This window comes from Nesiotobacter zosterae, assembly GCF_033843645.1.
GTDB lineage: Bacteria > Pseudomonadota > Alphaproteobacteria > Rhizobiales > Stappiaceae > Pseudovibrio > Pseudovibrio zosterae.
Window position 1 is genome coordinate 247,943 of record NZ_JAWXVZ010000006.1, and the last position, 57,223, is coordinate 305,165.

At 55.1% G+C, this 57,223-nt stretch carries 49 protein-coding genes and 1 riboswitch (1 of these 50 only partly in view); of the genes, 25 read left to right on the forward strand and 24 right to left on the reverse strand.

Translation table 11 applies throughout. The features are described 5' to 3' along the window. Together Q3Y58_RS11075 and Q3Y58_RS11080 are read left to right on the forward strand one after the other, a co-directional pair. Nucleotides 1-1,551, forward strand: the 3' portion of a protein-coding gene (locus tag Q3Y58_RS11075; RefSeq protein ID WP_319622261.1) for a xanthine dehydrogenase family protein molybdopterin-binding subunit. It extends 753 nt beyond the left edge of the window; 1,551 of the gene's 2,304 nt are visible here — the last part of the coding sequence; its start codon lies off the left edge, out of view; the stop codon is at nucleotides 1,549-1,551. A gap of 117 nt (nucleotides 1,552-1,668) precedes the next feature. Continuing rightward, the gene (locus Q3Y58_RS11080) at nucleotides 1,669-2,826 is read left to right on the forward strand and encodes a DMT family transporter (RefSeq protein WP_319622262.1); all 1,158 of its coding nucleotides are present in this window, start codon (nucleotides 1,669-1,671) and stop codon (nucleotides 2,824-2,826) included. 31 nt (nucleotides 2,827-2,857) lie between these two features. Here Q3Y58_RS11080 and Q3Y58_RS11085 read toward each other — a convergent pair whose 3' ends face one another. Continuing rightward, nucleotides 2,858-3,094, reverse strand: a complete 237-nt coding sequence (locus tag Q3Y58_RS11085) for an Lrp/AsnC ligand binding domain-containing protein (protein WP_274218556.1) — start codon at nucleotides 3,092-3,094, stop codon at nucleotides 2,858-2,860. Nucleotides 3,095-3,266: 172 nt separating this feature from the next. After that, a riboswitch (TPP riboswitch) is annotated at nucleotides 3,267-3,366 on the forward strand. Nucleotides 3,367-3,405: 39 nt separating this feature from the next. Here Q3Y58_RS11085 and Q3Y58_RS11090 point away from each other — a divergent pair. From Q3Y58_RS11090 to Q3Y58_RS11105, 4 genes are all read left to right on the forward strand, one after another. Next, on the forward strand, nucleotides 3,406-4,161 hold the full coding sequence (locus tag Q3Y58_RS11090) for a hydroxyethylthiazole kinase (protein ID WP_319622263.1): 756 nt from the start codon (nucleotides 3,406-3,408) through the stop codon (nucleotides 4,159-4,161). Nucleotides 4,162-4,169: 8 nt separating this feature from the next. Then, entirely contained in the window at nucleotides 4,170-4,967 is a 798-nt protein-coding gene (gene thiD / locus Q3Y58_RS11095) for a bifunctional hydroxymethylpyrimidine kinase/phosphomethylpyrimidine kinase (RefSeq protein ID WP_319622264.1), read from the forward strand. 12 nt (nucleotides 4,968-4,979) lie between these two features. Further along, complete coding sequence (locus Q3Y58_RS11100; RefSeq protein WP_319622265.1) at nucleotides 4,980-6,092, forward strand: TRAP transporter substrate-binding protein; 1,113 nt, start codon at nucleotides 4,980-4,982, stop codon at nucleotides 6,090-6,092. 172 nt (nucleotides 6,093-6,264) lie between these two features. Further along, nucleotides 6,265-7,545 (forward strand): OmpP1/FadL family transporter, encoded by a 1,281-nt coding sequence (locus tag Q3Y58_RS11105; protein ID WP_319622266.1) that lies wholly within the window; start codon nucleotides 6,265-6,267, stop codon nucleotides 7,543-7,545. 72 nt (nucleotides 7,546-7,617) lie between these two features. On the opposite strand, the gene Q3Y58_RS11110 is transcribed toward Q3Y58_RS11105, so the two are convergent. Next, complete coding sequence (locus Q3Y58_RS11110; protein WP_319622267.1) at nucleotides 7,618-8,397, reverse strand: SDR family oxidoreductase; 780 nt, start codon at nucleotides 8,395-8,397, stop codon at nucleotides 7,618-7,620. Between the two features lie 263 nt (nucleotides 8,398-8,660). Between Q3Y58_RS11110 and Q3Y58_RS11115 the strand changes: the two genes are divergently transcribed. Genes Q3Y58_RS11115 through Q3Y58_RS11125 form a run of 3 tightly spaced genes read left to right on the forward strand, consistent with a single transcriptional unit; the run spans nucleotide 8,661 to nucleotide 11,560 of the window. After that, entirely contained in the window at nucleotides 8,661-9,467 is an 807-nt protein-coding gene (locus tag Q3Y58_RS11115; protein WP_274218562.1) for a UDP-2,3-diacylglucosamine diphosphatase, read from the forward strand. Next, entirely contained in the window at nucleotides 9,464-10,531 is a 1,068-nt protein-coding gene (locus Q3Y58_RS11120; protein ID WP_319622268.1) for a glycosyltransferase family 4 protein, read from the forward strand. The genes Q3Y58_RS11115 and Q3Y58_RS11120 overlap by 4 nt, the downstream gene beginning before the upstream one ends. Before the next feature lie 39 nt (nucleotides 10,532-10,570). Further along, entirely contained in the window at nucleotides 10,571-11,560 is a 990-nt protein-coding gene (locus Q3Y58_RS11125) for a threonine ammonia-lyase (protein WP_319622269.1), read from the forward strand. A gap of 19 nt (nucleotides 11,561-11,579) precedes the next feature. On the opposite strand, the gene Q3Y58_RS11130 is transcribed toward Q3Y58_RS11125, so the two are convergent. Then, a complete protein-coding gene (locus Q3Y58_RS11130) occupies nucleotides 11,580-12,644 on the reverse strand; it encodes a protein phosphatase CheZ (protein ID WP_319622270.1) in 1,065 nt (354 codons plus the stop codon). A 197-nt stretch (nucleotides 12,645-12,841) separates the two neighbouring features. Between Q3Y58_RS11130 and Q3Y58_RS11135 the strand changes: the two genes are divergently transcribed. Further along, complete coding sequence (locus Q3Y58_RS11135; RefSeq protein WP_319622271.1) at nucleotides 12,842-14,041, forward strand: MFS transporter; 1,200 nt, start codon at nucleotides 12,842-12,844, stop codon at nucleotides 14,039-14,041. A gap of 26 nt (nucleotides 14,042-14,067) precedes the next feature. Here the strand turns inward: Q3Y58_RS11135 and dgcA are convergent, their stop codons facing one another. Then, nucleotides 14,068-15,051: an N-acetyl-D-Glu racemase DgcA gene (gene dgcA / locus Q3Y58_RS11140; RefSeq protein ID WP_319622272.1), complete on the reverse strand. Its 984-nt coding sequence runs from the start codon at nucleotides 15,049-15,051 to the stop codon at nucleotides 14,068-14,070. After that, entirely contained in the window at nucleotides 15,048-16,061 is a 1,014-nt protein-coding gene (dgcN, locus tag Q3Y58_RS11145) for an N-acetyltransferase DgcN (protein WP_319622273.1), read from the reverse strand. Before dgcN ends, dgcA begins: the two co-directional genes overlap by 4 nt. Nucleotides 16,062-16,172: 111 nt before the next feature. On the opposite strand from dgcN, the gene Q3Y58_RS11150 reads away from it, so the two are divergent. From Q3Y58_RS11150 to Q3Y58_RS11165, 4 genes are all read left to right on the forward strand, one after another. Continuing rightward, entirely contained in the window at nucleotides 16,173-17,321 is a 1,149-nt protein-coding gene (locus Q3Y58_RS11150) for an ABC transporter permease (protein ID WP_274218569.1), read from the forward strand. Between the two features lie 19 nt (nucleotides 17,322-17,340). Continuing rightward, nucleotides 17,341-18,153, forward strand: coding sequence for an ABC transporter ATP-binding protein (locus tag Q3Y58_RS11155; RefSeq protein WP_319622274.1), 813 nt, complete (start codon nucleotides 17,341-17,343; stop codon nucleotides 18,151-18,153). A gap of 9 nt (nucleotides 18,154-18,162) precedes the next feature. After that, a complete protein-coding gene (locus Q3Y58_RS11160; protein ID WP_319622275.1) occupies nucleotides 18,163-19,812 on the forward strand; it encodes an MlaD family protein in 1,650 nt (549 codons plus the stop codon). 81 nt (nucleotides 19,813-19,893) lie between these two features. Beyond that, complete coding sequence (locus tag Q3Y58_RS11165; RefSeq protein WP_274218572.1) at nucleotides 19,894-20,487, forward strand: ABC-type transport auxiliary lipoprotein family protein; 594 nt, start codon at nucleotides 19,894-19,896, stop codon at nucleotides 20,485-20,487. A 203-nt stretch (nucleotides 20,488-20,690) separates the two neighbouring features. On the opposite strand, the gene Q3Y58_RS11170 is transcribed toward Q3Y58_RS11165, so the two are convergent. Next, nucleotides 20,691-27,392 carry an apolipoprotein A-IV repeat region-like domain-containing protein gene (locus tag Q3Y58_RS11170; RefSeq protein WP_319622276.1) on the reverse strand — a complete coding sequence of 2,234 codons (6,702 nt, stop codon included), beginning with the start codon at nucleotides 27,390-27,392 and terminating at the stop codon, nucleotides 20,691-20,693. A gap of 874 nt (nucleotides 27,393-28,266) precedes the next feature. Here Q3Y58_RS11170 and Q3Y58_RS11175 point away from each other — a divergent pair. Beyond that, nucleotides 28,267-28,590, forward strand: a complete 324-nt coding sequence (locus Q3Y58_RS11175; RefSeq protein WP_319622277.1) for an Hpt domain-containing protein — start codon at nucleotides 28,267-28,269, stop codon at nucleotides 28,588-28,590. 133 nt (nucleotides 28,591-28,723) lie between these two features. Further along, entirely contained in the window at nucleotides 28,724-29,044 is a 321-nt protein-coding gene (locus tag Q3Y58_RS11180) for a 2Fe-2S iron-sulfur cluster-binding protein (protein ID WP_274218576.1), read from the forward strand. 66 nt (nucleotides 29,045-29,110) lie between these two features. Here the strand turns inward: Q3Y58_RS11180 and Q3Y58_RS11185 are convergent, their stop codons facing one another. After that, entirely contained in the window at nucleotides 29,111-30,334 is a 1,224-nt protein-coding gene (locus Q3Y58_RS11185; protein ID WP_274218577.1) for an MFS transporter, read from the reverse strand. Nucleotides 30,335-30,435: 101 nt separating this feature from the next. Between Q3Y58_RS11185 and Q3Y58_RS11190 the strand changes: the two genes are divergently transcribed. After that, nucleotides 30,436-31,221: an AraC family transcriptional regulator gene (locus tag Q3Y58_RS11190; RefSeq protein WP_319622278.1), complete on the forward strand. Its 786-nt coding sequence runs from the start codon at nucleotides 30,436-30,438 to the stop codon at nucleotides 31,219-31,221. Here Q3Y58_RS11190 and Q3Y58_RS11195 read toward each other — a convergent pair whose 3' ends face one another. The 5 genes from Q3Y58_RS11195 to Q3Y58_RS11215 form a co-directional block, all read right to left on the reverse strand. Further along, nucleotides 31,222-32,808, reverse strand: a complete 1,587-nt coding sequence (locus Q3Y58_RS11195) for a DUF3011 domain-containing protein (RefSeq protein ID WP_319622279.1) — start codon at nucleotides 32,806-32,808, stop codon at nucleotides 31,222-31,224. A 121-nt stretch (nucleotides 32,809-32,929) separates the two neighbouring features. Next, nucleotides 32,930-34,105, reverse strand: a complete 1,176-nt coding sequence (locus Q3Y58_RS11200; RefSeq protein ID WP_319622280.1) for a vWA domain-containing protein — start codon at nucleotides 34,103-34,105, stop codon at nucleotides 32,930-32,932. 84 nt (nucleotides 34,106-34,189) lie between these two features. Then, a complete protein-coding gene (locus tag Q3Y58_RS11205) occupies nucleotides 34,190-35,245 on the reverse strand; it encodes a YcjF family protein (RefSeq protein WP_319622281.1) in 1,056 nt (351 codons plus the stop codon). After that, nucleotides 35,242-36,726: a YcjX family GTP-binding protein gene (locus tag Q3Y58_RS11210; RefSeq protein WP_413697809.1), complete on the reverse strand. Its 1,485-nt coding sequence runs from the start codon at nucleotides 36,724-36,726 to the stop codon at nucleotides 35,242-35,244. The genes Q3Y58_RS11205 and Q3Y58_RS11210 overlap by 4 nt, the downstream gene beginning before the upstream one ends. 60 nt (nucleotides 36,727-36,786) lie before the next feature. Further along, nucleotides 36,787-37,314 carry a SixA phosphatase family protein gene (locus tag Q3Y58_RS11215; RefSeq protein WP_274218583.1) on the reverse strand — a complete coding sequence of 176 codons (528 nt, stop codon included), beginning with the start codon at nucleotides 37,312-37,314 and terminating at the stop codon, nucleotides 36,787-36,789. Nucleotides 37,315-37,599: 285 nt separating this feature from the next. Here Q3Y58_RS11215 and Q3Y58_RS11220 point away from each other — a divergent pair, with 285 nt between their 5' ends. Then, on the forward strand, nucleotides 37,600-38,904 hold the full coding sequence (locus Q3Y58_RS11220) for an NAD(P)/FAD-dependent oxidoreductase (protein ID WP_319622283.1): 1,305 nt from the start codon (nucleotides 37,600-37,602) through the stop codon (nucleotides 38,902-38,904). On the opposite strand, the gene Q3Y58_RS11225 is transcribed toward Q3Y58_RS11220, so the two are convergent. Together Q3Y58_RS11225 and Q3Y58_RS11230 are read right to left on the reverse strand one after the other, a co-directional pair. Further along, a complete protein-coding gene (locus tag Q3Y58_RS11225; RefSeq protein ID WP_319622284.1) occupies nucleotides 38,901-39,488 on the reverse strand; it encodes a hypothetical protein in 588 nt (195 codons plus the stop codon). The genes Q3Y58_RS11220 and Q3Y58_RS11225 overlap by 4 nt on opposite strands. A gap of 6 nt (nucleotides 39,489-39,494) precedes the next feature. Then, nucleotides 39,495-40,334 (reverse strand): AAA family ATPase, encoded by an 840-nt coding sequence (locus tag Q3Y58_RS11230; protein ID WP_274218586.1) that lies wholly within the window; start codon nucleotides 40,332-40,334, stop codon nucleotides 39,495-39,497. Between the two features lie 305 nt (nucleotides 40,335-40,639). Here Q3Y58_RS11230 and Q3Y58_RS11235 point away from each other — a divergent pair, with 305 nt between their 5' ends. The 3 genes from Q3Y58_RS11235 to Q3Y58_RS11245 are packed head-to-tail and all read left to right on the forward strand — an operon-like array spanning nucleotide 40,640 to nucleotide 45,771. Next, nucleotides 40,640-42,310: a flagellar hook protein FlgE gene (locus tag Q3Y58_RS11235; RefSeq protein ID WP_319622285.1), complete on the forward strand. Its 1,671-nt coding sequence runs from the start codon at nucleotides 40,640-40,642 to the stop codon at nucleotides 42,308-42,310. Nucleotides 42,311-42,368: 58 nt separating this feature from the next. Further along, nucleotides 42,369-44,234 (forward strand): flagellar hook-associated protein FlgK, encoded by a 1,866-nt coding sequence (gene flgK / locus Q3Y58_RS11240; protein ID WP_319622286.1) that lies wholly within the window; start codon nucleotides 42,369-42,371, stop codon nucleotides 44,232-44,234. 1 nt (nucleotide 44,235) lies between these two features. Next, nucleotides 44,236-45,771, forward strand: a complete 1,536-nt coding sequence (locus Q3Y58_RS11245; RefSeq protein WP_319622287.1) for a hypothetical protein — start codon at nucleotides 44,236-44,238, stop codon at nucleotides 45,769-45,771. A 101-nt stretch (nucleotides 45,772-45,872) separates the two neighbouring features. Here Q3Y58_RS11245 and flaF read toward each other — a convergent pair whose 3' ends face one another. Both flaF and flbT read right to left on the reverse strand, forming a co-directional pair. After that, entirely contained in the window at nucleotides 45,873-46,262 is a 390-nt protein-coding gene (flaF, locus tag Q3Y58_RS11250; protein WP_274218590.1) for a flagellar biosynthesis regulator FlaF, read from the reverse strand. Beyond that, nucleotides 46,228-46,638: a flagellar biosynthesis repressor FlbT gene (gene flbT, locus Q3Y58_RS11255; protein WP_274218591.1), complete on the reverse strand. Its 411-nt coding sequence runs from the start codon at nucleotides 46,636-46,638 to the stop codon at nucleotides 46,228-46,230. Before flbT ends, flaF begins: the two co-directional genes overlap by 35 nt. A 356-nt stretch (nucleotides 46,639-46,994) precedes the next feature. On the opposite strand from flbT, the gene Q3Y58_RS11260 reads away from it, so the two are divergent. Together Q3Y58_RS11260 and Q3Y58_RS11265 are read left to right on the forward strand one after the other, a co-directional pair. After that, nucleotides 46,995-48,158, forward strand: coding sequence for a flagellin (locus Q3Y58_RS11260; protein ID WP_319622288.1), 1,164 nt, complete (start codon nucleotides 46,995-46,997; stop codon nucleotides 48,156-48,158). Between the two features lie 353 nt (nucleotides 48,159-48,511). After that, nucleotides 48,512-49,675 (forward strand): flagellin, encoded by a 1,164-nt coding sequence (locus Q3Y58_RS11265; RefSeq protein WP_319622289.1) that lies wholly within the window; start codon nucleotides 48,512-48,514, stop codon nucleotides 49,673-49,675. Nucleotides 49,676-49,802: 127 nt separating this feature from the next. Here the strand turns inward: Q3Y58_RS11265 and Q3Y58_RS11270 are convergent, their stop codons facing one another. From Q3Y58_RS11270 to Q3Y58_RS11285, 4 genes are all read right to left on the reverse strand, one after another. Further along, nucleotides 49,803-50,351 (reverse strand): hypothetical protein, encoded by a 549-nt coding sequence (locus Q3Y58_RS11270; protein WP_319622290.1) that lies wholly within the window; start codon nucleotides 50,349-50,351, stop codon nucleotides 49,803-49,805. A gap of 130 nt (nucleotides 50,352-50,481) precedes the next feature. Further along, nucleotides 50,482-50,970, reverse strand: coding sequence for a hypothetical protein (locus Q3Y58_RS11275; RefSeq protein WP_274218595.1), 489 nt, complete (start codon nucleotides 50,968-50,970; stop codon nucleotides 50,482-50,484). Then, nucleotides 50,971-51,273, reverse strand: coding sequence for a rod-binding protein (locus tag Q3Y58_RS11280; protein WP_274218596.1), 303 nt, complete (start codon nucleotides 51,271-51,273; stop codon nucleotides 50,971-50,973). Further along, a complete protein-coding gene (locus Q3Y58_RS11285) occupies nucleotides 51,273-52,367 on the reverse strand; it encodes a flagellar basal body P-ring protein FlgI (protein ID WP_274218597.1) in 1,095 nt (364 codons plus the stop codon). The genes Q3Y58_RS11280 and Q3Y58_RS11285 overlap by 1 nt, the downstream gene beginning before the upstream one ends. Before the next feature lie 258 nt (nucleotides 52,368-52,625). On the opposite strand from Q3Y58_RS11285, the gene Q3Y58_RS11290 reads away from it, so the two are divergent. Then, nucleotides 52,626-53,063 (forward strand): flagellar assembly protein FliX, encoded by a 438-nt coding sequence (locus tag Q3Y58_RS11290; RefSeq protein WP_319622291.1) that lies wholly within the window; start codon nucleotides 52,626-52,628, stop codon nucleotides 53,061-53,063. Nucleotides 53,064-53,224: 161 nt separating this feature from the next. Continuing rightward, complete coding sequence (gene dksA, locus Q3Y58_RS11295) at nucleotides 53,225-53,641, forward strand: RNA polymerase-binding protein DksA (RefSeq protein WP_274218599.1); 417 nt, start codon at nucleotides 53,225-53,227, stop codon at nucleotides 53,639-53,641. A gap of 226 nt (nucleotides 53,642-53,867) precedes the next feature. On the opposite strand, the gene flgH is transcribed toward dksA, so the two are convergent. The 4 genes from flgH to flgF are packed head-to-tail and all read right to left on the reverse strand — an operon-like array spanning nucleotide 53,868 to nucleotide 57,128. After that, nucleotides 53,868-54,611 carry a flagellar basal body L-ring protein FlgH gene (gene flgH, locus Q3Y58_RS11300; RefSeq protein WP_319622292.1) on the reverse strand — a complete coding sequence of 248 codons (744 nt, stop codon included), beginning with the start codon at nucleotides 54,609-54,611 and terminating at the stop codon, nucleotides 53,868-53,870. After that, on the reverse strand, nucleotides 54,608-55,576 hold the full coding sequence (gene flgA, locus Q3Y58_RS11305) for a flagellar basal body P-ring formation chaperone FlgA (protein ID WP_319622293.1): 969 nt from the start codon (nucleotides 55,574-55,576) through the stop codon (nucleotides 54,608-54,610). The genes flgH and flgA overlap by 4 nt, the downstream gene beginning before the upstream one ends. 11 nt (nucleotides 55,577-55,587) lie before the next feature. Further along, nucleotides 55,588-56,370, reverse strand: a complete 783-nt coding sequence (gene flgG / locus Q3Y58_RS11310; protein WP_274218602.1) for a flagellar basal-body rod protein FlgG — start codon at nucleotides 56,368-56,370, stop codon at nucleotides 55,588-55,590. Between the two features lie 23 nt (nucleotides 56,371-56,393). Next, complete coding sequence (flgF, locus tag Q3Y58_RS11315) at nucleotides 56,394-57,128, reverse strand: flagellar basal-body rod protein FlgF (protein ID WP_319622294.1); 735 nt, start codon at nucleotides 57,126-57,128, stop codon at nucleotides 56,394-56,396. Between the last annotated feature and the right edge of the window lie 95 nt (nucleotides 57,129-57,223).

Consider the following 57,223-nt stretch of genomic DNA (forward strand, 5'->3'; position numbering starts at 1 on the left):
ACCCCGGATGTGGGAGGAGGTTTCGGAACCAAGATCTTCTGCTACCGAGAATACCCGTTGTGTCTGATTGCTTCCAGAAAGCTGGGAAGACCGGTCAAGTGGACCGGCGAGCGGACGGATCACTTCGTGACGGATTCCCATGGGCGAGACAACGTAAGTACGGCTGAACTTGCTCTCGATGCAGCCGGGCGCATTCTTGGCCTGAAAGTTCATGTAATCGCGGATATGGGGGCCTATCTTCATCAGTTCGGCGCAGCAATCCCGCGTATTGGCACGTCGATGTCGCCAGGGCTCTACGACATTCCTGCGGTTTGGGCAAAGGTGACCGGCGTCTACACCAATACCGTGCCAACGGATGCTTACCGAGGTGCAGGCCGTCCCGAAGCCGCCTATCTGATCGAGCGCTTGGTTGACAAGGCGGCATCAGAGATCGGCATGGATTCGGTTTCTTTCCGCAAGCTGAACTTCATCAAACCGGAGCAGTTCCCGTACACCACGCAGCTGAAGCGCATGTACGACACGGGTGACTTCTCCGGGCACCTTTCCAAAGCGATGGAGGAGGCGCAGTGGGACACTTTTTCAGAGCGTGAGGCGGAGAGTTTGTCGCGCGGCATGTGGCGCGGGATCGGCGTTAGCTCCTACATCGAGGCCTGTGCTTTTCCAGGAGGAGAAGAGGCGACCGTTGAGCTGAACGAAGATGGTACGGTCACCCTGTTCATTGGCACGCAAACCAATGGACAGGGACATGCCACGGCTTACGGGCAGGTGGTTGCGCAGGAACTGGGTCTGACCCTTGAAGAAGTGGAGCTGGTGCAAGGTGATACGGCCCGCATTCGAAAAGGGGATGGGACTGGCGGTTCTCGGTCCATTCCACTTGGTCTGACATCAACTCTCTCGGCAACGAAAACCTTGGCCCGGCAGATCAAAGAGCTTGCCTCCGAAAAGCTGGAGGTTGGCTTGGAAGATCTTGAGTTGGCAGAGGGTGTGGTTCGGGTGGTTGGAACGGATCAGCGTCTCTCGTTCTCTGAGGTTGCTGCACTTTCACCCGACAAACTTCGTGCGATTGATGAAGTGAAACAAGCGGAATGCACATACCCGAATGGCACACACATTTGCGAGCTGGAGATTGATCCGGAGACAGGCATAGTCCAGATCGAGAATTATGTGATCGTTGATGATTTTGGTGTTACCGTGAACCCGCTTCTCCTTCAGGGACAGGTTCATGGGGGTGCCGTTCAGGCGATCTCTCAGGCGCTGTGCGAGCGGACGGTCTATGATGATGATGGTCAGCTCCTGACAGCCTCGCTGCTGGACTATCAACTCGCAAGAGCTGCAGACATGCCGAGCTTTAATTTTCAGACACACAATGTGCCTTCCACAACAAATGCGCTGGGCATAAAGGGGGCAGGTGAGGCCGGCACCATCGGCGCGTGTGCGGCGGTCATGAACGCATTAAACTCAGCCTTGCAAAAGCATGGCGGGGTAGAGCAGATAGATATGCCCGCAACGCCAGAACGTGTGTGGATGGCAATTCAGAAAGCAAAAGCCTAGGCGCATTGAACAAGTCTTGGAATGAATAGGCCGGGCAGCCTGATTGCATGACTGATATGTCATAAACGCACTTGCTCTTGACAGCGAAGCAAGAGACTAACACCATCTGTGAAGGTGATGCTGCAACAGCATGTTGCTGGCGTGCCTTCCCGCCTTGCTTCCTTGTGTGAAGCTCTCTGTCTTTCTTCTAAAAATGCTTGGGTGACCAGCTGGCATTTCTTCGTCTTTTACTGGCCGACGGTTCCCATGCGCTTTTTAAAAACAGATCCCCACTTTCGCGCCCCAAAACCCAAGATGCCGCCAGACGCCCTGCCTCCAGCAACGGGTGAGGATGCCCGTCCTCTGATCGGCATTGCGTTCAAGGTCGCTTCCACCTTCAGCTTCTTCATCATGGTCAGTGCAATCAAGCTGGTTTCTGAAGATGTGCCTATCACTCAGGTGGTGTTTGCGCGCAACTTCTTTGGCATGATTCCGATCCTGATCATGATGATCGTGAATGGCCAATTGATCATTGCTGCAAAGACCAACAGGCCTGGTACCCACATTTCACGTGCTGTAATTGGGGTAACGGCGATGGTTTGCAACTTCTGGGCATTGAGTTTGATCCCTCTGCCCGACGCAACCGCCATTGGCTTTGCTGCGCCGCTTATTGTTGTTGTGCTGGCTGCCTTGGTGTTGAAAGAAACGGTTCGCATCTTCCGTTGGAGCGCGGTGGCCGTTGGTTTTGTCGGAGTTATTATCACCGTGTTGCCGCATATGGGGCAGGGCTCGGGTGATACCTTCAGTCAGAACCTTGGCGTCCTACTCGCGTTCGGGGCGGCGTTTTTTGGTGCTGTTGCGATGATTACCGTTCGCAAGCTTTGTGAGACAGAACGCACGTCGACCATCGTGTTTTGGTTCACCATGGCTTCAACGGGGATGTCGTTCCTCACGCTGCCGTTGGGTTGGGTCTACCCTGATGTTGCCTGGGTCATGCCTTCCTGGCTGGATATGCTGTTTCTCGTCGGTGTAGGCGTGTTTGGCGGCATTGGGCAGTTGCTGCTTACACAAAGCTATCGTTTTGCCGATGCCTCAACCGTGGCGCCTTTCGACTACATCAATATGGTCTGGGCGATCGTGTTCGGTTTTTTGATTTTTGCTGAAGTTCCAACACCGGAGGTGCTTGTCGGTTCAGCTATTGTGATCTCGGCAGGCATATTCGTCATTTACCGAGAACGGAAGTTGGGTTTCGAGCGCACCAGGCCGGGGCGCGCGTCCACTCCTTCCAAGTCCTGATGAAAAAGACCGGCCTGTGCCGGTCTCTTGCTTAGAATGCCTTGAAGGTGATGATTGTCTTGGTGTCTTGAATGCCTTCGAACTGATGGACCTTCTCGCTGACGAAGTGACCAATGTCCTCGCCATCTTCAATGTAAAACTTCACCATCAGGTCGAAGTCACCTGATGTGGAGTAAACCTCCGAAGCGATTTCTGCATCTGCGATTTCGTTGGCAACCCGGTAGGTCTCACCAAGCTTGCACTTAATCATCACGAAGAACGGTGTCATTCTGAAGTCCTCTTGCTCCCCACGTCGCGTTGTTCACGAGTCAGCGCACATCTGAGCGTGTTCCCTTTTGAAACGCAAGCCATACCAGAGGCTTCGACCGAGTTCTGTGAGCAGCTTTTAGCACGTTTTCATTTTGCATTGTGTTCCTACGTTGTTTTTGTTAGGCCGATAAACAGTCTCATGGGGGTGCCGCGGTGGCTGAGAGGTCTTTGGACCAACTCCTTGAACCTGATCCGGCTTGTACCGGCGGAGGGAATTGGGATGACGATATTGCCTTGCCGCCTCAGGCCATTCCTTCGGAGGTGGACACGATGACTGACTTTCACTCAAAGAACATTTGGGATGTGTTTGCGCGCGTGCGCCAGCATGTGCCAAGGGTACATTGCTTGACCAATGTTGTGGCACAGGAGTTGACGGCCAACGTGCTGCTAGCAGCTGGCGCGATACCTTCCATGACCATTGCGCGGGAAGAAGTGGAGACCTTTGCTGGGTCTGCCGATGCGCTTCTCGTCAATCTTGGGACGCTTGACGCGGGACGACGCGACAGCATGGCGGCAGCTACCGCTGTTGCAACAGAGAAGGGCATCCCCTGGGTGCTCGATCCTGTAAAGGTCGACCGATCTCCATTCCGTGCGGACTATGCGATGTCGCAGTTGGCTCAGGGGCCAAGCGTGCTCAAAGCCAACGAAGGTGAACTGGAGACCTTAAAGGCGGGCCTGACCTTGCCGTTGCAAACCGTGGTGCTTTGCACGGGGGCCGTTGATAGGATTTCCCGGCAGGGCACCCAACTGGGCCTTCGAAATGGGGCTGAGGTGATGACCCGCGTTACCGCAATGGGCTGCTCCATGGCGGCTCTTGTGGCCGCGTGCTGCGCCGTTGAGGAGGATCATTTGCTGGCCACCTTGAGTGCGGCCGCAGTCTTTGCTGTCGCCGGGGAGATTGCACACAAGGCAAGCACAGGGCCGGGGAGCTTCACTCCAGCGCTGCTTGATACCCTCTACACATTGGAGTGGGATCAGTTTGAGCAAGTGCTAAGATTAGAACAAGAACACACCGAGGAGATTTGAGGGGACCAATGACTGCAATCGCTTTGACTATTGCTGGATCGGATTCAGGCGGCGGCGCCGGTATTCAAGCGGATTTGAAGGCATTCTCCGCTCTCGGTGTCTATGGTGCCAGTGTTCTGACTGCCCTTACCGCACAAAACACCAAGGGTGTGACCGGTATTCATTCCGTGCCAGCCGCCTTTGTTGGCGCGCAGCTGGATGCCGTTCTGTCGGATTTGGACGTGAAGGCAATCAAGATCGGTATGTTGTCGCAGCCGGACATCATCGCGGAGATTGCCCGCAAGCTTGATCAGTACGACTGCAAGAAGGTGGTGCTCGACCCTGTCATGGTTGCGACATCCGGTGACGTTCTGCTCCAACCGGAAGCGCGTACCAATTTGACAGAGCTTCTGTTTCCGCGTGCGAGCATCATCACACCCAATCTTCTGGAGGCTGCTTTCCTCTTGGGTGATGATCCGGCCCAAAATGCCGAGGATATGGAACGGCAGGCGGCGGCCCTTCTGAAAATGGGCGCGAAAACCGTGCTTCTGAAAGGTGGTCACGGTAACGATAATGAAGCCTCGGATTTGTTTTTTTCCGCAGAGCAGTCTAAATGGCTTCGAGCTCCACGTTTTGCCACCGAAAACACCCATGGCACAGGCTGCACCCTGTCCGCTGCAATTGCGGCGGAAATGGCCAAGGGAAAAGCGCTGAGCCCGGCTGTTGAAGCGGCGAAAGCCTACATAAGCGGTGCGATTGAGATGGCGGACACACTTGAAATTGGCGAAGGGCATGGCCCTGTGCACCACTTCTATAAGTTTTGGTAGAAGGTCCGAGAGATGACTGAAGAATACAACAAAAACGGTATGACGCGCCGCCAGACTTTCAGTCTGGTAGGAGCGGGGGCCGTAGCCGGAACGGCGCTGGCTGCGCCTGCATTGGCGCAAGAGCAAAACGCGGCGGTGATCGAGTGGAAGATGGTGACTTCATGGCCGAAGGGCCTGCCGGGGCCTGGTCTTTCTGCTCAGCGGGTATGTGACCGCATCAACACCATGAGTAATGGTCGTATGCGCGTCCGTTTGTATGCGGCGGGAGAACTCGTGCCTGCCTTCGAAGTGTTCGATGCGGTTTCTGGTGGCGTGGCCCAAATGGGGCATTCCGCTTCCTTTTACTGGCAAGGCAAGATGCCAGCTTCCGTGTTTTTCACCACCGTGCCATTTGGCTTGACACCTGAAGAGCACAACACCTGGATCGAGTATGGTGGTGGTCAAGAATTGTGGGACCGCCTTTATGCTCCCTTTGGGGTGAAGCCATTCATGGCAGGGAATACAGCTGGAACCATGGCTGGCTGGTTCAAGAAACCGGTGACGTCACTGGAAGATCTGATGGGGTTGAAAATCCGCATTCAGGGATTGGGCGGCGAGATCATGCGCCGTTTGGGTGCAACGCCCGTGTCGATGGCATCCTCGGAGATCTATGCGGGTTTTGAGTCCGGCGTTGTCGATGCGGTTGAGTTCCTCGGTCCGTGGAGCGATGCGGCAATGGGCTTCCAGCAGGTTTCCAAGCACTACTATGGGCCGGGTTTCAACAAGCCGAATGGCACTGGTGAGGCCTTGATCTCGGCCGTCGCATTTGAAGGGCTTTCAGAGGATCTGCGCCTGATTGTGGAAGAGGCTTGCCGAAGCGAAAATGCTCAGGCGCTGGCAGAAGCAAACTGGATGAATGCGCAGGCGCTGGAAATGCTGAGTGCGGAAGAGGGTATCAAAACGGACCGGTTCCCGGAGGCCGTGGTGACCGCCATGCGGCAGCTTTCCGCTGAAGTTCTTGAAGAATACGCCTCAAAGGATGAATTGACTGCACAGATATTCGAAAGTTATCGCAGGGCGATGGCAGTCGTATCTCCGTGGAGTGATTTGTCTTCAGCTGATTATTTGATGGCGCGTCGCAAATAGTTATCCAAGGTCTCACTGGTTTGGGACTGGTAACTACCTGCGAAATTGTTGCAAATTTGTCGAAAGTTCACGGCGGCCTCTGAAAGGGGCCGCCGTTGTCATGTCTTCCGTTGAGGTTTAACTCAATCACGCCAAACTCGGAAAAGTTACCTCGGGGCATGGGAGGGATGACGTGACCGGCGGCAATCGATATTTGGCAGCAACGTGCTTAACCGCGCTTCTGTTCACTTCGGGCGAAGCATTGGCGGGGGCGTTCGCTCTGCGCGAACAATCAGCTGCATTTCAGGGACTGTCCTTTGCGGGCTATGGCACGGCCTCCAACACAATCTCCACGATTTTCTGGAACCCGGCGACCGTCACCGCCCATGACGGGTTGAAGGCTGAGTCCGTAAACTCGTTCATTCTTCCAAACGGCGATGTTGATACAAACAGCGTGACCGTAAACGGTATTCCACTTGGGCTTATTCCTGGCGCTGCAACCGGCGAAATCGGGGACGTTGGTGTAAATGCGTGGCTGCCAGGCTCATATGGGACCTACCAGTACAACGACCAGATTTATCTGGGGTTTGCGGTGAACGCGCCCTACGGGCTGTCAACCAAGCCTAACATCATCTCCGCCGGACAGATTTATGCGCGTTCCTCAGAAGTACTCTCTGTCAATGCCACCCCTATGGTTGGGGTGAAGCTCAATGAAATGTTCTCTTTTGCCATCGGCCTCCAAGCGCAGTATTTTCAGGTCCGTCTGAAGTCCGCTAGCGGCATTTCCACCACGAGCAGCACGGTTGAGCTGCGCGGCGAGGACAATGTGGGCTTCGGTGGTACTGCCGGCCTCTTGATCACGCCTCTGCAAGGGACGCAGATCGGCATTGGTTACCGGTCTCCGATCCGGCATGATCTTGATGGTCAGCTGAAGGTGGGCGCATCCTCCCAGAACATCAATGCGGATTTGGTGTTGCCAGAGCAGGTCAACGTATCAATCCAGCAAGAAGTGACACCAGAGCTCCGGCTAATGGGAACTTTTGAGTGGACGAACTGGAGCCGCTTTGGGAACTTCAACGTTTTCAACCAGTCCGGGATCGTCCTGCCACAGGCTGCACTCGGGTTTCAGTACAGCGATGGGTATTTTCTCTCCTTCGGGGCGGAGTATGACTTTGATGAGCATGTAGACGGGCTCACAGTCCGTGCTGGCCTGGGCTATGAGTGGTCGCCAATCTCCGAGAAGGACCGCAGCATACGGCTTCCTGATACCAATCGCGTATGGGTAAGTGCCGGCGCGAGCTATGAGTACAACGAAAACCTCTCGTTTGACCTTGGCTACAGCCATCTCTTTGCCGAGAGCGACGACATCAACATCGGGCCGGGGCACCCCGCCTACAATGGAGTGGTGATCTACCAAGGCGACGTAGAAGCTTCCGTTGATATCATTTCAGCGGCCTTCCGCTACAAGTTCTGAGCAGGGAAAGAGGCCATTTGTTAGGGGAGACGCTGGTCACTCCCCTAACTGATCCGCGCTTGCACCTCGGCCTTAGAAGGCGCTTTGGTAGAGGCCCCCATCCAGCAGGATGTTTTGGCCCGTTATGTATCCGGCATGGACAGAGCACAGGAACGCGCAGGTCTGCCCAAACTCTTCGGGGGTTCCAAACCGGCCTGCTGGAACTTCAAGTGCCTGAACTGCCTTGATCTCGTCGAGCGACTGGCCCGTTTTTTCTGCCTGTCGCGTGAAGCCTCCCTTCAAGCGGTCGGTGTCGAACTTGCCCGGCAAGACACTGTTAATGGTGACGTTATTATGGGCAACTTGGCGACAGACGCCCGCCAGAAAGGCAATGAGACCTGCTCGTGCGCCGGAGGACAAATCCAGACCGTCGATAGGGCGCTTGACCGACATGGAGGTGATGTTGATGATGCGTCCAAAGCGCCGCGCCGACATGCCGTCCACGACCTCTTGGATCAACTCGACTGGCGTGATCATGTTCTGAATGACGCCATTGACCATCTTGTCGCGGTCCAGGTCTCGGAAATCCATGCGCGGAGGACCACCGTTGTTGTTGATGAGGATGTCCGGTTCGGGGCAGGCGGCGAGTACCTCTTTTTGACCCTCTGCGGTCGAGATGTCAGCAGCGACCGCTGTAACGGCGATTCCATAGGTCTTTTGCAGTTCTACTGAGACGACATTCAGGCGGTCTTCGTCGCGGCCGTTGATCACCAGATCACACCCTGCCTCAGCCAAGGCCTTGGCTGTGCCCAGTCCCAAACCTTTGCTTGAAGCGCACACGATTGCCTTGCGCCCTTTGATCCCTAAATCCATCGGTTGTCTCTCCTTCATGGAACCCGATTGTGACGGTAGGCGTTAAATTTTCATTAGGAAAGCTTAATTTGTGACAGATAACACTGTCAAAAATTTAGCTGGCATGGCAGGCTATTCACAGATTGACGTTTCGGAAATGTGGCGTCCGGCCCCGAAATCTGGCGGTTGTTTGTAGCTGGCAAAATGAGCAGTCTTAACCTGTCATAATTGGTTCTTATGAATCGTCTTAAAGTCCCGGAGATTTCGTTCCTGGAGGCAGAGTGGTGAGCACAGAACCTCAGAACAAGAAGTTCAGATCTTTATTCATATCTGACGTTCATCTTGGGACCCGAGGGTGCCAGGCGGACCTGCTTCTTGACTTTCTCAAGTATCATGACGCGGATACAATCTATCTCGTGGGCGATATTGTGGACGGGTGGCGCTTGCGTCGTTCATGGTATTGGCCGCAGTATCACAACGATGTGGTGCAGAAGATTCTGCGCAAGGGCCGCAAGGGTGCCCGCATCGTTTATGTTCCAGGCAATCACGATGAGTTCCTGCGTGATTTTCTGGGAACGCATTTTGGCGGCGTGGAAGTGATCGACCAGATCATTCACGAAACCGCGGATGGCAAGAAATATCTTGTAATCCATGGGGATCAGTTCGACGTGGTTGTACGCCATGCGAAGTGGCTCGCGTTCTTCGGCGACTGGGCGTATGTCACGGCGCTGAACATGAACACGATGCTCAACCTGGCTCGTCGCAAGCTGGGCTTGACCTACTGGTCGTTGTCGGCTTGGGCAAAGCTCAAGGTGAAGAACGCTGTGAACTTCATTGGTTCCTTTGAAGAAGCTCTGGTTGCGGAAGCTGAGCGTCAAGGTGTCGATGGGGTGATCTGCGGGCATATTCATCACGCCGCTGACCACATCAAGTTTGGTGTCCACTACATCAACACCGGCGATTGGGTGGAAAGTTGCACGGCAGTTGCCGAGAACCATGACGGATCATTTGAGGTTATTAGATGGGCCGATCAGCAACGCAATACCGAGGACGCAGCTCAGCCAGTAGCCGGAGAGCAGGTTGCCGCATGAGCTCAATCCTCATCGTGACAGACGCATGGCGCCCGCAAATTAACGGTGTCGTGCGCTCTCTGGAGCGCCTAGCAGAGCAGCTGGTCGAAATGGGTCTGCGCGTGGAGTTCCTGACGCCGGAGAACTTCCGCTCGGTGCCCATGCCGTCCTACCCGGAAATTCGGCTTAGCCTTACACTGCCTTCGGAAGTGCGTCGCCATATTGAAGAGGCGGACTGCGATCACCTGCATATCGCGACCGAAGGTCCACTGGGCTTGATGGCGAGGTCGGTGGCGAAGCGAACCGGCAAGGTTTTCACCACCAGCTATCACACACGTTTTCCTGAATACTTGAATGCTCGTGTGCCGGTACCGGTCGATTGGACGTACGCTTGGCTGCGCCGGTTTCATAACAGTGGCCGGGGCTGCATGGTGGCCACGCAGACGCTCGAAAGCGATCTGAAGACACGCGGGTTCACCAACCTCGTGCGTTGGTCTCGCGGAGTGGATCACACGGTTTTCCGTCCACTGCAGAGCGATGTCCTTGAGGGCGTCGAAGGCCCGATCTTCATGAACGTTGGCCGTGTGGCCGTCGAGAAGAACATCGAAGCCTTTTTGAAGCTTGATCTGCCGGGCTCCAAAGTTGTTGTCGGCGGCGGCCCTCAGCTTGAAGAGCTGCGTTCGGCATATCCAGATGTGGTCTTTACAGGTCCCAAGGAAGGGGATGATCTGGTTGCGCTCTACAGTGCAGCAGATGTGTTCGTTTTCCCAAGCCTGACGGACACGTTCGGGAATGTGCTGTTGGAGGCTTTGGCCTGTGGTACGCCAGTTGCGGCTTACCCAGTCATGGGGCCTGTCGATGTGATTGGCGACTCCGGCGTGGGGGTTCTCGACAAGGATTTGAGAACTGCCTGTCTCGCAGCGCTCGAGATTTCAAGTGACGCGTGTCGGGAGTACGCTCTGAAGTATACGTGGCGGGCGAGCGCGGAACAGTTTTTGCGCAATGCTGAACTGGCACATGAAACCTCGCAGGGCTTTTTGCAAGCGGCCGCCAAGCCGCAACAACAGGTCTTTACGGCTCACTAAGCTATGATAAGGTCCCTCTGCTTATCGCAGGGGGCCTTCATGTCTATCGCCAGTTCCACTCCACTCGAATTTCAAGATATCTTGGAAGCTAGAACCCGCATTTCTAACCATGCGGTGCATACGCCATTGTTGCGCTCCAATGTTCTGGACGAGGTGACTGGCGGTCAAATTCTCATCAAGCCCGAATGCCTTCAAAGGACCGGCTCTTTCAAGTTCCGAGGTGCGTTTAACCGTTTGAGCATGATACCGGCTGAACAGCGGGGTGCTGGTGTCGTGGCTTGTTCTTCTGGAAACCACGCACAAGGTGTGGCTGCGGCTGCGAAGCTTCTGGGCATGCGGGCGACCATTGTGATGCCATCCGATGCGCCGGAGCTCAAACGGCGCCGTACGGCCGCGCTGGGGGCTGAGGTGGTGCTTTATGATCGTCTCCGTGAGGATCGCGACGCCATAGCACACGGTATCGCCTCTGAGACCGGCGGAACCTTCGTTCATCCATTCAATGATCCTGATGTGATCGCCGGGCAAGGAACCGTAGGGCTGGAGCTTTCAGCGCAGGCGCGTGCAGCAGGCCTTCAGCTGGAAGGAATGGTCGTTTGCACCGGTGGCGGTGGCCTGACCAGTGGCATTGCGCTCGCCTTGGCAGAACTGGAGCCAGAGTGCGTGCTTCACACCTGTGAGCCGGAAGGTTTTGATGATTATGCGCGTTCGCTTGCGGCCAATGCGATTGTCAACAATGAACAGGCTGGCGGGTCTGTTTGTGATGCGGTTCTTACGCAGGCGCCCGGTGACGTCGGTTTTGAAATCTTGCGGAAGAGGCGCGTAGTGCCAGCCATAGTCACAGATGAGGAGGCGCTCAAGGCAGTTGCCTTTGCGTTTACCGAGCTGAAACTGGTCGTGGAGCCGGGCGGCGCGGTGGCACTGGCTGCGGTGTTGTTCGGTAAAGTGCCAGTGAAAGATCGATGCGTCGGCGTTACGCTGTCTGGTGGGAACATTGACCCGGGCATGATGGCCCGAGCCCTATCGCTATAAGCGGGCGGGCTGCCTCCTGTCAGGAGAACAGCGCAAGCCTTTCTCCAGTTGAAAGGCGCTCCAGCGGGTCCGAGTTGCTCTTGCGCAAAGGTGCAGGCTCTTCAGCGCCTTTTTCGGCTTCACTGTCGGCTTCGAACAGGTCCAGGTCTTCATCCAGTTGTGGCTCGCTCTGGGCGAGGGGAATGATGTTCGCGCCCTCGGAGGCGTTGTTGCCTTCCGTTTCCTGCTGCTCTTCAGCGGCAGCCTCTACGCCTGCGAAGATCTGTTCCTCTGCGGGAGCATCTTCAAGAGTTTCAGGTTCAACTTCAGTCGTCTCAGCTGGCTCCTGCGCTTCCTCATCTTCTTCAGGTGCGACGCTGCTAAAAGTGTCGAAAAGCGCATCGACGTCAGACTGGTTTACGCCTTCGCCTTCCATCTGCGGCCCGTTCAGGAGGTGCGCATCCGGGCGCTTGTCCATTGACTTGACACCCTGATCTGTGTCGTCATCCTCTTCAAGTTCATAGCCCTCAACGCCCCAAATCCTGATCATGCGATCCAACCGCTCTTCCAGATAGTGGAGCACTTGAACGACTTTTTGCGTGCGTTGGCCAGTCAGGTCCTGGAAGGAACAGGACATGAAGATTTCCGTCGCCTTCTCGTCGATGGCATCACACTGAGCCACATCCTGCGGATTTTCGCGCAGCGACCAGGCTGCTTCCTGAATGGCCTCCGCAGCTTCCAGAATGGCTTGTGTGGCATTTTCCGTAGAGGAGACGATGGCATCGAGTTCATTGGATGCCGCCGTAAAGTGATCACCAGTGGTATTGTCGGTTTTGAGGCGCGCAATCTCTTTCTTTGTGCGAGCAATTGCCTCATTCATTTCGAAGAGGTTCAAGCGTACGCTGTCAAATTCGGAAGGGAACTGGCGAGAACGCATGTACTCTTCCAAATGCTGAACCGCCTTCAACAATCTCTGGGTTTCTGCTGCTTGGTTCCGCCGGAGGTATTCCGCCAGGAAGCTTCGACCTATGCCGTTTGCACTCAACGCATTTTCCAATGCGTCAAACACTTTCTCCGAGATCTGGGTTGGCTTCGACAGCGACATGAGATTTTTTCTCCCCAGCAACCTAGATTGCCCTGTATAAGTAACCGGTGAATGTACCTATGGCTAACAATTGGTTTACAAATCCTAAAATCTTATTAAGGAACCCGTGCTAGATCCCTTCTCCAAGTATCCCCTTGGGGATGACTTTCCGCTCGGTACGATCAAAGCCTTTAGCGCTCTTCTGTTTGGAGCAATTAATGACTGTGAATAATCAACAGCGCACCAAGCTGGGGCTTATTATTGGCATCAGCAGCTTGTTTGCAGCTTACTTCTTTGCGTTCGGGCTGTTCCTGCCTTATTTCCCCGTCTATCTGAAAGACTTGGCATTCACGCCGGTTCAAATTGCATTGATTGTTGCAATCCCAAACATAGTGCGGATCGTTGCAACGCCGGTCATGACCGGCATCTCAGATCGTGCGGGGCGACGCCGGTTATCCATCTCTATTTTTGCAATTGTCTGCGCGGTCGCATTCGGCGTCATAGCCAATGTGAACACCTATGCCTTGATGGTGGCTGTGGTTGTTGTCATGTCCATTTTCCTTGCGCCGCTGCAACCGCTTTCCGATGCCTATGCATACGAGGCCGTCAAGAGCAGGGGGCTGGACTATGGTGTGATGCGATCTTGGGGCAGTGCGGCCTTCATAGCGGCAACCATGTTCGGCGGCTGGTATCTGGGCCTGTTTGAGTCCGTGCAATTGGTCTACTTCATGGTAGTCGGTTTGGTTGTCATGGCCGTTTTGTCCTTGCAGCTGCCCGGTATGCCATCTGAGCACAGGAAAGCGGCTCAAGGGGCGGCGGACGAAGGCCACGCGAAAGGCGAACTCAAGCGATTTGAGCTTCATATTGTCTTGTTCGCCGGCGGTCTGACCCTTGGCAGCATGGCGGGATTGTTCAGTTTCGGGTCGATCTTCTGGCTCAGCCATGGCATCAGCGATACCAATGTAGGTTTGCTGTGGTCCGCTGGTGTTCTGGCGGAAATTTCCGTGTTCTTGTTGGGGGGGCGTCTGCTTGGGCGCATCGGGCCTCTTGGTTTCATGCTGATTGGGGCCATAGGCGGAATACTCCGCTGGATCGTCTTCCCCCATGCAGATACGTTTGGCAGCGCTTTGGTCGTGCAGCTGATGCATGGCGTCAACTTCGGTATGACCCATCTGGGAATGATGGCGTTTCTAGCGGAAGTGGTTTCTGGAAAGCGATTGGGGACGGCACAGGGCCTGTCTCAAACCTACATCGGTTTGTTTACCGGAGTTGCCGGTATTACCGCCGGGTGGATTTATGAGGTCAACCCGACCTATGCATTCTATGCCATGGCGGTTGTCGCCGCTGGCGGGAGTATTGTGCTTGGCTTGTTTTGGGCACGCCTTCGAAGGTTCAGCGGTGAAGTGCCTGCCGGCTGACAGTGCCAGCCAGCGCACTTCTTGGGTTAGCCCCAGAGGCTACGGTTGGGGGCATGCATGAGGCTGCCCTCAAATGGGATAGGATAGGCGCGGTCTTGTGCAAGCAGCAGCGGGCCGTCCAGATCGACGAAGTCTGCAGCTTGCGCCAAATAGAATGCTGGCGCCATCGCCAGACTTGAGCCGAGCATGCACCCCACCATGATCGTGAAGTCCAGCTCTTTGGCCTTTTCGATCACTTGAAGACCTTCCGTCAGGCCGCCGGTCTTGTCGAGCTTGATGTTGACCGCATTGTAGCGGTCCCGCAGTGCTTCAAGGTTGTCGGCTGTGTGAAAACTCTCGTCGGCGCAAACCAAGACGGACGTCGTTATCTCGCGCAAAGCCTCATCATTGCCTGCGGCCATCGGTTGTTCAATAAGGGCAACGCCCGCGTCCTCACAGGCCCTCAGGTTCGCTTCCACGTTGTCGGCAGTCCATCCTTCATTGGCGTCTACGATCAGCTTGCTGTTTGGGGCTGCCGACCGAACGGCCTGAATGCGTTCCACATCACCTTCGCCAGCCAGCTTGACCTTGAGGAGTGGGCGGTCTGCTGCCTTCGCCGCATCCTCACGCATTTTCTCTGGTGTGCCGACTGAAATGGTAAAAGCTGTGGTGAGTGGTTGCGGTGCAGAAAAGCCAAGCAGCTCATGTACTGGCTTGTGGGCACGTTTTGCCTCCAGGTCCCAAAGGGCGCAGTCGAGGGCATTGCGAGCGGCGCCCGGCTTCATCCTGTCTTGCAGCTCGGCCCGTGTCAGGCCTTCCGCGATTGCAGGCGCCAGTGCCTTGATGTCCTCTGCTACACCGTCAAGGCTTTCGCCATAGCGAGCATAGGGCACGCACTCGCCAAAGCCCTGATGAATACCATCCCAGATGTTGACTGTTATTACATGTGCGTGGGTGCGGCTGCCTCTAGCGATGGCAAAGCCGCCTTCAATTTTGAACGTATCTCTTTCGACGTTCACGACAGGTTTCATGGAGCACCAAATTCTTCAGAAAGTCGGAGGACGATTGGCTCAACGCCAAATCGGATAGGATCGGTTGCCGGCAGGTTATAATCGCGGGTCAGTTTGGAAACGTACTCCTTCGCTTCTTTCTCGTCCAGCGCGGCAGTATTGACCGCGATGCCGATGCAGCGAATACCCGGGTTTGTGAGTTTGCCGAGGGTCATCGTTGCATCGATCACTTGCTGGATGGTTGGCAGTGGGCACTCCACACCACGCATCTTGGTGCGGGTTGGTTCGTGGCACACGACGAATGCATCCGGCTGTGAGCCATGAAGAAGGCCAAGTGTTACCCCTGCGAAGGAGGGGTGAAACAGGGAGCCTTGTCCCTCGATGACGTGCCAGTGGTTCTCTGGTGCATCCGGTGAGAGATACTCAGCAGCACCTGCAATAAAGTCGGCAACAACGGCATCAAGAGCAACGCCTCGGCCGGAAATGAAAACGCCGGTCTGACCTGTTGCGCTGAAGCTGGTGTCATAGCCGTGCGCCCGCATGCCTTGCTCCAGAGCGAGGGCTGTGTACTTCTTGCCCACCGAGCAATCTGTCCCCATGGCCAGAAGGCGCTTGCCTGTTCGCTTGGTGCCCTGGCCCGTTGGGAATGTCTGGTCGTTGAGACGTACATTGAAAAGCTTGCGCCCGGTGCGCTGGGCCGCTTCTTTGATGGCAGGCACGTCTTCCAGCCGCATGTGGAGGCCACTTGCAACATCAAGCCCTGCTTCCAAGGCGTGTATGATGCTCTCCACCCAGTGCTCAGGTAGGACCCCACCGGCATTCACGCAGCCAATAACAAAGGTTTTTGCCCCGCTTTTCACAGCATATTCAGGGGTAATATCAGGAAGGCCGCTGTCGGCTTTGCAACCTTCAAGTCGAACTTGGCCAAGGCACCAGTCTTTGCGCCAATCCACGATGCCAAGGCCCGTTTTGGCCGCTAAGTTATCCTGAACATCTCCAAAGAATAGGAGGTATGGGTGTGCTATTTCCATCTTAGTGTCTCTTATTGTCTCTGAAAGGTCCGTCTGATTGCTAGACGTGGTTGTTCCCAACACTGTATAGGGTGGGAACGACTATTGGAGCAAGGGGACTGGATTCGGCCCATGGATCTGCAGGTTCAGACAGATGCGCCACTTCTCGAGGTGGTGAGCGCGGGTGATGGACAGGCCGTCAAGGTTTCTGGCCGCTGGACCATTTTGACCGCAAACATCGCAGAGACCTTGATGCAGGGGCTGCCTGCCAAGTGCAGTCTGCGCCATGTGATCATCGACATGGGTAACGTAAAGCAACTCGATACAGCCGGGGCCTGGTTGCTGCATAGAATGCGCGCCGACCTTGAGTTTGCCGGTCGTTTTGTTGAGTTACAAAACGTGGATTCTCGGTACTATGAGCTGTTTGCCGAGATCGAGAAGCACAACCCGCGGGTGCCGCCGACAAAGAGGCCTCGGCCATCTCTTGTCGCGCTGTTTGAGCGTACTGGCGAGCTTACTGTTGAGGTGTATCGTGATGCGCTCGCGATCTGCCACATTCTCGGCTCTCTGGCCATGGTGATTGCCTGGGCGGTTACAAGCCCACGCCGGATGCGTGCCATTTCCATCGCCGTGCAGTTTGACAAGTCCTGCATCGGTGCTGTGCCGATCGTAATGCTGATGAGCTTCCTGATAGGTGCGATTATCGCGCAGCAGGGTGGGTTCTATCTGAAGCAGTTTGGTGCCGACATCTTTGTGGTGGACTTGGCGGGCATTCTGGTTCTGCGTGAAATTGGCGTTATTCTCACCGCGATCATGGTTGCGGGTCGCTCTGGTTCGGCATTTACAGCCGAGTTGGGGTCAATGAAAATGCGCGAAGAGATCGATGCGCTTAATGTGATCGGTCTGCGCGTTACAGAAGTGCTTATTCTGCCCCGCCTGCTGGCGCTGATGCTGTCCTTGCCGGTGCTTGTGTTCCTGGCCAATATCGCTGCCTTGTTTGGCGCAGGTCTGGTATGTTGGTGGTACCTCGGCATTCCACCTGCGGCGTTCTTGACGCAGCTGCAGATCGCCATTGATGTCGAGACGCTTATGGTAGGCGTGGTAAAGGCGCCGTTCATGGCCTTGATCATTGGCTTGATCGCATGCGTAGAAGGCATGAAAGTGAGCGGCTCAGCCGAATCGTTAGGTTTGCACACCACAATGTCAGTGGTGAAAGCGATCTTCCTTGTGATTGTTGTTGATGGCGTATTTGCTATGTTCTTTGCTTCCATCGGAATTTGAGGAAAGGTAATCAATCCTCATGAACCAGAGCGGTGCTCAACCCATCCCATTCTCACGCTCGCCAAGCCCTGCGCTTGGGCGCGACGTGATCTTGAGTGCGCGCGGCGTGGTGGTCGGGTTTGGCACGAAGATGGTGCTGGAAAATCTTGATCTTGACGTTTATCGCGGTGAAGTACTTGGTTTCGTTGGTGGATCTGGGCAGGGTAAATCCGTTTTGATGCGCACCATTCTTGGGCTAACACCCATGAAGGATGGCAGTATCTCCGTTTTCGGTAAGGATTTGGGTGAAGCATCTGCTGAAGAACGCACGGCGATCGAGCGGCGCTGGGGTGTTCTTTTCCAGCAAGGCGCGCTGTTTTCATCCCTGACTGTTCGACAGAATGTTCAGTTTCCAATGCGTGAACATTTGAAACTGTCACAAAGACTTCAGGATGAACTGGCTCTCTTGAAGATCGAGATGGTGGGACTGCCGAGAGACGCTGCTGAAAAGTACCCCTCCGAATTGTCCGGGGGCATGATCAAGCGTGCGGCTTTGGCGCGTTCCCTTGCGCTCGATCCAGATCTCGTGTTTCTGGATGAGCCAACATCCGGTCTGGACCCGATTGGAGCTGCCGAGTTTGACCAGTTGATCTACAAGCTAAAGGAAACGCTTGGATTGACGGTCTACATGGTGACCCATGATCTGGACAGCTTGCACACGGTGTGCGATCGAATTGCCGTTTTGGCGGAGAGAAAGGTGCTTGTGACCGGCACTATTGACGACATGATGCATTATGACCACCCGTGGGTGAAAGAATACTTTCGGGGTGCCCGCGCCCTCAGAAGGGCGTAAGGAGGACCAATGGAAACCCGGGCCAACAATATTGCGATTGGTGCATTCGTACTGGCAGTGATTGCTGCCGTCTTCATTTTCATTTTCTGGCTCATGAGCGCCAGCGAGAGCGGCAACCGTCGTGATGTGAAGATTGTTTTTCCTGGTGCGGTCACTGGCTTGCCTACTGGTGGGCAGGTGTTGTTCAACGGCATCAAAATTGGTGATGTGGCAAATCTGACCTTTGATCCAAATGATCCAAAGCTTGTGGTGGCAACTGTGCGCGTGGATGCGAAGGCGCCACTGCGCAAGGACACGCAAGCCTCCCTGGGTTTTACAGGTCTTACGGGTGTGGCTTATGTGGATCTTCATGGTGGATCTCAGTCGGCACCGCCGTTGATTGATCCAGACAGCAACGCCGTGCCGGTGATCTATGCAAACCGTAGTCAGTTCGAGGACCTTCTTGAAGGGGCGAAGGACATACTGGAGAAGGCGGACACCACGCTTGGTTCCATTCAGCAGGTGGTGACGACCAGCTCTCCAGATATCGAAAAGACCATTCAAAACGTTGAGAAATTTACCACAGCTCTGGCCAACAACTCAGAAGGTGTAGACCAGTTCATGGCCGGTATGACTGACACGGCCAAGGCACTTACAGATCTGTCTGGCCGTATTGGCAATCTGGTTGATCGCGGCGAACAGCTACTGGCACAGGTACCGCCGGAGAAAATTGGCGAGATCGTCGGCGATGTTGAGCAGATTACAACTGAGCTGGCCAATTCGGCTCAGGACGTTAGCGGCGTTGTGGATGCTGCCAAGACCACAGCAGCAGAGCTTCAGCAATTTGCTGAGGGCTTGAATGGCAGCCTTGATCAGGTCGACAAGATCTTGCAGGCGGTGGAGCCTGACAAGGTCCAGAGCGTATTGACCGGCGCTTCGGATTTTGCTCGCGTGTTGAGTGATCGCCGCCAAGACATCGACCAGATGGTGGTTTCGGCCAATCAGGTTCTGCAGGATGCAGAAACGGTTTCTGCGGAAATTGCAGCCCGTAAAGACGACATTGGCAAGATGGTTGACAACGCTTCAGGGGCGTTGGCCGAGGTTAACAGAGCTGCGGCTGAAGCTGGACGTGTGCTTGCAGCTGTCGACAGTGATCGAGTTTCAAACATCGTTGCATCCACGGACAAGGTGATTGGCAATTTTGCAGGCCAGGAAGCTCAGATCAATGAAGCTATCGGCTCGATCAATACCGCAGCGGGCAACGTCAATCAGATCACGGTAGATTTGCAAAAACGGGTCCCTGACGTTGACAAGATGATCAGCGAAGGAACCGAAATCGCAAGCAATCTTAATGCGGCTTCGGTTCGTGTGAACGGGATTTTGGACAAGGTTGACAGTATGGTGTCTGCCGATGGGCAGGGCTTCATTCAGGAAGCGACTGCCGCGGCTACATCGATCCGGATTGTAGCTGATGCATTTGCACAGCGTGCGGAGCCGATCTCCCAAAACCTTCTCAAGTTGACACAGCAAGGCTCTACCGACTTAAGTGCGACCGTGCGCCAGCTGAACGCCACGTTGCTGCAAATTCAGCGCGCAGTCGACAACTTTGACAAGAATCCTAACCGGGTAATCTTTGGTGGCTCTGAGACACCTGTCTACAATGGGGCAAGACGTCGTTAATACACTTTGAATTCGTGAGATTCCTCGCATAATCACGGATGTGTGGGCTGAAGGCGACTCTTTAATAGGGACTGATTTGGCGTGAATACTTCGAAACTAGTCAAAGGGATGGCGGTTGCTCTCATCGTGGGTGCGACGGCTGCGTGTGGCTCGACTGGCCCAAGCGCCCTTTACGACCTGACAGCCCCTCGTGAGTTCGGCAATTCTGCTCGTAGTTCGAACGTGCAGATTCTGGTTCCAACCCCCGTTGCACTGCAAGCTTTGGACACCAACTCAATTGCCGTTGCAGAGGCTGGCCGTATCTACTCCTACTATCCGCGAGTTGCATGGGCCGATTCACTGCCAAACGTCTTTCAAGCAAAGTTGATTGAGACACTTGAAAACACTGGCAAGTTTAGAGGTGTGTCGCAGCCGGGGCAGGGGCTCCTGATCGACTATCAGCTGCAGACCACCGTGCGCGCATTCGAGGTCAACGTGGGGCAATCCGCGAGAGCCTATGTCGAAATTGCAGCGCGTCTGGTCAACGACAGAGATGGCCGGTCTGTACAGGCGCGGGTGTTTGCAGCCGAGGTGCCTACGGTTTCCGACAATACCGACCAATCTATTGATGCGCTCAATCAGGCCTCGGATCAGGTGTTGCGGGAGATTGCCGCCTGGGTTCTCAAGACGGTCTAGGGTTTCGCAGATCTACAACATTGTTTGGGGCGTGCTGCTGGTGGCGCGCCCTTTTTGTTTGCCTATGTGTTTATTCCCCATATGCGCTGTGAGGTACTGCAGGCGTGCTGAAGCTCGCTGACTGGGCCACATAGGGCCTCGAATGAAAAAAGGCCTCTGGAGAAGCTCCAGAGGCCTTTTTGATGGGTGTTAGTGCGGGCGGCTTATTCGAAGCGGCCACTCGCATGGGCCAACATTGTGTAGACCTTTCCGGTGTCGGAAGTCAGATAGGTCTGCCCCATGGTGTTGTCTGGATCATTACGAGACACCTGTGTCAGCAGCTGCTCGAAGTCCTGAATGTAGCGTTCAACTGCGGAGCGGAACTCAGGATCGCGCCCGTACTTCTGACGGATTTCATCAAAAGTCTGCTGTCCTTGCAGCGTGTAGAGGCGACGGGTGAACACATCCCGTTCGCCGCGCTTGTAACGCTCCCAAAGGTCCACAAACGTCTCGTGGTCCACTGCACGGGCGATATCCATGCTCAGAGAGTTCAAGGATTCAACCATGTGCTGAGGCGTGCGGCCCTGATTGCCTGCGCCCGAGTGCGGGGCGTTTGCAGGCAGGGCATCGTCGCTTGAGGCACGGCGCAGCAGGTCACTTACCCATCCCTTGCCAGCGTTGCCAAGATTGGCTGCCGGGCCACGGCTCGGCGCTGGGGGAGGGGTGGCCGGTGCAGGGCGCTTGGGCGCCTGCGGCCGTGGTGCCGGGCTTGCGACATCAGCGAGGGCTGGGCGTGCAGGCTCGGCCTGGTGAGCTACTGGGGCCGCGCTTTGGCCGGCTGCCGCCATGACTGGCGCGGAGACATCGAACTGTGAGGAGTGCTTGGAAACAATCTGTGAGAGTTCACCAAGAGCCTTCACTTGCTCGTTGACCACCTTGCGCAGCGCGGCGGTTGAAGCCTCAGCTTCGTCTGGCAGCGCCAGTACACCTGCGTTCAGCTCATTGCGGGTTGCTTCCAGTTCGCGATGAACATCACGTGCTGTTTCGCGCATCCGTGTTGTTGCCTCGGAGAAGCGCTCGGAAGCTTCAGTCACCGTACGCTGCATTTCGCTCATGATCTCATCCTGAGCCATGCGAACGGCATCGCGTGCCTTCTGGCCTTCCATGCCTGCGGTCATGCGCATGCTTTCGAACTGCTCTGTGACCGACTTGGTTGCCGCTTCAGCAGCTGCTTTTAGCATTGCAGCGACTTCGCGGGCCTTGTCGTCAGCAACCTCAAGCGTGTCGCCAAGAGTTGCTGTGTAGCTGTTCATGAGAGCTTCGATGGCATCGGTCTTCTTCACGATGGTGTCGGAAAGTGTCTCGATGGCGAAACGACGCTCGTTGATGCGCTGGTCCGTATGGGTGTTGGTTTCTTCCAGATTCTGGACAGTCGCTGCCAGTGCACGGCTCTGATGTTCCATGCGGTTGGCCACGTTTGCGGCATCACCCAGAACTGTTGCGGTGGTTTCCTTGAGAAGAGCTACCTGGCTTTCAATCGTGCTGTTGGCTGCTTCTGTCTCAGATACAGCGCGGTCAATTGCGCTGCGGAACTCACCAGCTCGGCGGGCCAGATTGTTCTCGACTTCTGCGAGATTGTCTCCCGCAGTTGCCAGAACGTCACGCAGCATGCCGTTGGATGTATTCAGGCGGTTCAGGATGTCTGTGATGTCGGTTTCCAAACGATCCTTCGTGCCCTGAATGATGGTCATTGCACGGTTGCTGCGCTCTTCAACGGTGTTACCAATGCTGTCGACCGCTTCCATCAGGCTACGGCTTGCAACCTCACCCTGACGGGTGAAGGTTTCAGCTGCTTCGAGGGTCTTGCTGGAGACTGTGTCCAGAAGGGCGTTGATGTCGCCTTGCATACGCTGGTTGGTGTTTTCCAGACGGGCTGCTGCAACGTTGCTGCGCTCGTCGATGCTGGTGATGATTTTCTCACCTGCATCAGAGAGAACGCGAGTTGCATCAAGGCCAGTGCGGGCAAACGCTTCAGTGGTCTCCATGCCCTTGGTGGTAACGGTGTCGAGCAGGGCGGTCATGTCGCTCTGCAGACGCTCGTTTGCACCTTCAAGACGCGAGGTTGCCGCAGAACTGCGTTCGTCGATGGCAGTGACGATCTTGTCGCCTGCTTCCACCAGCGAGCGGGTCGCTTCCAGACCGTTGCGTGCAAAGTGATCGCTGACTTCACGGCCCTTGACTGTAACAGCCTCAAGAATTGCGCGCTGAACTTCTTCCACGCGGCCTGTGAGGTCTGCTGCCTTGGTTTCAATAGCGGAGATGAGGTGGCCGCCATCTTTGTCAATGAGCTGAGCGAACTCAGCAGATTTCTCGCCAAAGGCTTCGTTGAGTATGCCTGCCTTGGAAAGCAGCTCGTCAGCCACGGCATTGCCACGGGATGACAGCATGCCAGCTGCCTCTTCGATGACTGCGGTGACGCGTGCCCGAACCTCTTCGGTCTCACCGGAAAGGAGAGAGCGCACATCTTCGATGGCTGAGTTGAGGCGAGACTTGGCGTTGGCGCTTTCAATCGCGAGCTTGCTGGACAGGCTGCCGATTGTTTCTTCAAGTTCCTCACGGACCTTGTCGCTTTCGCCTGTGAGCTTGCCGGACATCTCTGCAAGAGATGCTGCATAAAGCGCACGTGCGTTCTCGCTTTCCACGGCCAGAGCGCGTGCGGCCTGTGTAACGGTCGTAAGTACCGCTTCACGAACCTTGTCGCTTTCGCCGGTCAAGCTGCCGCTGACAGTTGCCATTGCTTCGGTAACAGCCTTGGCGGCCAGTTCACCTTCGCTCTGCAAGCTGTTGCGTGCAGCGGCAACCGTATCCACGACGATCTCGTTGAGACGCTCGGCTTCACCCGAGAGCGTGCCGCTGAGCTTGGCCACACTTTCGGTGACGCTCTCTTCGGTACGCATGCGCTCGTCTGCCAGACGAGAGGCCGCTTGACCAACCACGTCGAGGATGATTTCGCGAACGCGACTGCTTTCCTCGCCCAGAGTGCTTGTCGCTTCGGTCATGGCGGAGGTGAGGGCGCTTGCTGCCTTCTCGCTTTCGCCAGTCAGAGCGGAAGAGATGGATTCCAGGCGCTCGTTGAGGATGGTTTCCAGCGCGTTTGCACGGGAGTCCAGTGTTTCCGCGACTTCAAAGACCTTTGAGCCAAGTGAAACGTTGATCTCTGCCACACGTTCGGACAGCGTATCGGTGAGTTCCTTGGACTGGCGGCTGAGAACGTTGCCAGCTTCTTCAAGACGCCCATCCAGAGCCGCTGTCATTTCACTCTGACCGTCTGCGAATGCAGAAGCGATTTCACGGGTACGGGCAACGAGTGTGTCGGAGATCTGACGAGCGCGGGCGTCCAGAGCATGGTCAATGCGCTCTGTGCCGGTGGACATGGTGGTTGCCAGGTGATCTGCGCGTTCAGAGATGACGGTCGCAGCGGCGTCCACCTTGTCGCCCACCTTCACGTCGAAGGAGGCCAGGCTGTCGGTAATGGTGTTTTCGATTACACTGGAACGTTCTGCCAGGATCTCGCCGATCTTCTCAGCACGCTGAGTGAGGGACTCGCCCACCTGCTCAACACGCTCAGTGAGGTTGACGGCGATGATGTCCGTACGGTCCTCTAGGATCTTGGAGATGGACTGGCTCTTCTCTTCCAGAGTGTTGGAGAGGAGTTCGGTGCCACTTTCAACGGCAGACGCCAGATTGGTTGTACGACTTTCGATGGCTTCGGAGAGCGCATCTGCGCGGCTGTCGAAGGCCTGCTCGAAGGACGTTGTCCGATCCGCCAGTGTGGTATCCAGATGCTGGATACGCGTGTCGAAGGCGTGGCTGATGTTCTGGCTGCGCAGGTCAAGTGCTTGAACGAGGTCAGAACCCTGTTCCGTGACTACCTGCTCCAGCTCGACCAAGCGAGAGGACAGGCCGTCATTGAGTGCGCGACCTCGTACATCCAGAGTTTGGGTAATGCGGTCGCCGATCTCGGAGAGCTCGGTGGTGACGCGTTCCCCGCGAGAGCCAATGAGGCGCGCAAGTTCGGTGCCGGTATCTGCCAGCTTGAGCGCCAGTTCTTCGGTGCGCTGACCAAGGGCACCTGTAATCTGTGTACCCGCTTCTTCCATTGCCACGCGGAAGCTGTTGGTGTGGGTGTCGATGATTTCGACAACCTCACGCCCGCGCGTCGAAAGGCGTTCATCCAGTTCAGCACCATTTATCGTGATGCTTTCATGGATCTGGCCACTGATGGTGCTCAGGCGTTCTGCAAGCTCAGTGCCGCCCACGGTGATGGTTTCACCCAGAGTGTTTGCTGTTTCGTCCAGACGAGCAGCAATTTCGCCGCCGCGAAGGGACAGATCAACCACGATGGATTCACCGGTGCCACGAAGAATTTCGGAGACTTCCGAAGAGCGTGCGGAGAGGGTTTCAATAAAGTCAGAGCACTGAACGGCAATGGCACTATTGATTTCCTGCCCTCGGGTTGCGATGCCCTCTGCGGCCTGTTCACCGGTATTGCGCAGCGCTTCGTCCAGAGTAGTGACGCGCTCGCCGATGGTGCCCATCAGATCGTCTGTACGGGTGGTGATAGTATCGATCAGGCGACCGCTCGTCAGAGACAGGTTCGCGTTGATCTCCTCGCCACGGGCCAGCATTTCTGCGCTCATCTTCTGGCTGGCGTCAACGAACTGCTCAGTTACACCAGAGATAGTGTACTCAAGCGTTTCGTTAAGCTGCGTATTTGCAGAAGTGAACTGGTCTGTCACCTGAGATACAGCGCTGTAGAGCGTATCGGTGAGCTGACCACCAACGGCAGACATGTTGTCGTTGAGAGACTGGGTTGTTGCTTCGAGCGTTGCATTGAGCTGCTCGTTTGCGGAACCAAACTGCTCCGTAACCTGAGAAACCGTGCCGAATAGAGTTTCTGTCAACTGGCCGGTCGCGGTGGTCAGGTTGTCGTTGAGAGACTGAGTGGTGTTTTCCAGTGTGCTGTTCAGCTGTTCGCTGGCCGAGCCAAAGCGATCGGTCACCTGCTCCACGGTGGAGTAGATGCTGTCGGTCAACAGGCTGCTTGCAGAAGACAGGCTTTCCGTGAGGTTGTGGGTGCCGTTCTCCAGAGTGGTGTTGAGCTGGATATTGGCCGAGCTGATCTGCTCGGTGACACTGGAGGTCGTGGTGACCAAGGTCTGAGCCAGCTCGCCACTGGTGCTTGCCACACTCTCCTGGAACTCCTTGAGGCCATTGTTGAGCGTTGCGTTGAGCTCTTCGTTGGCTGCATTGAAGTTCTCGGTAACCTGAGAAGCGGTGGTAAACAGGGTTTCGTTGAGCTGGTAGCCGGCGCCAGTGAAGCGCTCAGTCACGTCGTTGACGGTATTTGCCAAGGACTGTGTCAGCTGGTTGCCCTGTTCTGCGATAGACGCGTTCATGATAGCGGTCTGATCGGTAATGGTCTGAGACAGGTCTGCACCGGCAGTTGCCAGTGTGCTGTTCAGAGCATCGCCCTTTTCGGCCAGAACGTCGCCAATTTCGGAGCCACGTGCGCTGAGGCCTTCCAGAATTTCCGTGCCAATGCCGGACAGAGACTGGTTGATCTCTTCAGAGCGTGCGCTGAGGGCACCGAGAAGGGTTTCAGAGGTGTCAGCAAGACGTGCGTTAAGCTCATCACCGCGAACGGTGAGGTTCTCAACAAAGCTGTTTGCTGTACCGGAGAAGGTCTCGTTGATTTCGGTGCCGCGCAGTTCCAGCGTCTCGGCCAGATCGGTACCGGTCTTGCTGAGTGTATCCACCAGATCAGTGCCGGTGGTTGTCAGGCGGTCAACATAGTCATCGCTGCGGGTTGTCAGCGACTGGACGAGATCGCTGCCAGCATTGGTAAAGTTATCAGTGACTTCATTGACGCGGGTTTCAATCTTCGAAGCCATTTGTTCGAGCGTTGCATCAAGCGCACCGGTGAGGCGTTCCCTTGCGCGATCAACAGAGGCGGCGAAATCCTCTGATGTGGACTGCAGCTGCGTCGACAGATTTTCGTGAGTGCCGGAAATGGTCTCGCGAACAAGCTCAGCGTTAGCCTGAATCGCTTGCCGCTGGCTGACCAGCTCATCAACCAGACGGCGGATCTTGAGCTCGTTGTCATTATAAGACTGCTCGAGCGTAGACACTTCCGTATGGATCATGACTTCGAGCTCGCTCGCACGCGCAATTGCGCGCTCGATGCCATCTCCCATGGCCGCAACTTCGCGGCGGATGGCTTGACCCACGTTGAGGATGCTTTCCTTGGCCACATCTTCCGGCTCAGCCAGTCGCAGGGCGACCTCTGTCATGCCATGCGCCACGTTGCGCATTTCCTGCGCGCGCCAGAACATGAGTGCCATGATCCAGAAGAACGCAATCGGAACGATGATTGCAATCACGGACAAGATGAGGGCAGGGCTTTCGGCAAAGGCTGCAAATGAGCCCAGTTCAGCAATCTCTTCCTCGAAGGCTGACCAGCTCATGGCGAGGCCAAGGCTGGCCCACACAACAGAGACGGCAAAAGCGAACCAGAATGGTGCAGCAGAAGGCTTGCGCTGAAGCGCAAACATCAGGCTGCCGATTGACTGCCTGTCATCATTGCTTGCTGCGGGAGGTCGGCCACCGCCGCGGCCTCTGCGTCGGGACGGCTTTTCTGAGCCTTCTTTATTGTCTGCATCAGTCAGCTTCTTTTCAGGAGCCGTTGCTGCTGCAGCTGCACTGCCGCCAGACAAAGCTGTTTCGGGCTGTTCCGCCGCGCCCTTCGCTTCATCTTCAAAGATTGCATCAGTGTCCTCAGGACTTCCAAAGTCCATTGAGAGCGCTTCTTCAACCGCTGACAGTGCCACTTCCGACGGAGCTTTCGCCTTCGGTGTGTTCGCCATGTTCGTTGCCTCGCGTCCGTACTCTTTACTTTGTGACCTTCTGCGTGAATGTTTCGCCTCTTCACGCAGCAGCCATGTGCGCAAGGATAAAGCCCGCACTACTACCCCGGTCTCCCAGAGTCTGTTCAAACTATTTCTAAAGAACTTCTTCCGGCCCTAAGTCCGTTAACTTTAACGGAACGGAAGATACAGTTCCCCCACCTTGCGCAGTCTTAAACCTAATGGCACAAACAAACCCTGCGTACAACAGATCTTAGGGGCCGTTGTGGATCCGATGGCATAAGTTGGCTTGCCGGTTTCTGCTCGCCTAGCTTAGCGCTTTCCCCTTTGGAAACCTTCTCTTAATTTTTAGGGCAGCGAACGGCTAAGGCTCCGTTGAGTCAAATAGTTAAAGCGCGAAGCTGATGCGCTATGCGAAGTGTCATCAGGAGGTCATCCAATCTCCCGTTAAGGTAGCGCTCGGGCGTCGCATCCAGAGCTCGCTAGAGCATTGGCAGACTCTTGTTTTTACAGCCCGAAGGTTCGGGTGGTAGCTAACGGTCATATCCTCATTTCGATGAACAAGGTTACAGTGTCAGGTTGTAAAAACAAAAACGCTGTTAACCTTTTACTACGTAAAAATACGCAGCCGCAATCCAGTTGGCTTTCCCAAAATCATAAACAGATAAAACTTAGAACTTCACAGAAATCTTTTGTTAACCATAAATTTTTTTTGGGGTACTGGATTCAGGGGGAGCGATATTCCTGTGTGTTGACGTTAGCGGTAAGCTTCCCTCTGGCTTCCATGGCCACAATTTGATCATAAAAAAGAATCACTTCAGCGGACGCGTTCACCTTGTTGGGGGCGCCGCCCATTATTTTAAGAGGCATGACATTGACGGTTCAAAAAATGGATTGGAGCCACCTGGATCGGGTGACATTTGGGGACGCCAGCTTGCAAAAGCAGGTGCTCACGATGTTCTGCGATCAGGCACGGGACTTCATTGAACAATTGAGAGTAGTTAACGAGTCTGACGAGGCAGTTACCATCCTGCATACGCTGAAGGGGTCTTCTCGCGGCATTGGTGCCAATGATCTGGCAGATTTCGTTGAGGAAGAAGAAATGCGGTGCCGGGCAGGTGAAACGATCAGGCTGGACGATTTGTTCGCCGAGATCCGTGTTGTCTGTGAGATAATTGAAGGCAAGGCTGCGAGTTAAGCGGACCTTATGGCCTGTTTCTGCGCTCAATAATCCCTTTTAAGGCCGGACTTGTTCTTGAAGAAATGAGGGCGAGCCTGTATCTGAAAGAAAATGACGCGAATTGAGTCTGGCCTCGAAAGTTTAAAATCATATGCCAAAAATTACCTTTGTTAGCGCATCGGGCGAAAAACAAGAGGTGGAAGCCGCTTCTGGCGCCACTGTTATGGAAGTAGCGATCAAGAACATGGTTCCTGGGATTGATGCGGAGTGCGGCGGTGCCTGTGCTTGTGCGACCTGCCATGTCTACGTGGATCCGGAGTGGAATGACAAGACCGGTTCTCCAGAGCCGATGGAAGAAGACATGCTGGACTTTGCGCAGGATGTTCGAGATACCTCACGCCTGTCCTGTCAGATCCGGGTCTCCGATGAGCTGGATGGGCTTGTGGTTCATATCCCGGAAAATCAGGGCTAGTTCCCACACTCGATGAAGCTTCTAATTCGAAAGGCCGGTTCCATGACCGGCCTTTTTCGTTGGTGGCTATTCGGCGGCGGAGGCGTTTGCAATTGATTTATCGGCAGCGCCCCAGATCAACTCATTGCCGGGCTCAGGATTGTTCGGCACCAGCCTTGCCAGAACGAGGCTGACGAATGCCATTCCAGCACCTGCCAGGAACACGGCCGCAGGTGAGTAAAGCCAGATCGCACCAAAGACCACGGGAATGAAGACCGCAGCGATGTGGTTGATGGTAAACGCCACGCCTGCAGTTGGCGCAATATCAGCAGGATCTGCGATCTTCTGAAAGTAGGTGCGCATGGCGATAGCCACTGCAAAGAACGCGTGATCGAGGATGTAGAGCGCCCCGGCCACATATGCATTCGTAACGAAGGCATACGTGATGAAGACGCCGATCAGGCCGACATACTCAAAGGTGAGGGCATTTCGTTCGCCGAAGCGGCCGATCAGTGCGCCGATCTTGGGGGCCAAAAACACATTGATGAGGCCATTTACGAGAAACAGGCTGGCGACTTCATGTACATCGTAGCCAAAGCGTTCCACCATCAGGAAGCCAGCGAACACCGTAAAAATCTGTCGCCGAGCGCCGCCCATGAACGTGAGGGCGTAGTAAAGCCAATAGCGTTTGCGCAGAATGAGTTTCTTGTGCTGCATCACGCCAATTTCAATGCGCGGGAAGATCATGTAGGCACCGGCAGCAATGACGATGGTTGTGATGCCTGCGAGGCCGAACACAAAGGTGAATGACAGGTTGAATGAGTTCCACGTCAGAAGGATCAAGCCGTAGGCGGCAAGCTGTGCGGCAGCGGCGACCCCTATGATTTGGCCCATGAGCGCTGGTGCCTTGTCCTTGGGAAGCCACTGCAGAGATAGCGATTGCTGCATGGTCTCATAGTAGTGAAAGCCAAAGGACATGATCAGCGTCGTGATGTAGAAGCCAAGAACGCTTGGGAAGAAGCCTGTAATTGCCACACCGACGCCAAGGGTTATCAGCGCGAGAATGGCGAAGGTTTGTTCGCGAAACAAAAACAGTGCAAACACGGCGGTGAAAGACAGAAAGCCTGGTATCTCGCGAATGGACTGCTGGATTCCAATTTCCTTGCCGGTAAAGCCAATGACATTTACCGCAAAGTTGTTCATCAGGTTCCACCAGGAGGCGAAGGCTAATTGCATGGCGGCGGCCATGATCATCAAGAGGATCACCGGCGAACGCCAGCCAAACTTCGGGTCATGCAGGTCTTTAAACATCAAATCTCTCTCAGAACTGGGATACTAGCTATAACCTACTTGCTGAAGCGGTGCGTTAGCGCAATTATGACAAATAGTGTTGAGAGTTCGCCAAGGTGTTGATGGAAGTACATCGAGAGATATTCGAAGAGCCGGAAGAGGAAAGCGGCAGCCCCGTTATCGCTTATGCGGCAGACATGCTGCCATCCATGTCACGACCCATGCACAATCATGACCGTGGGCAGCTGTTACATATCTTTTCAGGCTCGTTATTGGTGCATCTGGAGGACCGCAGTTTCTTCGTGCCACCGGACCGGGCTGTTTGGGTGCCGCCTCGGATCTTTCATCGCACGACCAACACCAAGTTGGCTGAGTTCAGAACGTTGTACATACGCGAAGACCTGTGTACTAAGTTGCCGGATCGAACGGCGGTCATCTCGGTCACGCCGTTGTTCAAGCAGCTCATCATGGCTCTCATGAGCACACCGCGTGATTATGAGGAAGATAGCCCCGTAGGGCGCATCGCGCGTGTATTGGTGGATCAGATCGGCGCTCAGCCTGTCGCCCCGCTTGCGCTGCCGCTGCCGAAAGCCGAGCGGCTTCGGTCTCTATGCGAGCGCATTTCAAGCAATCCCAAGGAGATGCCTGTGCTTCAGGAGGCGGCGGGCCTGTGTTTTCTCTCGCCTCGCACATTTGAGCGCCGCTTCAAAGCGCAGACGGGCATGAGCTTTGGACGTTGGTGTCGGCAGGCCCGCCTGCTGAAGGCTGTGGAGCTCCTTTCAGATGGAGCTTCCGTGAGCGATGTTTCGTTTGAGCTGGGTTACGAGGGAACCAGTGCGTTTATCGCGGCGTTCAAGAAAGCCTTCACGGTTACCCCCGGCCAGTATCTCAATGGTGAGGTCGCCTGATCAGCTACCACACACCCGCAGGAATTGACGTACCTTGGCAGAACTGCCGCGCAGGCTCACATTGTAGGCATGCGCACCAGCAACGTTGACGGAAAAGACATTGTCGCGGATCAACTGCTGCCATAGCGGGTCGCTTGTCTTGAACACCAGGCGCGGCAGAGGCTGACCTGCTTCATTGTTTCCCTTGTTGCCTGCTGCCGAGTAGTCTTCAGCACGTGTTTTGGTGGCCACAGTGATAAGGGCTTTTTCCTTGGCCTGCAGGCCAACAGGTGCAGCGTCAAAGATGATGCGTGCCTTCCCAGACCCCTTTTTGCATATGGCCATGAAGTCGCGAGTGTCTGTTTCCGCTACGCCATGAACCAACCAGGCCCGGTTGTTGTTTTCCTCAACGCGCCATTCCATGCGGCCATCATTACTGCGAAGGGCCGCAGGTTCGCTGGAGAACTGGCCTATAAATGGCAAGCTCTGAGCAGGAACTGACTGCTTGCGCTTGTCTTGATAGTCGAAATTGAAGGCTGTCTGTCCATCCGCGCCCAACAGGCAGGTAAATGTAAAAGGTGTCCAGTTCGCGCCCTTCTGATAGAGGCCGCGACCGCTCAAGCGGCCTTCTTGCAGCTTGAGAACTGGTTCTTTGTTCAGCTCTGCCTGAGTAAAGGAGCCCACGCCCAGTGCGACCTGTCGTTGGGTCTTGATGCCTTGGGTGGCGGACAATACGTTGAACGCTTGCCTCTCACACGCGAGGCGCGCCTGCCGCACTGGGCCGGAGGCCACACGGGCGCGGTTGGGAGCTGGAATTGATGTGGTATCCTCACGCTTTGGCAAATAGTAGCATGCCTTTTGACGGTTGGGATTTGGATTGTCGAACTGCCGCACCGTACAGGCAATTTCTGAGTTTACCTGTCGCTGATTGAACTTGTTGCCCGCACCGAAGCGGACCAGTGTTGGGTAGGGCACCTTGCAGACTTGGTACTCAAGAGCACACCGCTTCCAGCCGTCTACTGCATCGGGCGCGCGGTCTGGCAAAGGTTGCAAGAGCCCAGTGTCGCCAGCATGGTCTGACCAACGCTCATAGCTTGGCGAGTTGCTTGGTTGGCGGCCTACATAGAACAAGGCACGGCAGCCGCGATCGACCCATACGCCTTTGGCTTCAACACCCCATGTTGCTCCAGCACGGCAGGGACTGCCGCTGATCTGGCGAACAAGTGCAACATGATGACGGCGCGTTGGATGCAGCTTGCAAAGCCGCTTTCTGCCGTCAACGGATTCACACGTAAGCAGATCGCGCTGGTCAACTTCGCGAAATTGTTCGCGAACAGTTGCTGTAGAGGGGCGGTGGGTCGGGTCGCCGGTTGGGGAAGTGGACTGGTCGCCAATCACCTTACGCGTCAAGCAGTCGGTAAAGCGCTTCGAATTGACTGGGCCGCCGGTTTCCTCCAAGCATTCATTGAAAATGAGCGCTGGAACCAATGCCTGATCCAGCAGCGCATTTTGTGCTTGGCTGGTTGTTGTACCTGCTAGACTTGCTGAGAAAGCGAATACGCTCAAAAGCACACATTTGACAAAGCCGCGCTTGTTTGACGCTTGCATACGTGATCCCCCGATCCGTTGCCGCACATTGTGCGGTATGCCCGTTTAAATCGCCTCCTTTATAGTGAAGCGAGATGAACTGTGGCTGAACACATTCGCGTTGGGGGTGCAAGTTGGTGGATTAACGCGCGAGCTCTTTCATTGCGTTTTCCAAGCCTTCCAGCGTGAGCGGGTACATGCGATCTGACATCAACTGCCGAAGAAGCGTGATTGAGTTGGTGTATTTCCAATGGTGCTGGGGCACGGGGTTGAGCCATACCGCTTTCTGATAGAGGTCTGTCACACGAGACATCCACACCGCGCCAGCTTCCTCATTCCAGTGTTCCACCGATCCACCAGCATAGGTGATCTCATAGGGGCCCATGGAGGCGTCGCCAACGAAAATAACCTTATAGTCGCTTGGGTACTTGTGAAGAATATCCATCGTTGGAATGCGTTCGGTTTGGCGCCGTGAGTTGTTCTTCCAGACAAACTCATAGAGGCAGTTGTGGAAGTAAAAGTACTCCATCACCTTGAACTCGGTGCGGGCGGCGGAGAAAAGCTCCTCGCAGACCTTGATGTGGTCGTCCATCGAGCCGCCGATATCGAAAAACAGGAGCACCTTCACAGCGTTACGCCGTTCTGGGCGCATCTGAATGTCAAGGATGCCTTTGTGTGCTGTCGAGCGGATGGTGTTGTCCAGATCCAGTTCTTCAGCAGCCCCTTGGCGGGCAAACTTCCGCAGACGTTTCAGCGCCACCTTGATGTTGCGGGTGCCAAGTTCCACGCTGTCATCGAGATCCTTGAACTCGCGCCGGTCCCAAACCTTGACGGCGCGCCGGTGTCGGCTTTCATCCTGCCCGATCCGAATGCCTTCGGGGTTGTATCCGTAGGCGCCAAAGGGCGATGTGCCCCCCGTGCCGATCCACTTGTTACCGCCTTGGTGGCGATCCTTTTGTTCCGCCAGACGTTGTTTCAAGGTTTCCATGAGCTTTTCAAAGCCGCCCATGGCCTCGATCATCGCCTTTTCCTCTTCGGTGAGGTGCTTTTCAGTCAGTTTCCTTAGCCACTCTTCTGGCAGGTCAGTGATGGGCGTGTCGCTCATCAGGTCGAGACCTTTGAAGCGATGCGAGAACACCTGATCAAACTTGTCGAGGTTCGCCTCGTCCTTCACCAGCGTTGCGCGGGCCAGATAATAGAAATCTTCCACCCGGCGCTCAGCGAGATCCGCATCCAGCGCTTCCATGAGCGTCAGATATTCGCGCAGTGAGACTGGCAGGCCTGCTGCCTTCAGATCCTGAAAAAACTCGATAAACATGGGCAGAAGCTTAATCGTCAGCGCGGGCGGTGTCCACGCTGGTTTGAGCAGGTTGACCGAAAGAAGAAGTCTTTTGGGCCGTGGCTATTTCATGTCGGGTTTTGCTTTCTCTGAGCTGCGCATGATCTCCGAGATGAAGTCGGTCAGCGCCGGGCCTTTCGTTGCAATGAAGGGACTGGGTCGGCAGGTCTGAATGGCCGCAACGCCGATACGCGAAGTGAGGTAGCCGTTCACAACCCCTTCGCCCAAACGCGCAGAAAGACGGGCAGCCAAGCCCTGACCGATAAACTGTTCTACAAAATGGTCGCCTGCGGCCATGCCTCCTGTGACAGCCAGATGAGTTGCAACATGGCGGGTTAGCCGCATGAACCCCAGAACCCCGGGGCGTCCGCCATAAAGACGGGATATGCGAGAGACAACGCGCAGGTTTTCGTAGAACACGATGCCAATATCAATGATGGCCCGAGGGCTGATGGCTGTAACGACAGAAACGCGTTTCGCGCTCTCCATGACAATCTTGGTAGCGCGGGCATCAAGAGGCGCAAGCAGGTCTCTTTCCGCCAGCTTAACCAGATCGCGGCCGTCGATGATCTCTTGCATGTGGCCTTGCAAGGTCTTTCGGCCGTGTGCGGTCTCGGGTCGGTCGGCGTAGAGCGACATGAGCTCATTCAGCGCACTTGTCGCGGCCTTGGCATTGTTGTTCTCAGCAGCGGCTTTGAGCTTGTCTTGAAGGTGGTCGATTTGAGAGAGGCGGCTGAGGCCGCGCCATTCTTTAATGATGAAGCCCACAAGGCCCAGACTTGCGAGTACCAAGAGTGCTACGCCGGTCCAGCCAAGCCATTCATAGCGCGCAAACAGATCGCGGATCAGGCTGTCGATCGCAAGGCCGATGCCCAAGGAAAGCAGGCCACCTGCACCAATGGTCAAAACGCGTCCCCAGCGGGATTTGGGCGGTTTCGGTTCTGGCGCTATTGCTTGGCGGTCGTCGAAGGTGTCATCTTGATCCGGCACGATCATGGCTTCGTGACGGAGCGGTTCCTCAACAATTGCATCTTCCAGCCGTACATTCTCTGCGTTCAGCTTGAATGCGGTTGGTGCGCGTCGGCGGCCTTTTCTCGTGTCCTGGGGATCCATGCTCATGCCAATTTGTCTCCAAGGAGGAATTCAAGGGCGCGATCTAGCCGAATGTGAGGCAGCGACAGAGTGATGCCTTCCGCCGTTTTTTCCAGCTTGGGAGGGCGGAACCGAATGAAGCGCAGACCTGCCTCGGTCTCGGCCGCTCCTTCCTCAAGCAGGTCTTCCGGATTGTCTGGCAGGTCGCCGGGGAAGACGGCCGCTTCTTCTTCACCATCAAAGCGGGTTTCCTCAATAAACTCGCCGGGAAGCGGTGTGCCCAGCAAGGCCGGTATGGTCTCGCCGTCGTGGTTGACACTGGCCTGGCGGGTGGCTCGAACGGAAGCCAAAGCCAACACATCGACATCTGCACCGGCAAATTCAGCGCGGTTAATGGCATCTTCCACGAGCTTCCTGAGTAGCCCCTGAAGGCGGTCATGGTCATCACTGTGCAGATGGTCGGCTTTGGTTGCGGCAAACAGGATCTTGTCAATGCGGCGAGAGAGGATAGAAAACAGCCAGCTTGCCTTGCCCGGTTTGAACGCGCCCAGAATTTGGCTAAGGGCCTTGTTCAAGTCCTCGACCGCGTCAGAACCGGCATTGATTGCCTGCAGGGTGTCAACCAGAACGATCTGCCGATCGAGCTTGGCAAAGTGGTTTTCGAAGAACGGCTTGATGACATGCTTCTTGTATGAATCGTAGCGCCGCTCCATCATGGCGTGAAGCGTGCCGGGCCGTGGCTTTGATCCATTGCCGGAAAGGTCTAGCGGGGCGAAGGTCAGAGCAGGGGAGCCCGCCATATCGCCAGGCATGAGGAAGCGCCCAGGCGGCAACATGGAAAGGGCGTTTTCTTCCTCCCGGCAATTGGCTAGGTATACCTTGAAGGCTTCTGACAGGCTGCTTGCTTGCTGTTCTGCTGTTTCCTCAGCATTCTCTGGATCAATGGTGGCGAGAACATCAAGGAACGGGCCCGCGAGCTTGGGGTGTTTGCGCGCACGCTCAAGGGCGGCTGCGCTGAACTCACGGTAGCTCTGGTTCAAGAGGGGAAGATCGAGCAGCCATTCGCCGGGGTAGTCTACGATATCCAGATGCAGCTTTCCCCGCCCAAGCTTGCGCTGCAGGTAGCAAGCGGACTCGTACTCAATTGTCAGCCGGAGTTCTGACACCTGATAGGTGCTGTCGGGCCAGAGGCGCTTTTCAATCAGCGTCCGCACATGGGTTTCGTAGTCAAACCGCGGTACCGCATCGTCTGGCTGAGGTTGCAGGTAGGCGCGTCCGATCCTTCCATCTGCTGCGGCTGGAAACAACGGCAGGCGGCCGCCCTTGATCAGGTTGTGAACCAGCGCTGAGATGAAAACTGTCTTGCCCGCGCGCGACAGCCCTGTCACGCCCAGTCGAACACTGGGTGTTACCATATCTCCCGCGCTGTCTGCCAAGCTTTCGAGCGCCGAGCGGGTATCACTTAGGAATGAGTTGAATGTGCTCAAATTAGATCTCCGGAGAACCATGTGGGGTGGTCCCCGGAGAAATGCAATCGCATAGACCTGTGGGATTGTCCAATGCAACGTCTAGGAAGAGACAACTTCCAGATATCTTGGGCGGAAGAACGCCTGAAGTTCCCCGGTCCGTGGCATGATGGAGGACCACCGCGGTGCGTCAAAGTCAATCACGGCAAGGGCCCCGGTTGGGTACTTGGCCTCAAGCTGCTGGCGAAGGTCTATGTCGCCGCTGCCAATCAGCTCTAAAGCCGTATCCTGAATGGCGTTGTTGTGACCGATGATCATGACGGTCGTTGCCGAGCCACCCATAGCCGTCAGTAGATCGACGTAATCGGCTTCACTTGTCTCATAAAGATCGCGCATGATTTGTATGCGCATTTCACAATTCATGTGTTGGAGCAGACAACTTAGCGTTTGCCGGGTGCGCAGCGCCGTTGAGCATAGCACCAACTGGGGGAACAGGGCGTTTTTAGCAATGTGCCTGCCAATCATCTCCCCAGCCTGCCAGCCGCGATCGTTAAGCGGACGATCGTGATCCGCAAGACTGATGTTGGACCAATCTGATTTTGCATGCCGCAGAAGCAGTAAGCGCACCATTTTCGTTCCTCCCACTCAAATTGTGCAATGCGGTTCTTTTTGGTTTTTGGGTTACGTTTATGCTGCAATGCAACATAAGTCTCTGATTTTCTTGGATTTTATCGTATAGGCCGCCTGCATATTTTCAAATAGCAATGTTCAATCAATTTTCGGGGAGTGCGTCCGCCCAACCGACATTGTCAAAAGCAGTTACACGAGATTTCCTCATGGATTTTTCTTGTTTCCCTGAAGCAAATGTGGCACGAACAGTTCAGTTGAATTCATCATATATTTCCGGTGTTTATTGTGCATTCAGAACACATTGGTTCCTTCTATTCAGCCCAGTTGGGTGATCGGAGAATTCATCCAGAGTTGGTGGGTGGGTTTCACAGCCAGATCGGCATCGTAGGAGGAGGTTTTGCGGGCCTGACGGCTGGTATTGAACTTCTGAAACGCGGCCGCTCAGTCGTCCTGCTTGAAGCTGAGAGGATTGGATGGGGCGCTTCTGGTAGAAATGGAGGTTTTGTTTCTGCCGGTTTCGCCGAGGGAATGGATGCAATCGAAGCCGCAGTCGGCCTTGAGGATGCCAAAAAGCTCTACAAGCTGTCTCAGGAAGGCGTCTCTTATGTGCGCCGCACACTTGAGGGAGAGGGAGCGGCTACCCTGATCGAGGGTCACGGGTGGTTGAAGGTGCAGCGGCACAAAGGTGCGGATGCGCTCAAAAGGCGTCAGGAGAAGATGGCAACGCATTATGGGGTTGATCTGGACTTTTGGGAGACGGATCAGCTCAAGAGCAAACTGAAAACTGACCGTTATTTTCATGGCCTTCATAACCCGGAACCGTTCCACATGGACCCTCTTGCCTACGCGGAGATATTGCTTGAGAAATTCCTGCGCCTTGGTGGGATCGTCCATGAAGAGACGCGCGTCCTTTCCTTGAAGCGAAACGGCGCTAGTTGGCGCATCAATACTGCGCATGGCTGTGTAAGTTGCGAGCATGTGGTGCTAGCGACCAGCGCGTATGGTGTCTTGAACCAGACTTACTACCCGGTGGATCGGACCATGCAGCCGGTCGCGACCTATGTGATCGCCAGTGAAGTTCTGGGTGAGCGGTTGCGAGGTGCTGTCGATTTTGGCGGCTGTGTTGCGGATACACGCCGTGCCGGAGACTACTACCGTACGGTCGAGGGGGGAGAGCGGCTGCTGTGGGGTGGGCGCATAACGACCCGACGCTCTGAACCTAAGCGACTGGCAGAGTTGCTTAAAGCTCAGATCTTGCAGATCTATCCGCAGCTTGGAGACTTTCGCGTGGACTTTGCCTGGTCCGGCCTCATGGGATACTCGCGGACCAAAATGCCATTGATTGGCGAGCTGAAGCCGGGCCTTTGGGCGGTGACCGCGTTCGGCGGCCATGGGCTCAGCACAACGGCCATGGGCGGCGAAGTTGTTGCCAAAGGTATTGCCGAGGGGGATGATACCTGGCGGCTTTTCAATGCGTTTGGGCCGGTTTGGGCGGGCGGTTCCATTGGCCGTCTGGCAGTGCAGGCGGAATACATCCGCTTGCAGGCGTTGGATCGGTTTGAGGAAGCTCGGTCGGGGCGGGCAGGTTAGCGTGCCGCGGCGCTTGAAGCTCGCTTCTGTTCAATATTGTGGGCCAGCCTCTGGAAGGCCCTAAGTGTGCGATCTGCTTCGGCAAGGAAGTTGCGATCAGCTGCAAACCAGAGTGTGTAACCACTCTCTTCGCCCTGAAATGCCCAGAGGCTTTCCATGGTCGCTTCAGCACCTTCCAAGTCGGTCTGGAACGTCAGGCTGTTTTCCGGCCCGTCTACAAGAGTGAAGCCGCTGCCTTCGTATTCGTCCAGAAACGTCCGTTGAATGTCCACCAGACGGTAGGGCCTGTGCTGGCGAAAAACCGCCTCAACTCCTTGCTCCCCCAAGTATTTGCAGCCTGGTCCGGTATCAGCGATATCTGGTGTTACACCGCTGCGATGGAGCCCGCCAACGGTGTCAGGGCACTCGAGGCCTGAGTAGTGCCGGAGGCCATCAAGTTGCTGTTTCCAGCCAGAGAGTACGGTGCTTGGCCGGTAGAGCAGGGCCTCAGCACTTGGGTCGGCAGCATTTGCCTTGTCCAAATGGCTGAGGGCCGCGCCAAATACGAGGGCGGCTCCAATACAAGCTTTCAAACCCGAATGCATGGGGCGTCACTTGCCTCTGTTCAGAAATGCGAGACGCTCGAAGAGATGCACGTCCTGCTCGTTCTTCAGCAGCGCCCCATGGAGCGGAGGGATGATTTTACGTTGATCCGCTTCGTGAAGCGTTTCCGCATCGATGTCTTCGTTGAGCAGCAGTTTGATCCAGTCCAACAGCTCGGAGGTTGATGGTTTCTTCTTCAGACCCGGCAGCTCGCGCATATTGTAAAAGGTGCTTAGTGCTTCTTTCAAAAGCCGATCTTTGATCTTGCCGAAGTGCACATCAACGATCTCAGCCATGGTTTCGGCATCTGGAAACTTGATGAAATGGAAGAAGCAGCGACGCAGGAAGGCGTCCGGCAGATCTTTCTCGTTGTTCGAGGTAATAATCACAATTGGGCGCTGCTTTGCGGTAACGGTTTCGCCGGTTTCATACACGTTGAACTCCATCCGATCGAGCTCCTGAAGCAGATCGTTTGGAAACTCGATATCGGCCTTGTCGACCTCGTCAATCAGCAGAACCGGGCGTGCATCCATCTCAAATGCCTGCCACAGTTTGCCTTTCTTGATGTAGTTTCGGATGTCTTTCACCCGTTCATCGCCAAGCTGACTGTCTCGAAGGCGGGAAACTGCGTCGTATTCGTAAAGGCCCTGCTGCGCTTTGGTGGTGGACTTCACGTGCCATTCCAGCAGCGGAGTTCCAAGGCTTTGAGCGATTTCGCGGGCCAGAACAGTTTTTCCGGTCCCCGGTTCGCCTTTGACCAAGAGAGGGCGTTCAAGCGCAATCGCTGCATTGACCGCTACGCGTAGGTCTTCTGTGGCGACATAGTTTGAGGTGCCGTTAAACCGCATGAACAATCCTTTTCACTCACTGAGCACAAGCTCTGCCCGAATTCGCACGGAAGACTAATCTCTCCCAACATCATGGGCAATCCCTTCCAGCTTCGCCATTGGAGCTATGTTTCAAAGAGTGGGCAAAACTTGCCGCACCTCAGGGCTTTTTTGCCGGGCGCAGGGTTAATTTGTGGCTTAACTCTTTGTTAATCATAGATAATGCGCTGAAAATAAAGAGGATTTTAATTATCGGTGTTTGGCATCCTATTTGCTCAAGTCTTGGCATCGGATTGCGCGGTGACGCGAAGAGAAATGGGAATGAAATGAGTATTTATGGAGCAATTAACTCCGCTACGACGGGCCTTGATGCCCAGTCGCAAGCGTTGGAGAATATCTCTGGTAACGTGGCGAACTCCTCGACCACGGGCTACAAGCGCCTAGACACGAGCTTTAGTGATCTTGTTTCCAGCACCGGTTCACGTCAGGCCGATCAGGTTGCAGGCACCGTTTATGCGACCTCTAGGGCTACAAATACTCAGCAAGGGGACGTGAGCAGTTATGACGTGGAAACCTACATGGCCATCAACGGCAGTGGGTACTTCGTGGTGACGGATGCTGACGGTCTCACCAATTTGAGCCCTAGCTATAAGTACACCCGCGCAGGAGACTTTGAGCTGGATGAGGACCGTTACCTCGTCAATGCTTCAGGGTATTATTTGCAAGGCTATCCGGTAAATACCACTACTGGCGCAGTGGCAGACAAGTTCGAGCCCATACGGATTTCTGATCAGCCAATGCCGGCGCAGCCTTCTGAGCAGATCGACTATCAGGCCAACCTCCCATCAACGCCGTCCACTGAGCGTTACAATCCAGATGTGCCGTCCTCAAAGTTTGTTGATCCATCTGTGTTTGCGACCACAGAGACCGATACTTCTATTTCTCTCGTAAACGGTACCGGTGATGTGCTTTCCGTTGACGACAATCTCGTCGATGTGGCTGCGTTCGATCTGAACGACGTTTTTGACATTACGGTTGATGGCTCAAGCAGCACCTTCACCATTGATGCCACCACCACCATCAAGGACTTCCTTGATAACCTGAACCAGTATAACGGTGTCTCCGCAGACATTGATGCCACCGGGCAGTTGACGATCTCAACCAGTGTTCCTTTGACCATTGGCGAGAATACGGGTGACCCGCTTGGTGGTACGCCGATCTCTGAGACCCCGACCTCGAATGTGGGCGGCGGTCCGGTAGATACCACTCAGGTGGCTGCGAAGAATAACAGCACATTCATCGATAGCACCATTTCTGGCGGCTCCGTGACCGTGTACGACACCAACGGTACGCCAATTAACGTTGAGATGCGCTGGTCGCTGGATAGCGAAGACAACTGGTCGCTGTTCTATAACTCTGCGCCAAGTGCAACAGGTGATGACACCGCCTGGTCCAAGATCGGCAATGTGGCATTTGATGCCGCCGGCCGCATGGTTTCTCCAGCTGACGGCAACATGACCATTCCCGATCTCAACGTGAATGGCGTGTCAGCAGGCGACATCATTCTGGACTTCGGCACAAACAACCTCACTCAGTATGATGACACGGTAGGTTTTGCGACGAGTGTTGACATTGAACAGGATGGTTATGCATCTGGTGAACTCGTCGGCATCTCCATCAACTCAGACGGTATGATCACGGGCAATTACTCCAACAGTAAGTCCCAAGATCTTTACCGCGTGCCGATTGCAACTTTCGCTGCTGAGCAGGAATTGCAGCGAATCGATGGCTCTGCATTTGCGGCAACACCGACGTCAGGTGAGCCGGACTTCAGAAATGGCGGGACAATTCGTGCAAAGGCTTTGGAGGCATCAAACGCCGATATTGCTAAGGAATTCTCTAAGTTGATCATCACTCAGCAGGCTTATTCGGCTAACTCTCGAGTGTTGTCTACAGCGAACACAATGCTTGACGCCGTTCTAAATATCGTGCGTTAACTGATTGAATCTCATGGGCGGCTGAAACTCAGCCGTCCATCTGTTGGAGTTGGATGATATGAGCTTGACCTCTGCTTTGAATGCTGCCGCCTCAGGCCTGTCCCTGATTAATTCTCAGCTAAAGGTTACATCCACAAACATCGCTAACGCGAATACCGAGGGTTATACCACCAAGTCTCTACCCGGGACGCAAGGGGTGAATGAGACCTCCGGTAGCTCTTATGTGATGTCCACACAAGTCAAGCGGCAAGTTGATGAAACCCTTCGAAATGCCTATTGGTCCGAGCTCAGCGGTGGTGGTTTTGCAAAGACGCTTGCAACCTATACAGCCCGTCTGGATTCATTGTTCGGTTCGCTGGATGACAGCACCAGCCTGCCCAACCGCGTGACTGAATTCACAGATGCATTGACCCAGTTGGCGGCCGATCCGTCATCCCAGTCTGTACAGGCGACTGTTGTCTCTGCGGCCGAAGGTTTAGCGTTCACGTTGAACAACACCTCAGAGCAGGTGCAGGGCATGCGCGCCGAAGCGGACTCCATGACCTACGATCAGGTCCAGTCCGTCAACGAGATCCTGAAGAGCATTGAGGCGCAGGAAACACGGATCATCGAAACGCGGGCGGAAGGTCAGTCTACCGCCGAGCTGGATGATCAGATGGACATGCTCTTGAAAGATCTGTCCAACTACATGGACGTTGAGGTGCACAAGGACTCCGATGGTGCCCTGCGCATTTCAACTCAGTCCGGCCACACGCTTTATGATGACGAGGCCTCACAGCTTTCCTTCGAGCGTACCGCGCATCTGACTGCTGGTGTTGAGGGCGGTCCGCTGTCTGTTGTGTCTCCCAATGGTTCCGAGATGAAGCTGTCCGCTGCCGACATGCAAGGGGGCTCCATTGGTGGCCTTCTGACGCTGCGCGATGAGGTTTTGCCGGAAGCGCAGACGCAGCTTGACGAAATTGCCCATTCCATGTCCTTGGCATTGTCCCGCAATGTCGATGGGGGAAACGCGGCCGATGATGGCGCGACCCCGCCTGTGGAGACAGGGTTTGCAGCTGATGTCAGTGGTTATGATCAGCCTGGCGATGTGATCGAGCTGAGCTTTACCACGGCAAGCGGGCTTACCCGCGATGTATCGTTTGTTGCGGTGAGCGATCCGTCTATGCTGCCACTTGACGGCAGTGCCACCGCTGGTGCCGACGATTTGGTGTTTGGAATTGATATCTCTGGCTCTGGTGCATCCATTGAAGACCAGATCTCAAACGCTTTGGGCCCCAAGTTTTCCGTTTCGGTTGATGCTGGTGGTGAGCTGACGGTCTTGACGGATACGGCGTCTACGGGCGTAACCATGACAGGCCTGACCTCGTACACGGCGAAAACCGATGTATCTGAGCCTGGATTGGCCGTGCCGGTGTTCACTGACGGCCGGGATGGGGGCAAGCCATACACTGGTGCCCTTGAGAACGGTGGTCAGAAGGCTGGCTATGCGCTGGCAATCAAGGTCAATCCTGAAGTTTCGGATGATCCGTCCATTCTTGGTGGGGAGGCCGGGGGCAGTGGCTCCAGTGCGCAGGATAGTACCCGTGCCGAGTATCTGATCGACCAGCTCAACACCACTCAGTTTACCTTCTCCTCGGAGACGGGCATTGGCGCCAGCCAGTCGCCTTTCCAAGGCTCCATTGCCGATTTCACCCGTCAGGTGATCTCCACCCAAGGTGCGCAAGCTGACACCGCTCAGCGCCGCCTTGATGTAACCGAGACGGCGGTTTCAACGGCAAAACTTGCCTATGAGCAGAGCTACAAGGTGGATGTGGACGAGCAGCTTGTGAACTTGCTTGAGCTGCAGAATGCCTATTCGGCAAATGCTCGCGTGCTGTCTGCGGTCAACAGCATGTTTGATGAATTGATGCAGGTGGTACGCTAACATGAGCATTTTCGGGGTTTCTTCAAACAGCACATTCCTCGCGGACTTGATCGTCAATCAAAAGCGCGAGTTTGAAACCAAGTCCACGCAGCTGGTCTCTGGCAAGGTTTCTCAGACCTATGGCGGTCTGGGCGAGCAGCGCCACCTGAACCTCTCTTTGAAGTCTGAGGTTGGACGTATCGAGGCCTATCAGACCAGCGGTGATGTTGCCTCCATCCATCTGAAAACCTTGAACACGACGTTGGAGCGGATGGAGGAGCTGCGCCGCGAGGCCGTCTCAGCCATCGATCCGAACAGCTACGTGATGACCACTGACGGACAAACGACCTCACAGGCGACGGCAGAAATTGCCATGCGCGAAGTGGTGTCGCTGCTGAACACTGATGTGAGTGGTTACTATCTCTACGGTGGCGGGGATGCCAAAGGCAGCCCCGTTGCGTCCTTTGATGAGATCATGGAAGGCGATGGCTCCAAGATGGGCCTGAAGCAGGTCATGGACGCCTTCTCGACAGCGCATCTTGGTCCAAGCGGGCAGGGGCGTCTTGATACGGCTGTAACCTCTGGTGGCGGTACTGCCACAGTTACGCTTTCAGAGCTTTCCACGGGCGACTTTGGTTTCAAGATTGCTGGCGTATCAGCCACAGGCGCGGCCATCTCAACAAACTATAGTGCCGCAGCGGGTGCGACGCCGGCAGATGCGTCTGCAACGCTGAATGCGCAGCCGCTAGAGGGTGATGCGGTCACCTTTGATCTAACGTTGCCTGATGGCACCTCAAAGAAAATCAGTCTGACGGCCACCAGCGAAGCTTCTGGCGAGCCGGGCACGTTCCAGATTGGCGCGGATGTCGATCAGACGGCAGCAAATCTGGATGCTGCGCTGAAGTCAGAACTCTCCGATGCTGCCAACACCGATCTGAAGGCTGTCTCTGATCAGCAAGCCGGGGCGGAGTTCTTCGGTACCTATGATAGTGCCCGAGATCCTGCGGTTCCCTATTTGCCGGATGCGTCAGGTGAAGCCCTCGTAGATGGCTCCGCTCAGATTTTTGAATGGTACCAGGGGGATGTCCCAGAAGGCGATGCGCGGTCAGAAAAGTTCGCCTTGATCGACAACGGTCTCAAGGTTGAGTATGGCGCATCGGCGCAGGAGCGTGGTTTTGCCGAGCTTCTTCAGGGAATGGCCGTTTTTGTAGCTGCTGACTTTCAGCCGGGGACTTCCGGGTCTGATCCTGAAGCGGTTGCGCGCGAGTACTACAGCGCGCTTTCAGAGCGCACAGACTCTGACCTTTCCGTGCCGGACAACCGGCAGTCTGGGGTCCAGAGTGTGGCTGTAGAGATGAGCATTTCCTACAAGACCGTGGAGAACACCTCTGACCGACTGGACCAAAAGAAACTGACCTACGAGCAGATGATTGGCGGCATCGAGAACGTTGACAAGGAGCAGACAGCGACCGAGCTTCTGCAGATCCAGACCAATCTGGAAACCAGCTACGCGGTAACGACCCGGCTCCTGAGCTTGTCTCTCTCCAACTACTTCTAGGTGCTCTTTCTGCCCAGTTGGCAGTAAGACCTCACAAAAACAAAAAAAGGGCCGGATTTTCCGGCCCTTACGCGTATCTGCAAATGCCAATCGGCTCTTGATCAGCGCTGCGCTGGTGGCTCAGTCTGGCCGCGCAAGCCTGCTGCAATGGCACGATTGATGTTGATCAGCGTATCAAGGCTGTCCTTGTTCGGTCTGGCAAGAATGTTCATTGTCTCGCGCATGATGAACACACCCAGATTGCCAATGTTGGTCTTGATCTCCGGCGGCAAAGGACTCTCTTCAGCTGTCGCATCCGTTGTAAAGATAGTCCATAGCTTCCGGTTGAAGATCAGCACTTCGTTGCGATCTTCTCGGGAGTAGTTGTCCCAGTCATTCTTGAGCAGCGTCAGCCGTGCTGCCGCCTTCATAAGAAGTTCCGCTTCAAGCTCTCTCGGATCAGCGGTGTTCTTTGCGCTATTCTGGTAGGCTTGGGTTGCTTGCTGATACATGACCGATAAGGGTCCTTTCGTAGTCGATCAACTTACGGGCTTCCTTGAGGGCCTTATAATAATTACCCGCAATTATCGCTTTGCTGATGTCGGTCACATAAGGGACCGTACTTGGGGCTGCTTCAATGATCTGTCCGACGAGTTTGAAATACTCATCGCTAACAGACTCGGTCTTCTGTTCCAGATACATGATCTGAACGGCCAGATAGATACGCTTTGCTGGACTATCAGCGCTTTCGACGGTCTGAATGTCCTTTTCTCGGAGAATAGGTGCAGATCCTTCAATGAAGAAGCGCGCACGGTGTGTACCGTTGGTGATCATGGATTCACCAATAATCAGCTTTTCACCGGGCTTTAATTCGACCTTGAGCGCCACCACTATCTCCCTTTTTTCCGGAGTATGAGATTTAAAGGAAACCTAAGAGTTAACAGAAGTTAATTCGGTCAGTTTCTCTAGCGTTATCCTCAATTTCCTTGGTGAATATCGCTGCAATAACGTGCCTTGTGTGCAGCATATTCTCGCAGGAGCGGCAATGCATCCCCCTTCATTATCAGTGGTCGAATATGTCACGCACACAGGCAGGGTGCATCAATTAAAAATACGCAACCTTAAGTATGCATATTCCGCAAAAAATTAACCTTTCATTAATAAATGCGGCGCAACCTCAAGTTATGTCTCCAGAATGGAGACTCGCCCAGAACGGGCAAACTTATCCTAGAAAGGGAAACACTATGTCTGATATTACGCTTACCGCAGCCGTACGCTCCAACCTGAGCACCCTTCAGTCTACGTCCAACCTGATTTCTCAGACCCAGGAACGCCTCTCCACTGGCTATAAGGTCAACTCAGCGCTGGACAATCCAAACTCGTTCTTCACTGCTGAAAGCCTGAACAACCGCGCTGGCGATCTGTCCAATCTGCAGGACGACATTGGTCAGGGTGTGTCTACGCTTGAAGCCGCTGATAAGGGTATTTCTGCAATTTCTGAGCTGGTTGATGCTGCAAAGGCGAAGGCAAACCAGGCACTGCAGACCGACGATGCAAAAGAGCGCGCGACCTACGAGAAGCAGTTCAACGAACTGCGGACGCAGATCACCGATCTTGCTAAGGACTCTGGCTACAAAGGCAAGAACCTTCTTGCTGGTACCGGCAACGATCTTGAAGTGAAGTTCAACGAAGATGGTTCTTCGAACCTGAACATTTCCGCAGTTGACTACACTGACCTCGAGAACGGTGACATGAAGATTTCCGGGCTTACAGAATCCGATAAGGGTTCTTCCGCTAGTCTGACTCTTACCGGCGCAACTGACGGTAGCACCACGCTTGAATCCCTCGCCGCGTTTGAAGCCACTGATACGCTTGAAATCGACGTAAATGGTACCAAGGCTACTCTGACGATCAGTTCCGAAACCACAGTGGACGACCTAGTCGGTTTCCTTGATGACAACCTGGACGCGACCGTCACCTACGATGGAACCACAGGTATTTCTGTTGAAGAGGGCTATGAGAACTTCAGCTTCACCTACACCAACAACGGTGGTGGCGGTGTTGCAGGTGCCGGTGTTGCGGATCAGTCAGTTTCTGACGCGACATCTGGTAGCTTCCAGACCGATGCAGGTATCGAAGCTGCAATTGGTGAGTTGAACTCTGCCAACAGCACGCTGCGTGCACAGGCTTCTACCTTCGGTACGAACCTGTCCATCGTTGAGAACCGTCAGGACTTCACCTCTGAGATGATCAAGACCTTGGAAGTGGGCGCTGGTAAGCTGACCCTTGCTGACATGAACAAGGAAGGTGCGAACCTTTCTGCGCTTCAGACCCAGCAGCAGCTTGCAACCTCCACTCTGTCTCTGGCAGCTCAGGCAAGCCAGTCTGTTCTCCAGCTTATTCGATAAGCTTCGGACACAGGCCTTTTACATTCATGAAGAGCGCGCCCTTGTGGCGCGCTTTTTGTTTTTGGTGCTCCGCGTGATGATTCTCCTTTGGTGGTGCGATACCCCAATAAATTGCAACTAAAAATTTATGCAATTCATGATCGCTGCAATTGGTGCGCTTAATTAATCTAAAAAGTGTAAACTATCAGATATTCAATTTTTGATTGTGCCGATATGGGCTTCATCCGTCTCTTTGGCTGAGTCAATCTAATCAATTAACCTTTTGTTAAGATCTGCAATTCAGCTTCGTAGGTGCGTCTCAGAAAGAGGCGATGTCCAGAACGGACAAAACGTATCCTAGAAAGGGAATTGCAATGTCTGACGTTACTCTTACGGCCGCCGTACGCTCCAACCTGAGCACTCTGCAGTCTACATCCAACCTGATTTCTCAGACCCAGGAACGCCTCTCAACAGGCTTCAAGGTGAACTCAGCGCTGGATAACCCAAACTCCTTCTTCACTGCTGAAAGCCTGAACAACCGCGCTGGTGACCTGTCCAACCTGCAGGACGACATCGGTCAGGGTGTTTCCACGCTGGAAGCTGCTGACAACGGTATCAGTGCGATCTCGGATTTGATTGACGCTGCGAAGGCGAAAGCCAACCAGGCTCTGCAGACCGACAACGCAAATGAGCGCGCAACCTACGAGAAGCAGTTCAACGAACTGCGTACTCAGATTCAGGACATCGCTAAGGACTCCGGTTACAAAGGTAAGAACCTTCTTGCTGGTACCGGCAACGACCTTGAAGTGAAGTTCAACGAAGATGGTTCCTCCAAGCTGAACATTGGCGCTGTTGACTTTACAGATCTCACCAGCGGTGATCTGACAGTTGGTGAAGTGACCGAGTCCGTAAAGGGTTCTGCTGCTGCTCTGACTGTGACTGGTGCAACTGATGGCAACACCACGCTTGCATCTCTCGGCGCATTTGAAGATACCGATACGCTCGCGATCGACGTTGATGGTACGACCTCTACGCTGACCATTGATGCCACAACCACCGTGGATGACCTAGTTGGTTTCCTTGATGACAACCTGGACTCTACCGTCACCTACGATGGAACTACAGGTATCTCCGTTGCGGCTGGCTATGAAAACTTCAGCTTCACCTACACCAACAACGGTGGTGGCGGTGCTGATGGTGCCGGTGTTGCGGATCAGTCCGTAGCTGATGCGACCGCTGGTACCTTCCAGTCTGACTCCAGCATCAACTCTGCAGTTGACGAACTGACTGCTGCTTCAAGCACGCTGCGTGCACAGGCTTCTACTTTCGGTACGAACCTGTCCATCGTTGAAAACCGTCAGGACTTCACTGCTGACCTGATCAAGACCCTTGAAGTGGGCGCTGGTAAGCTGACCCTTGCTGACATGAACAAGGAAGGTGCGAACCTTTCTGCGCTTCAGACCCAGCAGCAGCTTGCAACCTCCACTCTGTCTCTGGCAGCTCAGGCAAGCCAGTCTGTTCTCCAGCTTATCCGATAAGCTCGAGACGACATCTTCTGATAGAGAAAAAGCGCGCCTCAACGAGGTGCGCTTTTTTTATGTTTCAGTTCTTATGGCAAAAAGAAAACGGGCATTGAGCCCGTTTCTCTTGTTCGCTGGTCAGGTGTTAGGCTGCGGCCTGAATGGCAGTTCGGAGTGGGTCCGTCTGCTGTGGCGCTGCGCGCTGCGCATTCTGAGCGTCAACGGCTGCTTCTACAGAGGCCTCCTCCTGAACTTCAGGGGAGGTGTCTTCAGAAGAAGTGCCAAGTGAAGGCACTGTGGCCGCCTCAATCTCTGGTGCTTTTTCTTGTTCCTGAAGAGTAATCAGCTGATCAATGAAAGTAGTGATCCTGCGGGCGGTCTCTGTTGGGATCTCAAAGATCACTTCGCCGCTTGGCTCTTGCTTCAGGGTGTAAGTGAATTCACGAATCTCTTCGTCGTAGCCGCGTTCACGGACAAGGCGCTTTTCTACCTGCTCGGTTGCGCCCGAGCGGGAATCAGAGGCATAGCTCTTGTCAGTTGCGGTATCGGATTCTCCACCGGCTTCCGTAGCGGTTACAGTCAGTCCCGCGTCCAGTTCCGTCCCGACGGCGTCCTGATCCGCACGCGGCGCCGTAGACGGAGCCGCAAGCGCGTACTGGAAGGCCGTTGGCCTTTGGTTAATTGCTTCGATCATTTGCAGCACTCCAGAAAATTACTTGGGGAAATAATACACTAAACTTGGGATAAAGCCAAGAATTATTGAAAGCTGCTTTTACTAAATTTTTAACGAATTAGTAACCTTAAGTATAGTTGGGAATACTGGTCTAAAGTGACTGATTAACTGACAAACCTTTAGCGGTTTTATTTGGTCGTGAAGCTGTCGCATTGGAGCCGTAGGTCTGCGGTTGCAGTTGGGAACCCACTGCTTTTGCTACGGTTTCAACAATCTGGTCGCTCACAGAGCGTGCTGTGGCGACCACTGTGAGGTTCTGTTGCAGGAGAGGGCGCAGGCGTCCGTGACGTTCACGCATCTCCTGGATGGCTTCTGGGGCCAGGTTGCCGAGGGCGATGGCGTTGGCGCTAGCGGCCCGAATCCCGCTCATGTAGCTCTCGATCGCGTCAGTCTTGCGGGGGGTCAGGTCGGGCAGCTGAGAGAGCTCGCCGCGCTTGAGCATCTGCGTTTCTTCGTCAATGACTTCCACAAGGGTGTTGAGGGCTTCGTCAAAGCGAGAGCAGAACTCCTCGGCCTGTTCGCGGGTCGTAATGGCTTTGGCGTCAAACATAAACGGTACTTTATCGTTGGTATCTGTCATTTAGATCTCTTGCAGCTCAAGCAGTTGCTTGGTGATGGAGTCGGCAAGTCCGATGCCGCCGTTTGCCGCCATGCTGGCTGCGTATTCATTGATCATCATGGATTTCCATGCATCGGCCCCCGGGCCGTTGCCAAACGTGCCGCCAGACTCTACGCCGTTGAACATGGTTTGCATGAGCTGGTTCAGATAGACGGCTTCGAAATCCTGCGCTTTCTTGCGGATTGCGTCTTCTTGTGTGGTGCCTGCCGGGGCGCTGCTGTAGGCGCCAGCCGGGTTTGCGGCGACGGTGTTGATCAAGCTCATTACAGCACCTCGATTTCTGCCTGAAGGGCGCCGGACGCTTTGATCGCCTGCAGGATTGAGATCAGGTCCCGAGGTCCGATGCCAAGCGCGTTCAGTCCGTCCACCAGCTCCTGCAGGGTGATGGTTTCGTCGACCAGGGCCAGTTGGCTCTGGTCCTCGGTCACTTGTAGGTCTGTGCGTGGCTGAACGGCCGTCTGGCCATTGGCAAATGGGTTTGGTTGAACCACTTCAGGGCTTTCCGAGATGGTGACTGTCAGGTTGCCCTGTGCCACTGCAACGGTAGAGACCTTTACCTGCTGCCCCATCACGATGATGCCGGAGCTTTCATCAATAACGATCTTTGCAGGTAGGTCTGGTTCCACCAGCAGCTGCTCCACGTCAGTCAGCAGGTCAACAATGTTGCCATTGAAGTTGCTGGGCAGCGTCAACTGCACGGTGCCCGGATCCAGCGGCTCTGCGGTTGGAAGGCCGATCAGTTCGTTCACGGCAATGGCAATGCGGCGGGCGGTGGTCAGGTCCGGGTTGCGCAGCGCAATGCGGACGGCGCGCATGGTTGCCAGTTTGAACTCTACCTCACGTTCCACGAGCGCGCCATTGGCGATGCGGCCAGCGGTTGGGACGCCGCGGGTAATCGAAGCGGCATCGCCTTGCGCCTGAAATCCCGCAATTGCGACCGGCCCCTGCGCGATGGCATAGGCCTCGCCATCCGCACCCATCAACGGGGTAACGAGTAGCGTGCCGCCTTGAAGGCTGCTTGAATCGCCAAGCGCGCTAACCGACACATCAATTCGGGTGCCCTGGGTCGCGAACGGAGGCAGGTTGGCGGTCACCATTACGGCAGCCACGTTGTCCGTGTTCAGATCAACTTCATTGGTGTTAACGCCCAGACGTTCCAGCATGGCCTGCAGGCTTTGCCGGGTGAAGGGGGCGTTGTTAAGGGAGTCGCCAGTGCCTTGGAGGCCGACCACGAGGCCGTATCCGATCAGTTGGTTGTCTCGAATGCCTTCAAAATCCGCAATATCCTTGATGCGCGACGCGCCATGGGCAGGCGCAAGGGTCACGATCATGGCTAGGATCAACAGAATGCGTCGCATCGGGTCCGGTGCTCTTTCCAATTGGCTTTTGCTGGAGCATGCTGCTCCGGAAACGTCTCGGTCACTCATTAGCGAAAAGCGTGCCAAACTGAGAGTAGCGGTTTTGCTCGGGAATCTGCGCCTTATGCCCATTGCAGGTGAATGGGGTGGATAACGATTGCCGGGTTCCAAAAAGTCAGGAGGCAAGAGTTGCCCAGTTGGCGTGTTCGCGTCACCTTAGGGCCAACTAATGAATCTGACTGGTGCATTTGAGAGGAAATGACTGTGCTCATTCGTACGACACCTGTCTCCGGCCTCTCTGCGACTGCCGGAGTTAAGAAGACAAAGAACGATCCGAAAAAGTCCTCCAATTCGTTTTCCGTCGAAAAGGGGGGCAGTGAGGCGCAGTCTGCGCAATCCTCAGCTCATTCCAGCGGCATTCAGAATGTGGACGCGCTCTTGATGCTTCAGCAGGTCGATGACCCGATGACCGGGAAGCGAAAGGCCATGAAGCATGGTCTCGATCTGCTTGATGAACTGGATCTTTTGAAGATTGATTTGCTGCAGGGGCGTGTCTCGCCAGAGCGGCTTGAGAAAATTGTCTCCCAGCTGTCAAACCGTGTAAAAAGTGGCGATGCTGGTCTTGATCAAATAGTCGAAGATATTGAGCTGCGAGCAAGAATCGAGCTGGCTAAACTTGGTCGATTTCCAGAGTAATTCACTGCAAAATCAATAATGTACATGTGGATATCACGTTGGGGTACAGCCTAATCCTACGTACATTTAGGAGATTAGAACAATTCTCCGTTATCTGGCGTTGTCGTTTTCATTAGACGCCGCTATATTCCAGCCGCCCATACAGGTAGCCGGAGTTGCAAATGGCGGTTGATATCGCAGTTGACTATCGTCCCACCGAGGACGAGGAGTTCATGAACGAGCGCCAGGTCGAGTACTTCCGTCGGAAGTTGCTGGCTTGGAAGGATGACATCCTTAAGGAAAGTATGGAGACTCTCAACAATCTGCAGGAAGAAAGTCAGAACCATCCGGATTTGGCGGATCGGGCTTCCTCAGAGACGGATCGCTCCATCGAGCTTCGCGCACGTGATCGTCAGCGCAAGCTGATCTCAAAGATCGATGCCGCTTTGGCTCGTATTGAAGATGGGTCCTACGGGTATTGTGAAGAGACCGGAGAGCCGATCTCCGTTCGTCGCTTGGATGCTCGCCCAATCGCGACCCTATCCATTGAGGCGCAGGAAGCGCATGAACGCCGCGAGAAAATTTATCGCGACGACTGATAGATAATTACAGTTTGTACTTCGGCAGATGGCTGGGTGGGTCAAAAAGATCTCAACCGCATCTGCCTTTTTCTTTGGCCTGCAGCTCCGCCAAAGAGATTCTCCTCCTGCGATATGTTGGGTGAGGGCTAGTGCCCTAAAAAAGAACGGGCACGGTGTGCTGGGGAGCAAAACACCGTACCCGTCGGCCGTTTTGGGCTGGGGAGCCTTACGGCGAAACTTATGGCTAGAACGGCAGGACGATATCCAAAACCTGACTGCCATAGCGTGGTTGTTGAACCGCGCTGATCTGTCCGCGGCCGCCGTATCCTATACGGGCCTCCGCGATCTTCTTTGAATCAATGGTGTTGTTGGACTGAATGTCCTGCGGGCGCGCCACGCCTGCCACGATCAGTTCACGAACTTCGTAGTTCACGCGCACTTCCTGACGCCCTTCGATCACCAGATTGCCGTTTGGCAGAACTTGCGTAACGACGGCGGCAACGGTGGTCTTCAGCTCTTCCTTGCGGTCTATGGAGCCGGAGCCGTTGAAGTTTGCGCTGCTGTCAACCGAGGCGAGGGCTGAGGAGGTGGTGCTTGCAGGAAGGGCCAGCGTATCGATTGCTGTGCCCAATGCACCGCCTGCGCCCACATTCGAGGTGTCGCTTCTGGAATGCTGCGAGGAGTTGTCGAACTCCGCCTCATCTTCGATGGTCACGACCACGGTCACGATGTCGCCAACCCGTTTTGCGCGCTGATCCTGAAAGAAGGCACGGTTGCCTGAGCGCCACAGTGAATTGGCATTGTAGTGCTCCGGCTCAGGTGTTGGCATCGGCATCTGCACCGGGCGGTATCCCGGCGTCGTGCGTGGGTCCTGAATGGCGGTAAGCGGTGGTTCCTTGCCGACCTGGGACAGTCTGTCTGCGGCGGTGCAGCCTGCTGTCATGGCGGCAATCAGGGTAAGGGTTACGATCTTTGCGCCGGTCTTCATGGGCGGGCCTCATTCAGGCTCGCAACGGATTGGCCGAGGTTGGAAACGTGGGCACGGCCAGAGCCGGTCACGGTGCCAAGGACAACCTTGTTGGAACGCATGTTCTTGATTTCAATAATGTCTCCCATTGCGCCATCTGCATTTGCGCGGCCAATGGTGGTGAGTTGCATGCCGGGGATGGCGTAGGTGACCATGATGTTCTCACCGCGCTTGACCAGAAGCGGGGCGGTAATGTCGTTCTCGGTCAGGATCGTACCTGCACGCAGCGAGCGGCGGGCAGCCTGACCAACGGCTTGCGTTGCATCAAGGGCGGCGCGGCGGGTCATGCGCTGTGCGGGTACCCGTTCAATGCGCAGATCGTTGCTGCTGATGATGTCGCCCCGTTTTACTCGGCGGGCCAGTGTGGTCACTTCCACCATGATGTTGGCCTGGCCATCCAGAGCGAAAGTCTGGGCGCGGCCATCGCGCACCACTGAGAACGTGGCGCGGAACTGGCCGTTTGACTGGGCCCAGTTTAGGTGGGTCAACGAAATTGGGTTGGCAACGCCTGCATCGCCATGAATGCCCGCTGGTAGTGGGGTGTTCCACCGCAGCTCGATGTCGTTGTCGTTTCCCAGAAGGCGATCGGCCATTTTGCCCTTCACCAGCTTGGAGATCATGGCACCTGTCATTTCAACGGAAGCGCGGTGCACTGTCACGACTTCAAGGCCATTTGTTGCGGCTTCCCAGAAGCCAGCGTCCTGGGCCTGACGCGCGATCAGTCTTGCTGGAACTTCACCGGTCTTGCCATGGTCAGGTGCCCTGAAGATTGCCGTTTGGGCGAACTCTCCAGCGTCCTCATAAAAGTCGCCGATTGTCACGATCGGGCCATTCACGATCACGTGGGAGCGCAACACGGGCGCAGCCGCCGCGATGGTCGTCAGCCCCAAAAGAAGTGAGAAAGCAAGGATCAGACTGCGGGTCATGAAGTCAGTCTCTATCTCATGTTCGTGGTGGTTGAGTACATCTGATCTGCGGCCTGAACGATTTTGGAATTCATTTCGTAGGCGCGCTGAGCGGCGATAAGGTCGGAAAGCTCGCGAACGGCATCCACGTTGGAAGCTTCAAGGAAGCCCTGCTTAACGCCGCCCATACCATCCGATTCCGGGGTTCCTGTCTGAGGGGCGCCGCTTGCTTCCGTTTCAAGGAACAGGTTGTCGCCAATTGCTTCAAGGCCTGCCTTGTTGACGAAGCGCGCGAGTTCGATCTGCCCCAGCTCCACAACCTGACCCTGCTCACTCATGGCCTGAACAAGGCCCTGATTGTTGATCGTGATGTCGCGGGAGCCGTCCGGAATGGTGATGCCCGGCAGGACCGGGTGGCCATCATTGGTTACGAGCTGACCGGTTTGGGAGCGGGCGAAGGAGCCGTCGCGGGTGTAGGCAGTGGTGCCGTCTGGGCGTTCAATCTGGAAGAAGCCTTCGCCGCGAATGGCCAGATCCAGCTCCTTGCCGGTACTGTTGGCGGTGCCTTGAGACATGATGCGGCTGGTGGCAACGGTTTGTACGCCGGAGCCAATCTGCACGCCGTTCGGCACAATGGTGCCGGCATCAGAAGTCTGCGTGCCCATGCGGCGCTGGTTTTCGTAGAGAAGATCCTGAAAATCCGCGCGCTGGCGCTTGTAGCCGGTGGTGCGCATGTTGGCCACATTGTTGGAGATCACCTCAACGTTGAGCTCCTGTGCCTTCATGCCTGTTGCTGCGATATAAAGTGCTTTCATGGGTGTCGTCCTTTACGTCGCGGCTACGATACGCGGCCGAGTTCGCGGATGGCGCGTTCTTGCAGGTCATCGCGCTGAGAAATGATGCGCGAGACTGATGCGTAGTTGCGGGTCACTTCGATCATGCGGGTAATCTCGACGACGCCCTCAATGTTGGACATCTCCAGAAAGCCCTGCTGCACCTCGATGTTCTCCATGGGAATCGGGTTCTCGCCGGCGTAGGTGTTCTGCCCGCGCAGCGTCAACTCCTGCGGGTTTTCGAAGTTCACCATGTTCAGTCGGCCGAGAATCCCTTGATTGTTGGAGAGGGTGCCGTCCTTGGCGATTGAAAGCGGGCCATCTTCGGAATTGATCTCAATTGGGCCGCCATCCACCAGTACAGGGTATCCTTGCTGCGTCTGAAGGATGCCATCCGGGCCAACGGCAAAATTTCCCGCCCGGGTATAAAGTTCCTCTGTCGGCCCCTGAACAACCAGAAAACCGTCGCCTTGAATTGCAACGTCAAGTGGATTGCCCGTTTCGCGCAGAGCGCCCTGTGCGAAGTTGGTCGCGTCGCCGTAATCGTTTGTGTAAGACAGCGGATGGTCTGGCCGCTGAAAGGCCGTCGCTTCTGCTTTTGGCATAAGGTATTCTTCAAAAAGCAGATTTTGCCCTTTGAAGCCTGCCGTATTGATGTTCGCCAGATTGTTTGCAATGACGTCCAATTGACGTCGCAAGCCAAGCTGACGCGACAACCCTATAAGTTGTGCGTTTTCCATGTTCGTCGTCCTTGCTCCCCAGCAAGCTAACCCGGCCGGGCTAGCGGTTAACCATATGCAGGGACCGTGCCAACTCACAATGCGGCCACAGACTC

Excerpts from the sequence above, each read along its gene's own strand:
- dgcN (WP_319622273.1), bottom strand. The coding sequence starts at position 16,061 with ATGGAAATAGCACACCCATACCTCCTATTCTTTGGAGATGTTCAGGAT.
- flaF (WP_274218590.1), bottom strand. The coding sequence starts at position 46,262 with ATGTATCAGCAAGCAACCCAAGCCTACCAGAATAGCGCAAAGAACACC.
- Q3Y58_RS11290 (WP_319622291.1), top strand. The coding sequence starts at position 52,626 with ATGACTGTGCTCATTCGTACGACACCTGTCTCCGGCCTCTCTGCGACT.
- Q3Y58_RS11170 (WP_319622276.1), bottom strand. The coding sequence starts at position 27,392 with ATGGCGAACACACCGAAGGCGAAAGCTCCGTCGGAAGTGGCACTGTCA.
- Q3Y58_RS11245 (WP_319622287.1), top strand. The coding sequence starts at position 44,236 with ATGAGCATTTTCGGGGTTTCTTCAAACAGCACATTCCTCGCGGACTTG.
- Q3Y58_RS11085 (WP_274218556.1), bottom strand. The coding sequence starts at position 3,094 with ATGACACCGTTCTTCGTGATGATTAAGTGCAAGCTTGGTGAGACCTAC.
- flgF (WP_319622294.1), bottom strand. The coding sequence starts at position 57,128 with ATGGAAAACGCACAACTTATAGGGTTGTCGCGTCAGCTTGGCTTGCGA.
- dksA (WP_274218599.1), top strand. The coding sequence starts at position 53,225 with ATGGCGGTTGATATCGCAGTTGACTATCGTCCCACCGAGGACGAGGAG.
- Q3Y58_RS11235 (WP_319622285.1), top strand. The coding sequence starts at position 40,640 with ATGAGTATTTATGGAGCAATTAACTCCGCTACGACGGGCCTTGATGCC.
- Q3Y58_RS11125 (WP_319622269.1), top strand. The coding sequence starts at position 10,571 with ATGTCTATCGCCAGTTCCACTCCACTCGAATTTCAAGATATCTTGGAA.
- Q3Y58_RS11230 (WP_274218586.1), bottom strand. The coding sequence starts at position 40,334 with ATGCGGTTTAACGGCACCTCAAACTATGTCGCCACAGAAGACCTACGC.
- Q3Y58_RS11200 (WP_319622280.1), bottom strand. The coding sequence starts at position 34,105 with ATGTTTATCGAGTTTTTTCAGGATCTGAAGGCAGCAGGCCTGCCAGTC.
- Q3Y58_RS11260 (WP_319622288.1), top strand. The coding sequence starts at position 46,995 with ATGTCTGATATTACGCTTACCGCAGCCGTACGCTCCAACCTGAGCACC.
- Q3Y58_RS11190 (WP_319622278.1), top strand. The coding sequence starts at position 30,436 with ATGGAAGTACATCGAGAGATATTCGAAGAGCCGGAAGAGGAAAGCGGC.
- Q3Y58_RS11180 (WP_274218576.1), top strand. The coding sequence starts at position 28,724 with ATGCCAAAAATTACCTTTGTTAGCGCATCGGGCGAAAAACAAGAGGTG.
- thiD (WP_319622264.1), top strand. The coding sequence starts at position 4,170 with ATGACTGCAATCGCTTTGACTATTGCTGGATCGGATTCAGGCGGCGGC.
- Q3Y58_RS11135 (WP_319622271.1), top strand. The coding sequence starts at position 12,842 with ATGACTGTGAATAATCAACAGCGCACCAAGCTGGGGCTTATTATTGGC.
- Q3Y58_RS11155 (WP_319622274.1), top strand. The coding sequence starts at position 17,341 with ATGAACCAGAGCGGTGCTCAACCCATCCCATTCTCACGCTCGCCAAGC.
- Q3Y58_RS11270 (WP_319622290.1), bottom strand. The coding sequence starts at position 50,351 with ATGATCGAAGCAATTAACCAAAGGCCAACGGCCTTCCAGTACGCGCTT.
- Q3Y58_RS11090 (WP_319622263.1), top strand. The coding sequence starts at position 3,406 with ATGACTGACTTTCACTCAAAGAACATTTGGGATGTGTTTGCGCGCGTG.
- flgH (WP_319622292.1), bottom strand. The coding sequence starts at position 54,611 with ATGAAGACCGGCGCAAAGATCGTAACCCTTACCCTGATTGCCGCCATG.
- Q3Y58_RS11130 (WP_319622270.1), bottom strand. The coding sequence starts at position 12,644 with ATGTCGCTGTCGAAGCCAACCCAGATCTCGGAGAAAGTGTTTGACGCA.
- Q3Y58_RS11185 (WP_274218577.1), bottom strand. The coding sequence starts at position 30,334 with ATGTTTAAAGACCTGCATGACCCGAAGTTTGGCTGGCGTTCGCCGGTG.
- Q3Y58_RS11210 (WP_413697809.1), bottom strand. The coding sequence starts at position 36,726 with ATGGTTCTCCGGAGATCTAATTTGAGCACATTCAACTCATTCCTAAGT.
- Q3Y58_RS11205 (WP_319622281.1), bottom strand. The coding sequence starts at position 35,245 with ATGAGCATGGATCCCCAGGACACGAGAAAAGGCCGCCGACGCGCACCA.
- Q3Y58_RS11275 (WP_274218595.1), bottom strand. The coding sequence starts at position 50,970 with ATGACAGATACCAACGATAAAGTACCGTTTATGTTTGACGCCAAAGCC.
- Q3Y58_RS11150 (WP_274218569.1), top strand. The coding sequence starts at position 16,173 with ATGGATCTGCAGGTTCAGACAGATGCGCCACTTCTCGAGGTGGTGAGC.
- flgG (WP_274218602.1), bottom strand. The coding sequence starts at position 56,370 with ATGAAAGCACTTTATATCGCAGCAACAGGCATGAAGGCACAGGAGCTC.
- flgA (WP_319622293.1), bottom strand. The coding sequence starts at position 55,576 with ATGACCCGCAGTCTGATCCTTGCTTTCTCACTTCTTTTGGGGCTGACG.
- Q3Y58_RS11280 (WP_274218596.1), bottom strand. The coding sequence starts at position 51,273 with ATGAGCTTGATCAACACCGTCGCCGCAAACCCGGCTGGCGCCTACAGC.
- Q3Y58_RS11160 (WP_319622275.1), top strand. The coding sequence starts at position 18,163 with ATGGAAACCCGGGCCAACAATATTGCGATTGGTGCATTCGTACTGGCA.
- Q3Y58_RS11110 (WP_319622267.1), bottom strand. The coding sequence starts at position 8,397 with ATGGATTTAGGGATCAAAGGGCGCAAGGCAATCGTGTGCGCTTCAAGC.
- Q3Y58_RS11225 (WP_319622284.1), bottom strand. The coding sequence starts at position 39,488 with ATGCATTCGGGTTTGAAAGCTTGTATTGGAGCCGCCCTCGTATTTGGC.
- dgcA (WP_319622272.1), bottom strand. The coding sequence starts at position 15,051 with ATGAAACCTGTCGTGAACGTCGAAAGAGATACGTTCAAAATTGAAGGC.
- Q3Y58_RS11265 (WP_319622289.1), top strand. The coding sequence starts at position 48,512 with ATGTCTGACGTTACTCTTACGGCCGCCGTACGCTCCAACCTGAGCACT.
- Q3Y58_RS11120 (WP_319622268.1), top strand. The coding sequence starts at position 9,464 with ATGAGCTCAATCCTCATCGTGACAGACGCATGGCGCCCGCAAATTAAC.
- flgK (WP_319622286.1), top strand. The coding sequence starts at position 42,369 with ATGAGCTTGACCTCTGCTTTGAATGCTGCCGCCTCAGGCCTGTCCCTG.
- Q3Y58_RS11100 (WP_319622265.1), top strand. The coding sequence starts at position 4,980 with ATGACTGAAGAATACAACAAAAACGGTATGACGCGCCGCCAGACTTTC.
- Q3Y58_RS11285 (WP_274218597.1), bottom strand. The coding sequence starts at position 52,367 with ATGCGACGCATTCTGTTGATCCTAGCCATGATCGTGACCCTTGCGCCT.
- Q3Y58_RS11080 (WP_319622262.1), top strand. The coding sequence starts at position 1,669 with ATGCTGCAACAGCATGTTGCTGGCGTGCCTTCCCGCCTTGCTTCCTTG.
- Q3Y58_RS11195 (WP_319622279.1), bottom strand. The coding sequence starts at position 32,808 with ATGCAAGCGTCAAACAAGCGCGGCTTTGTCAAATGTGTGCTTTTGAGC.
- Q3Y58_RS11215 (WP_274218583.1), bottom strand. The coding sequence starts at position 37,314 with ATGGTGCGCTTACTGCTTCTGCGGCATGCAAAATCAGATTGGTCCAAC.